This is a genomic window from Streptomyces sp. NPDC002577 (assembly GCF_053594815.1).
Genome location: NZ_JBSFWK010000044.1, coordinates 1 through 57,192 on the forward strand (window position 1 = coordinate 1; position 57,192 = coordinate 57,192).

The 57,192-nt window shown below is 71.0% G+C and carries 54 protein-coding genes (1 of these 54 only partly in view); 25 read left to right on the forward strand and 29 right to left on the reverse strand.

Features of this window, described 5'->3' with window-relative positions; translation table 11 throughout:
• Positions 1–74: 74 nt before the first annotated feature.
• On the reverse strand, positions 75–1,250 hold the full coding sequence (locus tag ACWD4J_RS35370; RefSeq protein WP_451399599.1) for an acyl-CoA dehydrogenase family protein: 1,176 nt from the start codon (positions 1,248–1,250) through the stop codon (positions 75–77).
• Positions 1,234–2,232, reverse strand: a complete 999-nt coding sequence (locus ACWD4J_RS35375) for an acyl-CoA dehydrogenase family protein (RefSeq protein WP_451399600.1) — start codon at positions 2,230–2,232, stop codon at positions 1,234–1,236. The genes ACWD4J_RS35370 and ACWD4J_RS35375 overlap by 17 nt, the downstream gene beginning before the upstream one ends.
• Positions 2,233–2,451: 219 nt before the next feature.
• Between ACWD4J_RS35375 and ACWD4J_RS35380 the strand changes: the two genes are divergently transcribed.
• Positions 2,452–3,132, forward strand: a complete 681-nt coding sequence (locus ACWD4J_RS35380) for a TetR/AcrR family transcriptional regulator (RefSeq protein ID WP_451399601.1) — start codon at positions 2,452–2,454, stop codon at positions 3,130–3,132.
• 55 nt (positions 3,133–3,187) lie between these two features.
• Here ACWD4J_RS35380 and ACWD4J_RS35385 read toward each other — a convergent pair whose 3' ends face one another.
• The 6 genes from ACWD4J_RS35385 to ACWD4J_RS35410 all read right to left on the reverse strand — a co-directional run bounded on the left by ACWD4J_RS35385 (position 3,188) and on the right by ACWD4J_RS35410 (position 8,809).
• The gene (locus tag ACWD4J_RS35385; protein ID WP_451399602.1) at positions 3,188–3,376 is read right to left on the reverse strand and encodes a ferredoxin; all 189 of its coding nucleotides are present in this window, start codon (positions 3,374–3,376) and stop codon (positions 3,188–3,190) included.
• A complete protein-coding gene (locus ACWD4J_RS35390) occupies positions 3,373–4,680 on the reverse strand; it encodes a cytochrome P450 (protein WP_451399603.1) in 1,308 nt (435 codons plus the stop codon). The genes ACWD4J_RS35385 and ACWD4J_RS35390 overlap by 4 nt, the downstream gene beginning before the upstream one ends.
• Positions 4,677–4,829, reverse strand: a complete 153-nt coding sequence (locus tag ACWD4J_RS35395) for a hypothetical protein (RefSeq protein ID WP_451399604.1) — start codon at positions 4,827–4,829, stop codon at positions 4,677–4,679. Before ACWD4J_RS35395 ends, ACWD4J_RS35390 begins: the two co-directional genes overlap by 4 nt.
• Positions 4,826–6,004 carry an amidohydrolase family protein gene (locus tag ACWD4J_RS35400; RefSeq protein ID WP_451399605.1) on the reverse strand — a complete coding sequence of 393 codons (1,179 nt, stop codon included), beginning with the start codon at positions 6,002–6,004 and terminating at the stop codon, positions 4,826–4,828. The genes ACWD4J_RS35395 and ACWD4J_RS35400 overlap by 4 nt, the downstream gene beginning before the upstream one ends.
• Positions 6,005–6,152: 148 nt before the next feature.
• Entirely contained in the window at positions 6,153–7,565 is a 1,413-nt protein-coding gene (locus ACWD4J_RS35405; RefSeq protein ID WP_451399606.1) for an amidohydrolase family protein, read from the reverse strand.
• Complete coding sequence (locus ACWD4J_RS35410) at positions 7,562–8,809, reverse strand: CoA transferase (protein ID WP_451399607.1); 1,248 nt, start codon at positions 8,807–8,809, stop codon at positions 7,562–7,564. Before ACWD4J_RS35410 ends, ACWD4J_RS35405 begins: the two co-directional genes overlap by 4 nt.
• A gap of 95 nt (positions 8,810–8,904) precedes the next feature.
• On the opposite strand from ACWD4J_RS35410, the gene ACWD4J_RS35415 reads away from it, so the two are divergent.
• On the forward strand, positions 8,905–9,963 hold the full coding sequence (locus tag ACWD4J_RS35415; RefSeq protein ID WP_451399608.1) for an enoyl-CoA hydratase/isomerase family protein: 1,059 nt from the start codon (positions 8,905–8,907) through the stop codon (positions 9,961–9,963).
• A 7-nt stretch (positions 9,964–9,970) separates the two neighbouring features.
• Here the strand turns inward: ACWD4J_RS35415 and mftG are convergent, their stop codons facing one another.
• Positions 9,971–11,542: a mycofactocin dehydrogenase MftG gene (gene mftG / locus ACWD4J_RS35420; RefSeq protein ID WP_451399609.1), complete on the reverse strand. Its 1,572-nt coding sequence runs from the start codon at positions 11,540–11,542 to the stop codon at positions 9,971–9,973.
• Positions 11,543–11,779: 237 nt separating this feature from the next.
• On the opposite strand from mftG, the gene mftA reads away from it, so the two are divergent.
• The 6 genes from mftA to mftF all read left to right on the forward strand — a co-directional run bounded on the left by mftA (position 11,780) and on the right by mftF (position 17,012).
• Entirely contained in the window at positions 11,780–11,908 is a 129-nt protein-coding gene (gene mftA / locus ACWD4J_RS35425) for a mycofactocin precursor MftA (RefSeq protein WP_451399610.1), read from the forward strand.
• 9 nt (positions 11,909–11,917) lie between these two features.
• Positions 11,918–12,199, forward strand: coding sequence for a mycofactocin biosynthesis chaperone MftB (mftB, locus tag ACWD4J_RS35430; protein WP_451399611.1), 282 nt, complete (start codon positions 11,918–11,920; stop codon positions 12,197–12,199).
• Positions 12,196–13,446 (forward strand): mycofactocin radical SAM maturase, encoded by a 1,251-nt coding sequence (gene mftC / locus ACWD4J_RS35435; RefSeq protein ID WP_451399612.1) that lies wholly within the window; start codon positions 12,196–12,198, stop codon positions 13,444–13,446. The genes mftB and mftC overlap by 4 nt, the downstream gene beginning before the upstream one ends.
• 102 nt (positions 13,447–13,548) lie before the next feature.
• A complete protein-coding gene (mftD, locus tag ACWD4J_RS35440) occupies positions 13,549–14,733 on the forward strand; it encodes a pre-mycofactocin synthase MftD (protein ID WP_451399613.1) in 1,185 nt (394 codons plus the stop codon).
• 3 nt (positions 14,734–14,736) lie between these two features.
• Positions 14,737–15,546, forward strand: coding sequence for a mycofactocin biosynthesis peptidyl-dipeptidase MftE (gene mftE / locus ACWD4J_RS35445; RefSeq protein ID WP_451399614.1), 810 nt, complete (start codon positions 14,737–14,739; stop codon positions 15,544–15,546).
• Positions 15,543–17,012, forward strand: a complete 1,470-nt coding sequence (mftF, locus tag ACWD4J_RS35450; protein WP_451399615.1) for a mycofactocin biosynthesis glycosyltransferase MftF — start codon at positions 15,543–15,545, stop codon at positions 17,010–17,012. Before mftE ends, mftF begins: the two co-directional genes overlap by 4 nt.
• 24 nt (positions 17,013–17,036) lie before the next feature.
• Here the strand turns inward: mftF and mftR are convergent, their stop codons facing one another.
• Positions 17,037–17,654: a mycofactocin system transcriptional regulator gene (gene mftR, locus ACWD4J_RS35455; RefSeq protein WP_451399616.1), complete on the reverse strand. Its 618-nt coding sequence runs from the start codon at positions 17,652–17,654 to the stop codon at positions 17,037–17,039.
• Positions 17,655–17,850: 196 nt separating this feature from the next.
• Between mftR and ACWD4J_RS35460 the strand changes: the two genes are divergently transcribed.
• From ACWD4J_RS35460 to ACWD4J_RS35515, 12 genes are all read left to right on the forward strand, one after another.
• A complete protein-coding gene (locus ACWD4J_RS35460) occupies positions 17,851–19,017 on the forward strand; it encodes an acyl-CoA dehydrogenase family protein (protein ID WP_451399617.1) in 1,167 nt (388 codons plus the stop codon).
• 16 nt (positions 19,018–19,033) lie between these two features.
• Entirely contained in the window at positions 19,034–19,858 is an 825-nt protein-coding gene (locus ACWD4J_RS35465; RefSeq protein ID WP_451399618.1) for a FadR/GntR family transcriptional regulator, read from the forward strand.
• A gap of 159 nt (positions 19,859–20,017) precedes the next feature.
• A complete protein-coding gene (locus ACWD4J_RS35470; protein WP_451399619.1) occupies positions 20,018–20,836 on the forward strand; it encodes an enoyl-CoA hydratase/isomerase family protein in 819 nt (272 codons plus the stop codon).
• A gap of 3 nt (positions 20,837–20,839) precedes the next feature.
• Positions 20,840–21,832 carry an acyl-CoA dehydrogenase family protein gene (locus ACWD4J_RS35475; RefSeq protein ID WP_451399620.1) on the forward strand — a complete coding sequence of 331 codons (993 nt, stop codon included), beginning with the start codon at positions 20,840–20,842 and terminating at the stop codon, positions 21,830–21,832.
• 32 nt (positions 21,833–21,864) lie between these two features.
• The gene (locus tag ACWD4J_RS35480) at positions 21,865–23,004 is read left to right on the forward strand and encodes an acyl-CoA dehydrogenase family protein (protein ID WP_451399621.1); all 1,140 of its coding nucleotides are present in this window, start codon (positions 21,865–21,867) and stop codon (positions 23,002–23,004) included.
• Between the two features lie 54 nt (positions 23,005–23,058).
• Positions 23,059–24,645 carry a FadD3 family acyl-CoA ligase gene (locus ACWD4J_RS35485; protein WP_451399622.1) on the forward strand — a complete coding sequence of 529 codons (1,587 nt, stop codon included), beginning with the start codon at positions 23,059–23,061 and terminating at the stop codon, positions 24,643–24,645.
• 37 nt (positions 24,646–24,682) lie between these two features.
• Positions 24,683–25,921: a CaiB/BaiF CoA transferase family protein gene (locus tag ACWD4J_RS35490; RefSeq protein ID WP_451399623.1), complete on the forward strand. Its 1,239-nt coding sequence runs from the start codon at positions 24,683–24,685 to the stop codon at positions 25,919–25,921.
• On the forward strand, positions 25,918–26,739 hold the full coding sequence (locus ACWD4J_RS35495; protein ID WP_451399624.1) for an enoyl-CoA hydratase/isomerase family protein: 822 nt from the start codon (positions 25,918–25,920) through the stop codon (positions 26,737–26,739). The genes ACWD4J_RS35490 and ACWD4J_RS35495 overlap by 4 nt, the downstream gene beginning before the upstream one ends.
• Positions 26,732–27,877, forward strand: coding sequence for a thiolase family protein (locus ACWD4J_RS35500; RefSeq protein WP_451399625.1), 1,146 nt, complete (start codon positions 26,732–26,734; stop codon positions 27,875–27,877). The genes ACWD4J_RS35495 and ACWD4J_RS35500 overlap by 8 nt, the downstream gene beginning before the upstream one ends.
• A gap of 27 nt (positions 27,878–27,904) precedes the next feature.
• Positions 27,905–29,053: an acyl-CoA dehydrogenase family protein gene (locus ACWD4J_RS35505; protein WP_451399626.1), complete on the forward strand. Its 1,149-nt coding sequence runs from the start codon at positions 27,905–27,907 to the stop codon at positions 29,051–29,053.
• Positions 29,054–29,079: 26 nt separating this feature from the next.
• Positions 29,080–29,850 carry an SDR family NAD(P)-dependent oxidoreductase gene (locus ACWD4J_RS35510; RefSeq protein ID WP_451399627.1) on the forward strand — a complete coding sequence of 257 codons (771 nt, stop codon included), beginning with the start codon at positions 29,080–29,082 and terminating at the stop codon, positions 29,848–29,850.
• 68 nt (positions 29,851–29,918) lie between these two features.
• Positions 29,919–30,680, forward strand: coding sequence for an SDR family NAD(P)-dependent oxidoreductase (locus ACWD4J_RS35515; protein ID WP_451399628.1), 762 nt, complete (start codon positions 29,919–29,921; stop codon positions 30,678–30,680).
• 31 nt (positions 30,681–30,711) lie between these two features.
• Here the strand turns inward: ACWD4J_RS35515 and ACWD4J_RS35520 are convergent, their stop codons facing one another.
• The 16 genes from ACWD4J_RS35520 to ACWD4J_RS35595 form a co-directional block, all read right to left on the reverse strand.
• On the reverse strand, positions 30,712–31,800 hold the full coding sequence (locus tag ACWD4J_RS35520; RefSeq protein WP_451399629.1) for a CaiB/BaiF CoA transferase family protein: 1,089 nt from the start codon (positions 31,798–31,800) through the stop codon (positions 30,712–30,714).
• Positions 31,797–32,753, reverse strand: a complete 957-nt coding sequence (locus ACWD4J_RS35525; RefSeq protein WP_451399630.1) for a TIGR03564 family F420-dependent LLM class oxidoreductase — start codon at positions 32,751–32,753, stop codon at positions 31,797–31,799. Before ACWD4J_RS35525 ends, ACWD4J_RS35520 begins: the two co-directional genes overlap by 4 nt.
• 8 nt (positions 32,754–32,761) lie before the next feature.
• Positions 32,762–33,196: a cobalamin B12-binding domain-containing protein gene (locus ACWD4J_RS35530; RefSeq protein WP_451399631.1), complete on the reverse strand. Its 435-nt coding sequence runs from the start codon at positions 33,194–33,196 to the stop codon at positions 32,762–32,764.
• The gene (locus ACWD4J_RS35535; protein ID WP_451399632.1) at positions 33,196–34,788 is read right to left on the reverse strand and encodes a methylmalonyl-CoA mutase family protein; all 1,593 of its coding nucleotides are present in this window, start codon (positions 34,786–34,788) and stop codon (positions 33,196–33,198) included. The genes ACWD4J_RS35530 and ACWD4J_RS35535 overlap by 1 nt, the downstream gene beginning before the upstream one ends.
• 32 nt (positions 34,789–34,820) lie before the next feature.
• Positions 34,821–36,254, reverse strand: coding sequence for a FadD3 family acyl-CoA ligase (locus ACWD4J_RS35540; protein ID WP_451399633.1), 1,434 nt, complete (start codon positions 36,252–36,254; stop codon positions 34,821–34,823).
• A 35-nt stretch (positions 36,255–36,289) separates the two neighbouring features.
• Positions 36,290–37,855, reverse strand: coding sequence for an AMP-binding protein (locus ACWD4J_RS35545; RefSeq protein WP_451399634.1), 1,566 nt, complete (start codon positions 37,853–37,855; stop codon positions 36,290–36,292).
• 161 nt (positions 37,856–38,016) lie between these two features.
• Positions 38,017–39,225, reverse strand: a complete 1,209-nt coding sequence (locus ACWD4J_RS35550) for a CaiB/BaiF CoA transferase family protein (RefSeq protein ID WP_451399635.1) — start codon at positions 39,223–39,225, stop codon at positions 38,017–38,019.
• On the reverse strand, positions 39,222–40,685 hold the full coding sequence (locus ACWD4J_RS35555) for an aldehyde dehydrogenase family protein (RefSeq protein ID WP_451399636.1): 1,464 nt from the start codon (positions 40,683–40,685) through the stop codon (positions 39,222–39,224). The genes ACWD4J_RS35550 and ACWD4J_RS35555 overlap by 4 nt, the downstream gene beginning before the upstream one ends.
• A 98-nt stretch (positions 40,686–40,783) precedes the next feature.
• On the reverse strand, positions 40,784–41,551 hold the full coding sequence (locus ACWD4J_RS35560) for an SDR family NAD(P)-dependent oxidoreductase (RefSeq protein ID WP_451399637.1): 768 nt from the start codon (positions 41,549–41,551) through the stop codon (positions 40,784–40,786).
• Positions 41,552–41,662: 111 nt separating this feature from the next.
• Positions 41,663–42,646, reverse strand: coding sequence for an NADPH:quinone oxidoreductase family protein (locus ACWD4J_RS35565; RefSeq protein ID WP_451399638.1), 984 nt, complete (start codon positions 42,644–42,646; stop codon positions 41,663–41,665).
• Between the two features lie 4 nt (positions 42,647–42,650).
• The gene (locus ACWD4J_RS35570) at positions 42,651–43,451 is read right to left on the reverse strand and encodes an enoyl-CoA hydratase-related protein (protein WP_451399639.1); all 801 of its coding nucleotides are present in this window, start codon (positions 43,449–43,451) and stop codon (positions 42,651–42,653) included.
• Positions 43,448–44,473 (reverse strand): phosphotransferase family protein, encoded by a 1,026-nt coding sequence (locus ACWD4J_RS35575; RefSeq protein ID WP_451399640.1) that lies wholly within the window; start codon positions 44,471–44,473, stop codon positions 43,448–43,450. The genes ACWD4J_RS35570 and ACWD4J_RS35575 overlap by 4 nt, the downstream gene beginning before the upstream one ends.
• Complete coding sequence (locus tag ACWD4J_RS35580) at positions 44,470–45,771, reverse strand: acyl-CoA dehydrogenase family protein (RefSeq protein ID WP_451399641.1); 1,302 nt, start codon at positions 45,769–45,771, stop codon at positions 44,470–44,472. Before ACWD4J_RS35580 ends, ACWD4J_RS35575 begins: the two co-directional genes overlap by 4 nt.
• Before the next feature lie 121 nt (positions 45,772–45,892).
• Positions 45,893–47,557, reverse strand: coding sequence for a thiolase C-terminal domain-containing protein (locus ACWD4J_RS35585; protein ID WP_451399642.1), 1,665 nt, complete (start codon positions 47,555–47,557; stop codon positions 45,893–45,895).
• Between the two features lie 231 nt (positions 47,558–47,788).
• Positions 47,789–48,112 (reverse strand): hypothetical protein, encoded by a 324-nt coding sequence (locus ACWD4J_RS35590; protein WP_451399643.1) that lies wholly within the window; start codon positions 48,110–48,112, stop codon positions 47,789–47,791.
• Between the two features lie 56 nt (positions 48,113–48,168).
• Entirely contained in the window at positions 48,169–48,930 is a 762-nt protein-coding gene (locus tag ACWD4J_RS35595) for an SDR family oxidoreductase (protein WP_451399644.1), read from the reverse strand.
• Positions 48,931–49,160: 230 nt separating this feature from the next.
• On the opposite strand from ACWD4J_RS35595, the gene ACWD4J_RS35600 reads away from it, so the two are divergent.
• Together ACWD4J_RS35600 and ACWD4J_RS35605 are read left to right on the forward strand one after the other, a co-directional pair.
• Positions 49,161–50,012 (forward strand): TIGR03619 family F420-dependent LLM class oxidoreductase, encoded by an 852-nt coding sequence (locus tag ACWD4J_RS35600; RefSeq protein ID WP_451399645.1) that lies wholly within the window; start codon positions 49,161–49,163, stop codon positions 50,010–50,012.
• A gap of 78 nt (positions 50,013–50,090) precedes the next feature.
• The gene (locus ACWD4J_RS35605) at positions 50,091–50,852 is read left to right on the forward strand and encodes an SDR family NAD(P)-dependent oxidoreductase (protein ID WP_451399646.1); all 762 of its coding nucleotides are present in this window, start codon (positions 50,091–50,093) and stop codon (positions 50,850–50,852) included.
• A gap of 135 nt (positions 50,853–50,987) precedes the next feature.
• On the opposite strand, the gene ACWD4J_RS35610 is transcribed toward ACWD4J_RS35605, so the two are convergent.
• Positions 50,988–51,926: an alpha/beta hydrolase gene (locus ACWD4J_RS35610; RefSeq protein WP_451399647.1), complete on the reverse strand. Its 939-nt coding sequence runs from the start codon at positions 51,924–51,926 to the stop codon at positions 50,988–50,990.
• Positions 51,923–53,305, reverse strand: a complete 1,383-nt coding sequence (locus ACWD4J_RS35615; RefSeq protein ID WP_451399648.1) for an ABC transporter substrate-binding protein — start codon at positions 53,303–53,305, stop codon at positions 51,923–51,925. The genes ACWD4J_RS35610 and ACWD4J_RS35615 overlap by 4 nt, the downstream gene beginning before the upstream one ends.
• A 108-nt stretch (positions 53,306–53,413) precedes the next feature.
• On the opposite strand from ACWD4J_RS35615, the gene ACWD4J_RS35620 reads away from it, so the two are divergent.
• Positions 53,414–54,436: a 2Fe-2S iron-sulfur cluster-binding protein gene (locus tag ACWD4J_RS35620; RefSeq protein ID WP_451399649.1), complete on the forward strand. Its 1,023-nt coding sequence runs from the start codon at positions 53,414–53,416 to the stop codon at positions 54,434–54,436.
• 118 nt (positions 54,437–54,554) lie between these two features.
• On the opposite strand, the gene ACWD4J_RS35625 is transcribed toward ACWD4J_RS35620, so the two are convergent.
• The gene (locus tag ACWD4J_RS35625) at positions 54,555–54,821 is read right to left on the reverse strand and encodes a hypothetical protein (RefSeq protein WP_451399650.1); all 267 of its coding nucleotides are present in this window, start codon (positions 54,819–54,821) and stop codon (positions 54,555–54,557) included.
• Between the two features lie 163 nt (positions 54,822–54,984).
• On the opposite strand from ACWD4J_RS35625, the gene ACWD4J_RS35630 reads away from it, so the two are divergent.
• Both ACWD4J_RS35630 and ACWD4J_RS35635 read left to right on the forward strand, forming a co-directional pair.
• A complete protein-coding gene (locus ACWD4J_RS35630) occupies positions 54,985–55,704 on the forward strand; it encodes an enoyl-CoA hydratase/isomerase family protein (RefSeq protein ID WP_451399651.1) in 720 nt (239 codons plus the stop codon).
• 432 nt (positions 55,705–56,136) lie between these two features.
• Positions 56,137–57,192, forward strand: the 5' portion of a protein-coding gene (locus tag ACWD4J_RS35635; protein WP_451399671.1) for an ABC transporter substrate-binding protein. The gene runs 327 nt beyond the window's last position; 1,056 of the gene's 1,383 nt are visible here — the first part of the coding sequence; its start codon is at positions 56,137–56,139; its stop codon lies off the right edge, out of view.

Sequence of the window (57,192 nt, forward strand, 5' to 3'; positions counted from 1 at the left end):
GCGACCTCGGGCCGGTTCAGGGTGATCGTCGCGATCCGGTCCTTCACCTCGTACACGATGTTCACGGCGGCTCCTCAGCGTCGCGGCAGACCGAGTACTCGCTCGGCGATGATGGTGCGCTGGATCTCGGACGTACCGCCGGCGATCGTGCCGCCGAAGCTCCGGGCGTAGCGGTGGAACCAGCTGGCGAAGTTGTCGTCGTAGGTCATGTGGTAGTAAGGCGCGGTGTTCGCCGGATGGGCCAGTCCCTCGGGCCCGGCCGCCTCCAGCGCCCGCTCCAGGGCCTTCTGCGAGGCCTCCGAGCCGAGCACCTTCAGTACGGACAGGGCCGGGACGTCGGTTTCACCGCGGGCGGCGCGGGCCAGGGCGGCGGAACCCAGCAGGCTCAGCGCCTGCCGGTCCATGACCAAGGTGGCGTACCAGTCCTTGTCGATGGGCGTGGAAGGGTGGAAGTCGCGAAGGAGGTCGTCCATCCGCTCGGCCTCGCCCAGCCACATCAGGGTGCGCTCGTGCCCGAGCGAGCCGTTCGCCACCCGCCAGCCCTGATTGAGCAGGCCGACGAGGTTCTCGGCGGGGACGCGGACGTCCTCGAAGAAGACCTCGTTGAAGTCCTTGTCATCGGGACCGGTGTACGCGGCGAACGGGCGGCGGGTCACCCCGGGCGTGGACGTGGGGATCAGCAACACACTGATCCCCTTGTGCTTGGGAGCCTCGGGGTCGGTACGCACGAACGTGAGCAGCACGTCGGCGTCGTGGGCGCCGGACGTCCACACCTTCTGCCCGTTGACGATGAAATGGTCACCGTCCAGGACGGCACGCGTACGCAGCGACGCGAGGTCCGACCCGGCGCCGGGTTCGCTCATACCGAGTGCGGCGGTCATCTCCGCGCGCAGGATGGGCACGGCCCAGCGGCGCTTCTGCTCCTCGGTGCCGAAGGACAGCAGCGAGGCTGCGATGATCCCGACGCCCTGGGGGTTGAAGCTGTGGAAGATACGGCGCCGGGACAGCTCCTGCAGATGTACGAACTGCTGGACGACGGTGGCGTTGCGCCCGCCGAACTCCGGGGGGTTGCCGGGGAGCAGCCAGCCCGAGTCGAACTGGAGCCGCTGCCAGCGCCTCGCCCACTCGGGGAGGTGCCCGGTGGACCGGGACCGTTCGGTGGCCTCGGCCTCCGCGGGGAGGTTGGCTTCCAGGAACGCCGCGAACTCGGCCCGGAAGGCCTCGACGTCGTCGTCAAAGGTCAGCCGCATGACTCTCCTCGGCGATCAGCGCCCGGTGCTCGGCGGCGCCGCCGAGCAGCAGCTCGCCCGCCTTGGCACGCTTGAGCGCGAACTGAAGGTCGTTCTCCCAGGTGGTTCCCATCGCGCCGAACAGCTGCACGCCGTGGCGGAACACCAGTGCCTGGCACTCCCCCGCCGCGGCTTTCGCCATGGAGGCGGCCAGACGGCGGCGCGGGTCGTCGGCGGCGATCGTCATCATCGCGAAGTAGGCGAGTGCACGGGCCCGCTCGATCGCCACGTGCATGTCGACCGCCTTGTGCTGGACGGCCTGGAAGGAGCCGATGAGGGCGTCGAACTGGCGACGGGTGCGTACATGCTCGAGGGTGAGGTCGAGGATCCGGCGGCAGGCGCCGACCATCGTCAGGGCCAGGCCGGCGAGGGCGATGTGGCGGGCGCGCTCCGGGTCGGCTGTGGCGCGTGCGTCGTCGGTGACCCGTACGCCTGCGAAGGTGACCTCGGCGACGTGCAACAGCGGGTCGAAGACGGGGGTGCGGACGGCCGTCGCCTCCTCGGCGGGCACCACGAAGACGGCATCGCCGGTCACCACGGCCAGCCGGTCAGCCCGGTCGCCGTCCAGCACATGCCGCGCGGTGCCCTCGAGCACCCAGCCGCCCTGGTCCCGGCGGGCGTCCACCCCTGCGAACACGGCGGCCCCGGACTGCCCTGCCCGGATACCCGCCGGAACAAGCGGGGCGAACTGCGTCATCGTCGCCAGATAGGGCGTCGGATCGACAGCCCTCCCCAACTCCTCCAGGACTATGCCGAGTTCGACCGCATCGGCGGGATCGGTGAGCTCCGTCCAGCCGAGGTCGTTGTAGGTGCGCCAGAGAACCCCGGGGTCCGCCCCTCCGTCCACCACGGACCGGACCAGAGCGGGCGGACACTCCTTGGTGACCGCGTCCCGGACCGTGTCCTGCCACAGCCGCTGGTCGGGATCGAACTCAAAGAGCATCCCGGCCTCCGGTGACGAAGCCGCCGCCCCATGGCTTCAACTGCCCGAACTCGCGGTAGATCTGGAAGTCCCACGCCACGAACGGCCTCCTTGCCAGAGTTCCGGTGGATACAGCGGAGAATAGCATTCTCACTGACCGAAAGTAACGGTCTCCTCTGTTCCTCTGAAGACGTCCGATCAGGAAAAGGCTTCCACTTACACTGCAGTAATGTTCTCCCCATGGCGCAGAAGACGAGTCAGCCCGTGAGCACACCGAGCGAAGAGCCGGCCTGGAAGCAGCGTGCGATCGAGCGTTCCACTCAGGCCGCGAAACGCCGGGCCGAGCAGAGGGTGGAGCGGTTCCTCGGTGCGGCGCAGGCGATCATGGCGGAGAAGGGCACCACGGACTTCACGGTGCAGGAGGTCATCGAGCGGTCGCGCCAGTCACTGCGCAGCTTCTACCAGCACTTCGACGGCAAGCATGAGCTGCTGCTCGCCCTGTTCGAGGACGCCATGAACCGGACCGCCGACCAGATCCGCGCCGCCGCTTCCGGTGAGTCGGATCCCCTGGACCGCCTCAAGGTCGCCGTCCAGCTGCTGTTCGAGCTCTCGCGCCCCGACCCGACCGCACAGCGCCCGCTGTTCACCGATTTCGCCCCGAAGCTGCTGGTCTCCCACCCCGCCGAGGTGAAGATCGCCCACGCGCCGCTTCTCGCCCTGCTCACCGAGCTGATGACCGAGGCCGAAGCCGCCGGCCGGCTGCACCCTGGCGCCAGGCCCAACCGCCTGGCCGCCATGACCATGCAGACCGTCATGTTCAACGCCCAGTCCAGCGGCGGCGCCTCCGACGACGGGAGCGGTCACCCCATCACTGCCGACGAGATCTGGGCCTTCTGCTCCAGCGGATTCGCCCACCGGTGAAAGGGCATGCCCTTTCACCGGTGGGGCCCGCGGTGGCACGGGAGAGGCGGAATCCTCAGCTCGTGGTGATGGCATGCTCGGGGCAGGACTCGGCGGCGGAGCGCACCGCCTCCTCGAACTCTGCGGGCACCTCGGGTGTCTCCACCACGGTGTAGCCGTCGTCGGTCAGCACGAAGACCTCGGGGCAGGCCACGCAGCACACCCCGTGACCGCGGCAGCGTTCGTCGTCGACGGTGACCTTCATCGGGCGGCTCCCTGATCAGCAGGGGCGTCGGCCGGCGTGAACTCCAGGAAGAGACGGGTCAGTCCGCGCAGCATGAAGGTCGGGACATAGCGGTAGCGGCGGGCGTCCTCGGGGCCGTGCTTCGCCTCCGAGAGACGGATGTCGCCGGTGCGGTCGAGGAGCCGCTCGATGGCCACCCGTGCCTCCGCACGAGCCAGGGGCGCTCCCGGGCAGGTGTGGACGCCACGGCCGAAGGCGAGGTGGCGGCGGACGTTCGAACGCCCGATGTCGAATTCCGCGGGGCATTCGAACTGGCGCGGGTCCCTGTTGGCGGCCCCGTTCAGCACCATCACCGTCGTACCGGCAGGAATGTCGACGCCGCCCACGGTCGTCGGGACCTTGGACAACCGGAAGTCCCCCTTGACGGGGCTCTCGATGCGCAGCGCCTCCTCCACGAAGGCGGGGATGCGGTCACGCTCGGCGCGCAGCTTCCGCTGCAGGTCGGGATTTTCGGCGATCAGCTTGATGGCCGTGCCGAGCAGGCGGACGGTCGTCTCCTGGCCTGCCGCGAAGAGGTTGGCGGCGACGCGTACCACGTCGGATACCTCGGGCAGCCGGCCGTCGGGGAACGTCGCGGCGGCGAGGCCCGAGAGGACGTCTTCGCGCGGCGCCCGGCGGCGGTCCTCGATGTAGCGCGCGACGCGGGCGTACAGGTGCTCAAGAGGTGAGTGCGCCATTGTGCCCTCGCTGGTGCTGCCCATGGCCGCGCCGGCGGCCGGTCCGTGCCGCAGCTCCTCGGCGAGCGCCGCCCGGTCCTCTTCCGGTACGCCGAGAAGGTCGGCGATGACGAGCATGGTGAAGGGTCCCGCGAATCCGTGGATGAACTCGCCTTCCCCGCCGGTGAGGAAGTCGTCGAGGAGGCCGTCGGCGAGGTGCCACATGGCGGCCTCGTTCTCCTTGAGCCGCTTCGGCGTGATCAGGCGCATCAGCAGCGCGCGATGGTCGGTGTGGACCGGCGGGTCGAGGGTGGGCAGCTGGTCGCTCATCGGGAGCTCGTCGCGGTGCTGCTCGATCAGCTCGCTCACGTCGTCGCCCTCGAGCGGGACGGGGAAGCCTGGGAAGGGGCCGGTGACCGAGTTGCACGCGGAGAACGTGGCGGTGTCGTTGTAGATCTGCACGGCCTCCTCGTATCCCGTCACCATCACCACGTCGTGGTGGTTCTCCCGGTGCACGGGGCACTGTGCCCGCAGGGAGTCGAAGTACGGGTAGGGGTCCTCGATGGGCCCCTCGTCCCGGAAGAAGTCGACCGACTCGTAGTCCTTCACTGTTCGTACGTTCCCTTCGGCATGGTCACGGCTGCGGCTCGGCGACGCCCTTCCCCCTTGAACCGCAGGGCGCCGTCGAGGACCGCTCCGGCGTCTCCGAGGCGGTCACGCGCGCTCAGGACCGTCTCGAGGACGGCCTCCCACGTCATACGGACAGCAGCCTGGCCAGGTTGCCACCCATGATCTTGGCTTGGTGCTCCTCGCTCATGTGCTTGATCGCTTCGAGGTAGCTGGCCGGCTCGGCCAGGCCCTCGGGGTGCGGGTAGTCCGAACCGAACAGCACCCGGTCGATGCCGATGAGGTCGGCCAGCTCACCCAGGTCCTCCTCCCAGAACGGGCTGACGTGGATGTTGCGCTTGAGGGCCGCCACCGGGTCGCCCGCGAAGCCGTCCGGCGCCTTCTTGTAGACGTCGGACAGGGTCTGCAGCAACGGCGCCACCCAGCTGGAGCCGTTCTCGATGACCGCGATCTTCAGCTCGGGGAACCGGAACAGCGCACCGTGGCACACCCACGACGCCACGGCGTCCTGGACCGGCCGCCACTCGGCCACCATCCGGAAGGTGTTGGTCCTGAACGGCAGCATCTCCCGGCTGCTGCCTTCCCACTCGCTGGTGTACCGGGCATAGCCGCTGTCGGAGGAGTGCATCGTGACCAGGACGTCGTGCTCGACGACGCGCTTCCAGAACGGGTCGAACTCCGGCATCGCGAAGGACCGCGGGCCGCGGAACCCGGGAACGGGAGCCGGCCGGACCAGGATCGCCCGCGCACCGCGCTCTACGCACCAGTCGAGTTCCTCGATGGCCTTCTCGACGATGGGGAGGCTGATCACCGGGACGGTGAAGATGCGCTCCTTGTAGTTGAACGACCAGGTCTCGTGCAGCCACTGGTTGAGCGCGTGGACGACCACGTGGATCAGCTCCGGATCGTCGCGCATGCGCTCTTCGACGAGGCTGGCCAGCGTGGGGAACATCAGTGTCCTGTTGATGCCCAGTTCGTCCATGAGCTCCAGGCGCGGCGCCGGTTCACGGAAGGCGGGAATGGACCGCATCGGCTCACCGAAGATCTCCCTGCGGCTCTTGCCCTCGGGGTTGCCGTTGCGGAAGTAGTCCTCCATCGCGCCGGGGCGGGCGACCACCTCGAAGGTGGGGTTCGGGATGTAGTCGCTGATCTGGCCCCGGACCGCGATCTTGGTACGACCGTTCACCTGCACGTACTGGATCGCGTCTCGGTACTCCTTGGGCAGGTACTTGGTCAGCGACTCCTCGGTCTCGTACAGGTGATTGTCCGCGTCGAACAGCGGATACGGCAGCACGCGCGACGACATGAGATCCTCCTTTGCTCGATGCGAGAAGGTTATTCTCCACATGCGCGATATCGCAATGTCTCGGCGCGGCAGGAACTTCGGACCCCGCCGCTACCACCAGCGGCACGTCCTCGGCTTCGGGCATCCGCAGCCCTGGTTTCTCGAGCGGTCAGGCTCCTACGAAGGTGATCCGGACAAGCTCAGCGGTGGGGTCGGCCAGTGCCGCGGCGCGCCCGGTGTGCAGCAGGACGAGGTCGGCTGCGGCTCCCTGCTCGACGCGCCGGGGTGGTCCGCCGGGGTCGGTGAGGGGACCGAGGTAGGCGTCGAGTGCGGCGGCCGCCGTGAGCGTCTCCTCGGGCGCGACGACACTGCCGAGCGGGTTCGTGCGCAGCACGGCGGCTGCGATGACGGCCCACGGGTCCAACGGCCCGTAGGGAGCGTCGGAAGACAGGCCCAACGGAATGCCGGCGTCGGTGAGCGACCGGCAGCGGTACAGGTCTGCGCGGTCGTCGGCGCGCACGTCTCGGACATAGGCGTCGCCCCGGTCGGCCAGGAAGCCGGGTTGGGTCACGACACGCAGCCCGAGCGCGGCGATGTCGTCGATCAGCTCGCGTGGCACGAGGGCAGCGTGTTCGATGCGGTCACCGGGCCTGGTACCAGCCTCCCGCAAGGCCACCAGCAGCAGTACGAGGGCCTCGCGGGTCACGGCGTGCACGGCCACGCCGCGACCGGCATCATGCGCCGCCCGGATGCGTTCGATGAGGTCGTCGAAGGCGGGCAGACCGGAGTCGGCGAGAACGATCTTGTAGGGGCCGATCGTGGGGCGGCGCGGTGGCGAGTCGTCAAGTCGTGCACCGAGCGGCACTCCCAGCAGGTGAACCCGCTGGGGCAGCGCCCCGCTGTCCATGTCGGCGGTGATGGCCCCGAGGGCGTCCGGGGCGAGGTCGGGGGTGGCGTCGGTGACCCTGGTGATACCGAGCCGGGCGAGTTCGCGGCCGATGTCGGCGAGTCCGGGCGGGCGGGCGCGCGGGAGCCGGGTGCGCAGCCAGTCGTCGGCACGCCACAGCCGGCCGGTCGGCGTACCGTCCGCGTTCCGTTCGATGCCGGGATGGTCGCCGCCCGCGAGGGCGATCGCGGCCGCGGCCCTCGTGTTGAGCATCCACAGCGCGCCACTGCGGTGCTGGACGCGTACGGGCCGGTGGGGGTGGATGCGGTCCAGGGCGGCCGCGTCGAGGTCGCCGGCGACGGACTCGTGGTAGCCGGTGCCGCGGATCCAGCCGTGTTCGTCGGGGCTCGCCGCGCCCAGCGCGGCGCCGAGGCCGGCCGGGTCGCGTACCGCGGGTGGTCCGCACCGGGCCGAGCGCTGTCGGGCGGCGAGGGCGTGCAGGTGCAGATGGTGGTCGGCAAGTCCGGGCAGCAGCGCACCACCCCGGCAGTCGACGATCTCCTCCCCTGGGCGTCGTGGCAGGGACGGGGCGATCTCCGCGATCCGTCCGGCGGCGATACGGACGTCCGCGCGGCGGCCGTCGTCGAGCTCGGCGTCGCGCAGCAGCAGGTTGTCGATGCTGAGGACGTGGGTCATGGCGCCGGGATCCCGAGACCTCGCAGCACCTCGGTGGTGTGCTCACCCATGCGGGGCGCGTCCCCCACGGGTTGGCGACGACGGGGTTCCGCGACGGGGACCCATCCGTGGGCGGTCTCGACCGCCCAGCCCGCGCCGTCAGGGAGAGCCGCGGTGGCCGGCTCGGGCGGTTCGTCGTCCAGCGTGGCGGCGACGACGTCGGCCATCGCGACATCGTGCAGGATGCCGGTGCCGTCGACGGGGGCGGTCAACGCCAGGGCTGCGGCGGTCAGGCCGGTCAGCGGGTCGGCTATGGCGTCGCCGCAGAACAACGGGGTGCCGTCGGATTCACGGGCGACCAGGCCGGCGCCCGCTGCGACATCGTCGCCGAACCCGACCCGCTCGCTCGCGCGCCCGGCGGCGGTGATGGAGACCCAGGTGGCACCGGCGGCCACCGTGGCGTGCGCGTCGAGGCCGAAACGGGCCAGTGCACGGGGGCGAGACGCTTCGATGACGATGTCGGCAGCGGAGACGAGCGCGGCGAGCGCACGCCGGCCTGACGGGGTGCCGGGATCGAGGACGACGGACTCATGACCGGCGTGCAGCAGCCGGTAGAAGCCGGGATGGCCGCGGCGGGCTCCGTCCGGACGCGTCGGTGTCTCCACCTTGACCACACGGGCTCCGGCCAGGCCGAGGAGGTGGGCGCAGAGCGGCCCGGCCCACAGGGCACTGAAGTCGACCACGAGCAGGCCGTCCACGGGCCGATGCGCAGACGGCACCGGTGGTGGAGCCGGACGAGCAGCGGTACACGGGGTGACCGGACCGGCCGCGAGACCGAGGAGCGTGGCCCGCTCCGCCAGTTCGGCGCCGCTGTGCGTGCTCAGCCAGGTCGCGACGGCAGGCCAGGGGTCACCGGACAGCTCGGTGCCGATCAGGGCGCCGAGCAGCACGGGGTCGTCGGCGCGCGCGCACGACACCGCCGCCCAGCCGTCGGCGGTGGGCAGCAACCGGCAGGCGCCGCCCGCGGAGGTCCGGCCGCGCCGGGAGTGGCCGGTGAACGCGGCCCGCTCGGTGAGCAGTTGCGCGCCGTCCAACCGGACCGGCGCGGCCGTGCCGGCGGTCAGCGCGAGGATTCGGTCGGACAGCTCGCGGGCCCGGGACGCCGCGCGACCGGGCGGTACGAGCGGCGGTCCGCCGGCGCGCCCGGTGAGCGCGACGACGCCGCTGGACGCCCAGTCGGCCACCGGGTCCCTGGTGAGGGTCATGCCGCTGACCAGCCGGAACCTGACATGACAGTGAGCACGAGGCCGACGATACACTCGCGGTCGCCGGCCGTGACCTTGAAGGAGCGTGCTCGTCCATGACTTCCGTGCCCGTGATCAGCCCGACGCAGCTGGCGGCCGGTGCGGCGCACACCCCGCTGCTCGACACGGCAGCCCGGCCGGTCGTACCGCTGATGGCCGTCGACGTCGACGAGCCCGCTGCCCCCTCGGTGCTCGACGCTGCGATCCGCCGCGCCCAGGCGTGCGACCGGCTGCTCGTGGGCGTCGCACGGGCCACTGGGGCGGCGCCCCAGGCGGAAACTCTCGCGGCGGCACTCGACTTGACCCTGGTCGATCAGGGGTCGGAGTCGAGCGGCCGCCCGTTCGTCCCCGTGCCGGATCCGGCAGCCGCACTGGCCGGGCTCTCGGACGCGGTGGCGGCGAACCCCCAGGCAGCGCTCGTGCTGGCCGGGCTCCTGCGCTCGACGGAGACGATTGCGGTGCGCGAAGCCCTGGACGCGGAATCGCTGGCGTACTCCACCCTGCTCGGCGGAGCGGAGTTCCAGCGATGGCTCGCGGCGCGCGGCCCACGTCCGCAGCCGCCCCGTGTGGCGGACCCCGTGCTGGTCGCCCGGCACGGGAATGTCCTGGAGGTGACCCTCAACCACCCGGCGCGGCGCAACGCCTACGACCGGCGGATGAGGGACGCACTGGTCGAGGCCCTGCACCTCGCCGTACTCGACGACACCGTCTTCCGCGTGGTGCTCACCGGCGCCGGACCGGCGTTCTGCTCGGGCGGCGACCTCGACGAGTTCGGCACCGCCCCCGACCCGGTCACTGCTCACCTCGTGCGGACCCGCGCCGGCGCCGGCCGGCTGATCCATGACCTGCGCGACCGGATACAGGTGCGGGTGCACGGCACCTGTGTGGGTTCCGGCATCGAGCTGCCCGCCTTCGCCGGGACCGTCCTCGCCGCCCCGGGCACCACCTTCCGGCTCCCCGAAGTCGCCATGGGCCTGATCCCCGGCGCCGGCGGCACGGTCAGTATCCCGCGCCGCATCGGCCGCTGGCGGACCCTGTACCTCGGGATCACCGGCGTCAGCCTGGCTGCTCCGACCGCTCTCGGCTGGGGACTTGTCGACACGCTTCACGTGTGACGGTCGTTCAGGGAAGGTCGCGGCGGATCGCGTCGGCGATCAGCTCGCCGATGAGAACAGCGGTGGCCGCGGGTCCGCGGTGGGGCGTGTCCGGGAGGATGGAGGTATCGGCGACGCGTAGTCCCCGCACGCCGTGGACCCGCCCGAACTGGTCGACTGCGGCGTGCTCGGGATCGTCGGCGGGCCCCATAGGGACCGTGCCGCAGGTGTGCTGGGCGGTGCCGAGGTGGTCGCCGATCCAGCGGTCGAGAGCCCGGTCGGCGCCGAGAATCTCCGGGCCCGGGTCGAGGAGACCAAAGGAAATACCCGCGAAGGGTGGGGTGTCGAGCAAGGCTGCGGTGACACGAACAGCCTTCCGCAGCAGGCGGTGATCGTCGGGGGTGCTGAGGTAGCCGTAGTCGATGCTCGGTGGTGTGGCGGGATCGGCGGACTGGAGGCGCAGGCGGCCGGTCCGCCGGGGTGTCTGGGCGGATACGAGGAATGACAGCGGGGCGCCGGGAACACTCACGGCACCGCCTACGAGCCCGGCCATGGGGACCAGGGACTGGAGGATCTCCAGATCGCCCGTCTCTGCGCCGGGGCTCTCGGGCGTGCGCACCGTGGAGGTGAGGTGCAGACAGCCGCCGAGCCAGGAGTCGGCCGGTTCGCCCAGGTCCTCCTGTGGCGTCCAGTCCAGGACGACTTGCGGATGGTCGCTGAAGCGGGCTCCGACGGCTGGGGCGTCCTGGAGGACGGGTATGCCGAGTCGCTCGAGGTCGGCGCGTGGTCCGATTCCGGAGAGCTGCAGCAGGTGGGGCGTGGCGAAGGCGCCGGTGCTCAGTACGACGGTGCCCGCGTCGACGGTGGAGCGCCTGCCGTCGCGTTCGACGACGACGCCGACGGCCCGGCCGTACTCGACGACGACCCGGCGGGCCCTGCAGTCGCCGAGGACGCTGAGGTTGGGCCGGTCGAGAACATCGGGCGGGAGATAGCTGAGCCCGGTGTTGCGGCGCACGCCGTCGACGGAGTTGGACGGCACAGGGCCGAAGCCGGGTGACACCTGATCGTTCTTGTCAGGGTCGGCGGGAAAGCCGAGTACGTGGGCGGCGTCGCGGAAAGCCGCGGCGGCCGGATGCTCCAGGCGGCTGCGCCGGATGCGCATCGGGCCCTGGCTGCCGTGCAGTTCGCTCGGGCCGAAGTCGAGGTCGTTCTCCAAGGCGCGCAAGAAGGGCAGGACTCTGTCGTAGGCCCAGGCGGGATTGCCCGCGGCGGCCCAGCGGTCGAAGTCCTCGCGCCTGGCGCGCACGAAGTAGCCGCCGTTGACGGTGGTCGAGCCGCCGAGCACGCATCCGCGGGGGACCGTCCAGGGCCGCTCCGGCGCGAGACGGACGGGGTACGCGGTCGTGGCGGGATGGTTCGGCTGCGCGCCCGGAACGGCCCTCGCGTCCAGCAGTGCGGGGTCAAATCCTGCACTGCCGTGGGGAATCGGTCCCGCTTCCAGCAGCAGCACGCTCCGGTCGGGATCCTCCGTCAGGCGCGCCGCGAGCACCGCACCGGCGGCACCGGCGCCGACCACCACGACATCGGGTCGGCGGCTCACCGGAGACGTACCGCGGGGTTGCGGACGGGGTGGTGGAACTGGTCCATGCACGGACTCTCGCACGGCGAACCTCCGATCATTCCTGTGAAATCGATGACGACGGACCTCTTTCTTTTGACACTCCATGCCAATACTCTCGCGGTGTTTGCAGGGTGCAGTCAGCGATGTTCGAGATCTCACAGCACTTTCCACCGTTGGCCTGCACCGTGTTCGCCCGCAGTCACAAGGAGAAATCGCGTGAACGAGGTCAACTCCGCAGAGACAGCGCAGAACCCCACCGACGACATCACATCGCCCGATGCGCTCATCGAGGCCGACGCCCTGATCGAGGAAGTCTCGATCGACGGCATGTGCGGCGTCTACTAGGCCGCTTCCATGGCCACGCTGAATCTGGACCGTGCCTGGGACCTGCACCCGCAGGTCTCGGTACGGCCTGAACCCTTCGGTGCGCTGCTGTACCACTTCGGTACGCGCAAGCTCTCCTTCCTCAAGGACCGCACGCTGCTCGCGGTCGTCCAGGCACTCGCGACGGCGCCCACCGCGCGGGCGGCCTGCTCGTCCGCCGGCGTCGACGACGGGGATCTGCCCCGGTACGGACAGGCCCTGGCCGTGCTCGCGCAGTCGTCGATGGTCGTCGAAAGGACCCCGAGCCCATGACCTCAACTCCGGAAATCTCAGGCCGCGCGCCGGGTGCCTCACGCCTGGTCGACCTCTTCGAGTACGGCCTCGACGCCCCGATCTGCCTGACGTGGGAACTCACCTACGCCTGCAATCTGTCCTGCACGCACTGCCTGTCCAGCTCGGGCCGGCGCGACCCGCGCGAACTCACCACCGCCGAGGCCAAGGCCGTCATCGACGAGCTGGAGGCCATGCAGGTCTTCTACGTCAACATCGGCGGCGGCGAGCCCACCGTCCGCCCCGACTTCTGGGAACTGCTCGACTACGCCACCGCCCACCACGTGGGCGTGAAGTTCTCCACCAACGGCGTGCGCATCACCCCCGACGTCGCGGCCCGGCTGGCCGCCAACGACTACGTGGACGTGCAGATCTCCCTCGACGGCGCGACCGCCGAGGTCAACGACGCGGTGCGCGGACCCGGTTCGTACGACACGGCGCTGCGCGCGATGCGCAACCTGGCCGACGCCGGGATGAAGAACTTCAAGCTCTCCGTCGTCTGCACCCGCCACAACATCCCGCAGATGGACGAGTTCAAGGCCATCGCCGACCGCTATGGCGCGCAGCTGCGGCTGACGCGGCTGCGTCCCTCCGGGCGCGGCGCGGATGTGTGGGACGAGCTCCACCCGCTGCCGGAGCAGCAGCGGGAGCTGTACGACTGGCTGGTGGCGCACGGCGAGCAGGTGCTCACGGGCGACTCCTTCTTCCATCTGTCCGCGTACGGCAAGGCGCTCCCGGGCCTGAACCTGTGCGGTGCCGGGCGTGTGGTGTGCCTGATCGACCCGGTCGGCGACGTGTACGCGTGCCCCTTCGCGATCCATGACGAGTTCCTGGCCGGGAACGTCCGCCGGCCGGGCGGCTTCGCCCAGGTGTGGCGGGAATCGGAGCTGTTCCGGAGCCTGCGCGAGCCGCAGTCCGGTGGCGCGTGCGCGTCCTGCGCGTTCTACGACACCTGCAAGGGCGGCTGCATGGCGGCGAAGTTCTTCACCGGGCTGCCGCTGGACGGCCCCGACCCCGAATGCGTCCAGGGCTACGGCGAGCAGCTGCTGGCCCAGCGCCCCCAGGATCACGGTCACCTTCCGAAGCCGTCCGGCGACCACTCGCACCGCACCGCCCCCGCGCGGCGGCCCGGCCCTGTGGACCTGGTGCTGACGCGCCGCCCGGACCTCGACCGGCCACCGGTCAGCGCCTGCGCCGAAGACCCGTTGGCCGGGGTGAGCTTCACGTAGCACGGCGCCCGATGTGCGCATGCGTCGCGCGACACGCTCCCCGACTCGCAAGCACCAGACAGCAAGCAGCCCGCAGCACACACCTCACAGAGAGAGCCGCACATGGTCAGGAATCCCTGGTTCGAGACCGTCGCGGAGGCTCAGCGCCGCGCCAAGAAGTATCTGCCGAGCACCGTGTACGGCTCCCTGGTGGCCGGCTCGGAACGGGGCCGTACGATCGACGACAACCTCGGCGCCTTCGCCGAACTCGGCTTCGCCCCACGCGTGGTGGGCCATCACGCCCAGCGGGATCTGTCCACGACGGTGCTCGGGGTGGAGTCCGCGATCCCGGTGGTGATCTCGCCGACCGGCGTGCAGGCCGTCCATCCGGACGGCGAGGTGGCCGTGGCCCGCGCGGCGGCGAACCGGGGCGTCATCATGGGCCTGAGTTCCTTCGCCAGCAAGCCGGTGGAAGAGGTCACCGAGGCCAATCCGAACACCTTCTACCAGATGTACTGGACCGGCACCCGCGACTCCATGGTGCAGCGCATGGAACGCGCCCGGGCCGCAGGGGCCAAGGCACTGATCGCCACGCTGGACTGGTCCTTCTCCCACGGCCGGGACTGGGGCAGCCCGCCGATCCCGGAGAAGATCGACTTCAGGACGATGGTCAGGTTCGCACCCGACGTCCTGCCGCACCCCCGCTGGCTGTTGGCGTTCGCCAGGTCGGGACGGATACCGGACCTGAGCGTCCCCAACCTCCAGCCGCCGGGCGGCGAGGCGCCCACGTTCTTCGGCGCCTACGGCGAGTGGATGCAGACCGCGCCGCCCACCTGGGAGGACGTCAAGTGGCTGCGTGAGGAGTGGGGCGATCGCCCGTTCCTGCTCAAGGGCGTCTCGCGGGTCGACGACGCCAAGCGGGCCGTCGACGCCGGTGTGTCCGGCATCTCGGTGTCCAACCACGGCGGCAACAACCTGGACACCACGCCCGCCACGATCCGGCTGCTTCCCTCGATCGTCGAGGCGGTCGGTGACGAGATCGAGGTCCTGCTCGACGGCGGTATCCGGCGCGGCGGGGACGTCGCGAAGGCCCTGGCGCTGGGCGCGCGGGCGGTCCTGATCGGGCGCGCCTATCTGTGGGGCCTGGCCGCGGGCGGGCAGGCCGGCGTGGAGAACGTCCTGGACATCCTGCGCGGTGGGCTCGACTCCGCCGTACTGGGCCTCGGGCACTCCTCGGTCCACGAGCTGTCGCCGGACGACCTGGTCATCCCCGACGGCTTCACCCGCACCGCCGGCCCGGTGGCCTAGCGCATGTCGTCACCGCCGACTCGGGGGCTGGAGCTGGCGCGCTCGGTGTGGCCGGCCGTCCCGGACGGTGCGCTGGTGCTGGTGCCCGTCGGCTCGACCGAGCAGCACGGGCCGCATTTGCCGTTGAACACGGACAGCGTCATCGCTTCCGCCGCAGCCCAGTTGACGGTCGATCAGCTCGCTGCGGATCGACCGGATCGCCGTGTGCTGCTGGCGCCGGCCATCGCCTACGGTGCGAGCGGGGAGCATGCCGGCTTCCCCGGGACGGTCTCCATCGGACACGACGCGCTGCGCATCGTCCTGGTGGAGACCGTACGGTCACTGTCGCTGTGGGCCGGCCGCATCGTGTTCGTCAACGGCCACGGCGGCAACGTACCCACGCTCGACGCGGCCGTCGGCCGACTCCGTGACGAGGGCCACGACGTGTCCTGGCTCGGCTGCGAGATCCCCGGCGGCGACGCCCACGCCGGCCGTGCGGAGACCTCCGTGATGCTGCACCTGGCACCCGGCGATGTCCGTCTTCCCGAAGCGGTGCCCGGCGACACCCGCCCTCTCGCCGCCCTCATGCCTGAGCTGATGACCCGTGGCGTACGCGCGGTGTCGCCCTCCGGAGTCCTCGGCGACCCGACCGGCGCCACCGCCGAGGAGGGCCGCGCCTCGCTCGAGTCGATGGTGTCCACCGCCGTACGCCGCATCACCGCAGGACGGACGGACTCCCGCGGCCGTCTGATCGACGCGACCCCTCCCCCCGCGCCGCCATCCACCCGCACCTGCGTATCCCCCACTCCACGCCCGAAAGCCGTGCACCCATGACACTCCCCCAAGGCTTCGTGGTCACCCTGGACCGGCACACCCGTGTCATCGACCACGGCCGGGCCCTCCTCGGCGGCCAGCCGACCCGTCTGCTCAAACTGAGCCCCCGGGCGAGACCGCTGCTGGCCGGGCGCACGGTACGTGTGCGGGATGCCGCAAGCGCAATTTTCGCCGACCGGCTGCTGGAAAACGGACTTGCCCACCCAGCCGTGCACGCCCTGCCGCCGCACGCTGCACCAGGCGGTAGCGGGGACGGCGCCGGCTGCACCTACGTCATCCCGGTCCGCGACCGCCCCCGCGAACTCGCCCGCCTCCTGGACAGCATCCCCGCGGACAGCCCGGTCATCGTCGTGGACGACGCCTCACGCCGCCCCGACCCGATCACCGCCGTCGCCGCACAGCACGGGGCGAAGCTGGTCCCGCTCAGCGTCAACCTCGGGCCGGCCGGCGCCCGCAACGCCGGACTGCATCTGGTCACCACTCCCTACGTGGTCTTCTGCGACTCCGACATCGTGCTGCCACCCGACACGGTGCCGACCCTGCTGCGGCACTTCGCCGACCCCCAGGTCGCCATGGCCGTGCCCAGGATCACCGGCCTGACCACCTCAGAGTCCTCCGGCTGGCTCGGCCGCTACGAAAGCACCCGGTCCTCCCTGGACCTGGGGGCACACCCGGCCGCCGTACGCCCCGGCACACCCGTCTCCTGGGTCCCCAGCGCCTGCGTGGTCGCCCGGACCGACGTCCTCACCGGCGCCGGCGGCTTCGACGGGCGGATGCGGGTGGGCGAAGACGTCGACCTGTGCTGGCGCCTGGTCGAGAAGGGCCGGCGCATCCGCTACGAACCGTCCGTCGAGGCCGCCCACGAGCACCGGGTCCGCCTCGGCGACTGGTTCACACGCAAGGCCGTCTACGGCACCGGCGCCCACCCCCTCGCCCGGCGCCACCCCGAGAACATCGCCCCCGCCGTGCTCGCCCCGTGGAACACCGCACTCGTCCTCGCCCTGTTCGCCCAGCGCCGCTGGTCGCTCCCCGTCGCCGGAACCATCTGGGCCGTCGCCACCGCCCGCATCGCCCGCAAGCTGGAGGGCACCGAGCATCCGGTCCGCCTCGCGGCACGGCTCAGCGCCGACGGAGCGGTCTCCGCCCTCGCCCAGGGTTCGGCGCTGCTCACCCGCCACTGGTGGCCGCTCGCCGCCGTCGGCTGCCTGGCCTCCCGCCGTATGCGCCGTGCCACGGCCCTGGCGGCCGTCACCGACATCACCCTCGAATACCGCGGCGGCACAACCCGGCTGGACCCCGTCCGCTACGGCATCGCCCGCCGCCTCGACGACCTCGCCTACGGCACCGGCGTCTGGCTCTCCGCCCTCAAAGGCCGCTCCACGGCCGCCCTCCGGCCCCGCATCGTCCTGGCAGCAGGGACCCCGCCGCGGCTCGCGACAAAAGCACCACCGGGGACACAACCGTGACCCGGCAGGAGCCGGGGAGTCCGGCTACACCGTGCCCAGACCGTCGGTGACCTGCCGAATGGCCACGTCGAGGAGGTCGCCCAACTGGGCGTCCTCCACGGCCAGCCAGTGTTCGTACGCGGCGATCGCCGCAGCGAGCAGAGCGTGTCCGAAGAGCCGGGGCAGCACGTCGGCAGGCGACAGGCCCATGCGCCTCGCCACGAACTCGGTGATGATCGCGCGCCAAGAGGCGTACCGCAGGGTGGCGTCGGCCTGGAGAGTGGGCACGGTCAGGATGAGTTCCATGCGCTGCCGGTGCCACGGCACATCGGTGGCGTCGTACCGGTTGAACTCGACGACGGCCTCCCGCAGCGCGTCCATGACCGGAGTGCTCGGGTCTGCCGCGTTCAACAGCTCCCGCAGCCTGGCCAGTTGCTGCTCGAAGTCGCCCCACACCAGGTCGTTCTTCGACGAGAAGTAGCGGAAGAAGGTGCGTCGGCCGATGCCGGCCGCACCGGCGATGTCGTCGACGGTGGTCTCGTCGAAACCCTGGCGGCCGAACAGCTCGAAGCCCACCCGCTCCAGATCGGCCCGCGAGGTGGCACGCGGACGCCCGCTCCTGGCCGGCGCTCCGGCGATCAAGCTGCTCGAAGACGACTCCACACGGTCTCCTTTCCCCAGGGTGACGGATCCGCGGCCCGGCGCGGCCCCAACAACATACGCCCGCACGGCGACGGGAGTGTCCCACGCCCGTGCGCCTGCCCTCTACAACTTTGGTCTGACCTTCGATATGTTTCGCGCACTCCCCCAGTGCCTTGAGGGCCTGGGAGGTACCCCCAGGCCCCGGAGGCTGCGTACCGTGGACTTTCGACTCACCGAAGACCAGGAAACGATCCGCAAGGCCGTCGCCGGACTCGTCCGCGAATTCGATGACCACTACTGGATGCAGAAGGACCGGGACCATGAGTTCCCGGCCGAGTTCTACGCCGCCGTCGCGGGCGGCGGCTGGCTGGGGCTGACCATCCCCGAGGAGTACGGGGGGCATGGCCTCGGCATCACCGAGGCGACCCTGCTGCTCGAAGAGGTGGCACGCTCGGGCGGCGGAATGAACGCCGCGAGCTCGATCCATCTGTCCATCTTCGGCATGCACCCCGTGGTGGTGCACGGCTCGGAGGAGCTGAAGCGCCGTACGCTGCCCCGGATAGCCGCCGGGGACCTGCACGTCTGCTTCGGCGTGACCGAGCCGGGCGCAGGTCTGGACACGTCGCGCATCACCACGTTCGCGCGCCGCGAGGGCGACCACTACGTCGTCGACGGACGCAAGGTGTGGATCTCGAAGGCCATGGAGTCGGAGAAGATCCTGCTGCTCACGCGCACGTCCCGGATCGACGAAGTGGCTCGGAAGACGGACGGCATGACGCTGTTCCTGACCGACCTCGACCGCAGCCGCGTCGACATCCGTCCGATCCCCAAGATGGGCCGGAACGCGGTCACTTCGAACGAGCTGTTCATCGACGGACTGAGGGTGCCCGTCGAGGACCGGGTCGGCGAGGAGGGCGAGGGCTTCCGCTATCTCCTCGACGGCCTCAACCCCGAGCGGATGCTGATCGCCGCCGAGGCGCTCGGGCTCGGCCGGGTCGCGCTCGACCGGGCGGTCAGGTACGGAAGCGAGCGCGAGGTGTTCGGCCGTCCGATCGGCATGAACCAGGGCATCCAGTTCCCGCTCGCGGACTCGCTGGCCCGGCTGGACGCCGCCGAACTGGTACTGCGGAAGGCCACCTGGCTCTACGACAACGGGCAGCAGTGCGGGCGCGAGGCGAACACCGCCAAGTACCTGTGCGCGGACGCCGGTTTCACCGCCGCCGACCGGGCGCTGCAGACCCACGGCGGCATGGGTTACGCCGAGGAGTACGCCGTCGCCCGGTACTTCCGGGAGGCCCGGCTGCTCAAGATCGCACCGATCAGCCAGGAGATGGTCCTCAACTACCTTGGGTCGCACACACTGGGTATGCCGAGGAGCTACTGACCCGAAAGGATCAACCGTGCACAGCGCCGAGCCGCCCTCCGCAGCACCCGCAGGACGTGTCACACCGAACCGCACCACGCCACGCTTCGATGCACTGAGCGTGCCGAAGGCGTCCGATGTGCTGGCGGCCGAGATACGCGAGCGGATCCTGTCCGGCGAGTTCCCCGAGGGGATGGCGTTGCCGCCCGAGCGGCAGTTGGTGGAACAGACGGGGCTGAGCCGCGCCACCGTCCGGGAGGCCCTGCGCATCCTGGATGTGGAGAGGCTGCTGCGGATCAGGCCGGGACGGGGTGGTGGGGCCTTCGTACACCGTCCCGACCACCAATCTCTCGCGAACACCGTGCAGTTGGTGGTGCGCGGTCAGCAGATCCGGCTGGACGCCCTGCACGAGACCCGCGAGGCCATGGAACCCGCGTGCGCCGCGCTGGCCGCCGGCCGACGCACGGACCACGACCTCGCGGAACTCGACGCGGCGCACACGGAACTCGTCGAGGCGGGCGAGGACATTCCGCGGTTCCTGCGCGCCAACGTGCGCTGGCACACGGCCGTCGCCAGGGCCTCGGGGAACGAGCTGCTCATGGGGTTCATGGGCGCTCTGTCGCAGTCGATCTACGCTGCGACCGACATCGAGCAGTTCATGGACGCGGAGATCCGCGACGTCACCGCGCGCACCCACGCGGGGATCGCCAAGGCGATCCGGGACGGCGACCCGGCCGCGGCGCGGCGGCGCATGGAGCGCCACGTCTGCGGCTTCGCGCGGGCCGCGGCGCGGGTCGACTCACGGGAGAGCCTCGATCTCGCGGGCACGGGGGACGAGACGGCCGTATCCGACGCCGGCTGACCTTGCCCGGGAACCCTGCGTGAGGGTCACCCCACCTATGCGAGAATCACGTTTACGAAAACGCGTAAGGGCGTTGACACCCATTCTGGCTGGCCTTTAGCGTGAGCTGAGGTTGCGTTGGCCGCAGAGCCGCCACACGATTTCCGGAGATGGGGTCCCATGGGCGAGGAGAACTCCGTCCTGACCGTGACCGCGGACGGCGACGTCCGCATCGTCACGCTCAACCGACCAGACCAGCTGAACGGCGTGTCCGAAGAGCTCCACCGCCGCCTGGCCGAGGTGTGGCGCGAGCTCGCCGCCGACGACGCGGCCCGCGCCGTGGTGCTGACCGGCGCCGGCCGCGCCTTCAGCGCCGGCGGGGACTTCGGCCATCTGCTGCGCCACCACAGCGACCCCGCGCTGCGGGACCGCTCCATCCGGCTGGACCGGGCGATCCAGACGGAGATGATCCGCTTCCCGCTCCCGGTCGTCGCGGCCGTGAACGGACCGGCGGTCGGCCTCGGCTGCAGCCTCGCGCTCGGCTGCGATCTCGTCCTGATGGCGGACGACGCCTATCTCGCCGATCCGCATGTGTCGGTCGGCCTCGTGGCGGGCGACGGCGGCGTCACGCTGTGGCCACTGCTCACCAGCCTGCTGCGCGCCAAGGAGTACTTGTTCACCGGCGACCGCATACCGGCCGCGAAGGCCATGGAGCTGGGCCTCGCCAACCGTGTGGTCCCCGCCGCCGAGCTGGAGCGCGAGGCGCTGGCGCTGGCGCACCGGCTGGCCGCCCAGCCCGCCCAGGCGCTGCGTGCCACCAAGGCGGCGCTCGCGGTGGTCGTGGAGCAGGTCTCCCGCGGCGGCATGGAGGCGGCGCTGATGGCCGAGCAGTCCACGATGGCGAGCCCCGAATACCTGGACATCGTCAGCAGGCTGGCGTCCGGCGGCAGGAGCCGCGCGTCCGGGACCCAGCACGCGTCCCGGACCCAGGAGGCGTAGAGCGTGGAGGCGGAGGAGTTCCAGCTGGTACGCGAGGCGCTGCGGGCCTTCACCGGGCGGTACCGGTGTGCTTCGGCAGAGGTGAAGCCCGCCGACCGGGCGGCGGCGCAGCTGGCGCTGGACGGGCTCGGCCTGGCCGAACTGCGGGCGTCCACACCGCCGTCGGCCACCGCGCAGGAGTGCGCGCTGCTCGCCGAGGAACACGGCCGGTATCCGCTGGCCACCTCCTTCCTCGGGACCGTGCTGCTCGCCCCTGAGCTGCTGCGGCTGTTGGCGACCGACGGCGGCCCCGTGGCGTACGAGGGTGTGCCCACCGTCGCGCTCACACGCGACCTGCGGTTCCCAGGCCGTGATACCACGGATGGTCCGGATCTGGTGGGCTGGGACTGCCAGGGCGCCGACGGAGCGCTGTGGGTCGCCGGCGACGGGACGGTGCGCCGGGTGGGCCTCGGCGCTGCCGCCCCGACCACCGATCCGCTGCGCTCCGTCCGCGCCCTGCGCTCCGGCGCCACTCCCGCCGTCCTCGGGCGGCTCGACGCCGAGCAGCGGTTGTACTGGCAGGCATGGGCGCTGGTGATGGTCACCAGTGAACTCGTCGGCGCTGCCCGCTCGTTCGTCGCGCAGAGCACCGACTACGCCCGCGAACGCACCCAGTACGGGCGGCCCATCGGCTCCTTCCAGGCCGTGCAGCATCTGCTCGCCGACGCCACGGTCGCGGTGGAGGCCTGCACGAGCGCCGTGCGGTACGCGGCCTGGTGCCTCGACCACGCCTCCCCCGCGGCCGCTCTCACCGCCGCCCGGGTGGCGAAGGCCGAGGCGAACGAATCGGCCGTCGAGGCGGTCTGCACCGGGATGCAGGTGTTCGGCGGCATCGCGCAGACCTGGGAGCACAGCGCCCATCTGTATCTGCGCCGGGTCCGGCTGGGGGCCACCGTGCTGACCCGTTCCGCGGACCTGCTGCCCGCGCTCGCGCTCGCCGTACCGGAGCAGGCATGACCGCCCCAGGAGGCACCGCCCGAGGAGGCACCGTGACCGACGACCCGCTGGACTTCGGCGACCCGGCCGACCTCGAGCAGCTGCGCCGCGAGTTCCGCACCTGGCTGGCCGCGAACCCGCTGCCCGAGCGGCGGCCGGACGAGCCTGCGGCGGTGTTCCTGCACCGCTGGCACCGGCAGCTCCACGCGGGTGGCTGGGTCGGCCTGGACGTACCGGAGCGGTACGGCGGGCGCGGCCTGACCGCGCTGCACCAGGTGGCGGTCAGCGACGAACTCGGCGCCTGCCGCGCACCGGGCGTCCCGCGCATCGGCTATCTCGCCCACGCCCTGATGGAGTTCGCCTCCGAGGAGCAGCGGCTGCGCCTGCTGCCGCGGATGCTGTCCGGCGACGACGTGTGGTGCCAGGGCTTCAGCGAGCCGGGCGCCGGTTCGGATCTGGCCGGGATGAGCACGTACGCCGAGCGGCACGACGGCCACTACACGGTCCGCGGCCAGAAGCTGTGGACGAGTTACGCGCAGTACTCGGGCTACTGCCTGCTGCTCGTCCGCACCGACCGCACCGCACCCGCGCACGCCTCCATCTCCGCTTTCGTTCTCCCCCTCGACCGCGAGGGCGTCACCGTACGGCCGCTGCGCGCCGCCAACGGCGACGACGAGTTCTGCGAACTCTTCCTGGACGACGTGCGGATCGAGGAAGGGGAGCGCATCGGCGCCGAGGGCGACGGCTGGCCGCTCGCCATGACCACCGTCAACTACGAGCGCAACGCCCTCGACACCGGCCACCTCTCCAAGTACGGGCTGCTCCTGGAGCGGCTGCGGCACGAACTCCACGAACGCCGGGACGACCTGCCGGACGGGCTGGCCTCGGCGGTCGGCCGGTGCGTCGCCGACTACCAGGTGCTGGTCGCCCACGCCCGCCGCCGTACCGCCGAACGCCTGGCCGGGCAGGGCGCGGGCCCCGAGTCGTCCGTCGACAAGCTGCTGATGACCCGCACCGAGCAGCGGCTGTACGAGACGGCACTCAGGGTGCTCCCCGAGGAGCTGTTCCGCGAGGGCGGCGAGGTGTTCGGCGAGTACCTCTACTCCCGGGCCGCCTCCGTGTACGGCGGCACCTCGCAGATCCAGCGGAACATCATCGCCAAACGCCTGCTGCGCCTGCCGTCGGCCGGATAGCCGCCGTTTCTCGCAGGTCAGCAGCACCCAGCGTTCAGCCCATCGGAGGCGACCATGCGATACGACCAGGAGTACGTCAGCATCCCGCACGTCATACGGCGCGCCGCCCAGCGCTTCGGCGACGCGCCGGCCCTCGTCGACGGAGACGTCCGCTGGAGCTTCCGCGAGCTGGAGCGGCAGATGGTGCGCGGCGTCCGGGCGGCGCTCGCGCTCGGCGTCGAGCCCGGCGACCGGGTGGGGCTGTGCGCCCCCAACTCCGCGGAGTGGATCGTCGCCGCGCTCGCCATCCAGGGCGCCGGGGGCATCGTCGTCCCCCTCAACACCCGCTTCAAGGCGGCCGAACTCTCCTACATCCTGCGCAAGTCGGAGGCCAAGGCCCTCTTCGCGTCGTCGTTCCTCGGCACCGACTACATCGCCGAGCTGCTCAAGGAGGACCCGGACTTGCCCGCGCTGCGCACCACCGTGTCGGTCCTCGGCCCGCGGGGGGCGGCGGATCTGGACTGGCCGGGCTTCCTCGACCGGGGCGAGGGTGTGACCGACACCCGGGCGCACGCGGCCATCGACCGCCTCACCCCCGACGACATCTCCGACGTGATGTTCACGTCAGGCACCACCGGCCACCCCAAGGGCGTGATCCTCACCCACGGCCAGTCGCTGCGCGCCTACGGCTGGATGTCCGAGGAGTACACCTTCACAAGCTCCGACACGTTCCTGGTCATCCCGCCGTTCTTCCACTGCTTCGGCTACAAGGCGGGGTGGCTCGCATCGCTGATCCACGGCGTCACCGTGATCCCCATGCGGCTCTTCGACGCGGGCCAGGCGCTGGAGCTGATCAGCCGGGAGAAGGTCAGCATCCTGCTCGGGCCGCCGACGATCTTCCAGGACCTGATCAACCACCTGAACCGTGCGGACCACGACGTGTCCTCGCTGCGGGTGTCCATGACGGGCGGCACCACCATCCCCGAGTCGCTGATCCACGCCATGAAGGACGACCTGTCCTTCGACATCGTGATGAGTGCGTACGGCCTCACCGAGGCATCGGCCCTGGCGACGACCACCCGGATCGGGGACGACGCCCCGACCGTGGCACGTACCACGGGACGCGCGATCCCGGACGTGGAGGTGCGCGTCGCGGACGACCGGGGCCGTGCCCTGCCCGCCGGTGATGCAGGCGAGATCCAGGTACGCGGCTACACCGTGACCCGCGGCTACTGGGAGGACCCCGACGCCACAGCGGCGGCGATCGGCCCGGACGGCTGGCTGCACACCGGCGACATCGGCGTGCTCGACGCCGACGGAAACCTGTCGATCGTCGACCGCAAGAAGGACATGTACATCGTCGGCGGCTTCAACGCGTACCCCGCCGAGATCGAGAAGCTGCTGCTCGGCTGCGAGCCGGTCCAGCAGGCCGCGGTCATCGGCGTACCGGACGAGCGGCTCGGCGAGGTCGGCTGCGCCTTCGTGGTCCTCAAGCCCGGCGACCAGGCGACGGCGACCGAGTCGGACGTCATCGCGTGGGCGCGTACCCACATGGCCAACTTCAAGGTGCCGCGCCACGTCCGCATCGTCGGCGAACTGCCGCGCAACGCCAGCCAGAAGGTGCTCAAGGACCAGCTCAGGGCACAGTTCGCGAACGGCTGACGGCTTCGGCTCAGCGCGCCTGGGAGGAAGGAAGAACGTGACGAGCACGCAGGGCGGCGCTTCGCAGGAGTCCGTGGCCGGGCCGCTGTCGGGCATCACCGTGGTCTCACTGGAGCAGGCGGTCTCGGCCCCGATGTGCACGCGGACGCTGGGCGATCTGGGGGCGCGGGTCATCAAGGTCGAGAGCCCGAACGGCGGCGACTTCACGCGGTACTACGACGACGCGGTGCACGGCCTGGCCGCGCACTTCGTGTGGGTGAACCGGGGGAAGGAGTCGGTGACCCTGGACCTGAAGTCGACCGCGGGCACGGAGGTGCTCCACCGGCTGCTGGACCGCGCCGACGTGTTCGTCTCGAATCTCGCGCCCGGCGCGGCCGCCAAACTCGGCCTCTCCTTCGCAGACCTGACCATACGTCACCCCGATCTGATCTGTGTGGACATCGACGGCTACGGACCCGGCGGTCCCCTCTCCCACAAGCGGGCCTACGACCTGCTGGTGCAGGCCGAGTCCGGGGCGTGTGCGATCACCGGGCTGCCGGGCGCACCGGCCAAGCCGGGGCCGCCCGCGGCGGACGTCTGCACCGGCCTGTACGCGGCGCTGTCGGTCGTGGCACTGCTGCACGAGCGGGCGCGCGGCCGCCGCCGCTCCCCCGCCACGGCGTCGGTGAGCATGTTCGACACCATGGCCGAGCTGATGGGGTACCCGCTGACGTACACCCGGCACACCGGCGTCGACCAGCAGCCGGTCGGCATGGGGTCCCCGGCGGTCGCGCCGTACGGGGCGTACGGGACTGCCGACGGGTACACGGTGGTGCTGGGCACCACCAACGACCGCGAGTGGCAGCGTTTCGCCCGCGAGCTGCTGGAGCGCCCCGACCTGGCGGACGACGAGCGGCTGCGCACGACCGCGGACCGGGTCGCCCAACGAGGGCTGCTGGACCGGGAGATCGCGGCATGGTGCGCGGGGCGGACGCTGAAGGCCGTCCAGGCCGCGGCGGACGCCGCCGGCATCGGAAACGCCAAGCTCAACACCCCGAGCGAGGTGCTCGACCATCCGCAGCTGACCGCGCGCAACCGCTGGCGCGAGATCGCCACGCCGGGCGGGCCGACGCTGGCACTGCTGCCGCCGCCCGTGCTGTCCGGTTACGAGCCTCCGATGGGCGCGGTCCCGGAACTCGGCAGCCATACGGAAACCGTCCTGGCCGAACTCGGCTTGGAGGAAGGCGAGATCGCCGCCCTGCGCGCCGCCGGAACGCTCGGAAAGGAGCCACGGTGAGCGAGGCGGTGCTGCTGACCCACGACAGCGACGGCGTGCGCACCCTCACCCTGAACCGGCCGCACCGCCGCAACGCGATCGACGACGCACTGTGGCGGGCGCTGCGCGACGCCCTGACCGCGGCGGGGAACGACCGCGACGTACGGGTCCTGGTGGTGACGGGCGCGGCCGGGGCGTTCTGCTCCGGCGCCGACATCTCGGGCGGGTTGCGCAGCGAGCACCCCACGTACCGGATGCGGACGCTCAGCGAGGTCGCCCTGCTGCTGCACGAGCTGCCGATCCCGACGGTCGCGAAGGTGACCGGCGTGGCGGTGGGCGCGGGCTGGAACCTTGCGCTGGGTTGCGACCTGGTGGTGGCCACGCCGTCCGCGCGGTTCTCGCAGATCTTCGCGCGGCGCGGGCTCTCCCTCGATCTGGGCGGCTCCTGGCTGCTGCCCAAGCTGGTGGGGCTGCAGCAGGCCAAGCGTCTCGCGCTGCTCGCCGAGACGCTCGACGCCGAACAGGCCCGCGCCCTGAACCTGGTGACCTGGGTCGTGCCGGACGAGGAGGTGGACGCCTTCACGGACGGCGTGTGCGCACGCCTCGCGAGCGGGGCTCCGGTGGCCCTGGCGCAGAACAAGGCCCTGCTCAACGAGGGCGCCGACCGGACGCTACGGGACGCCCTCGCCGCCGAGGCGCGCGCCCAGGCCGTCAACTTCGCGACGTGTGACGTGGCGGAGGCGTACGCCGCGTACGCGGACCGGCGCGAGCCGAAATTCACGGGAGCCTGGGCGGTACCCGCCGGCGACCGTCCCCGACGAGGAGGCAGCGATGCGTGAGGCGGTTGTGGTGGAGGCGCTCCGCACCCCGGTGGGGAAGCGGAACGGCGGGCTGGCAGGGGTGCACCCCGCGGACCTTTCGGCGCTGGTGCTGAACGCGCTGGTGGCGCGGACCGGCATCGACCCGGCCGTCGTCGACGACGTGGTCTGGGGCTGCGTCTCGCAGGTCGGCGACCAGTCCAGCAACATCGGGCGGTACGCGGTACTGGCCGCAGGCTGGCCCGACAGCGTGCCGGGCACGACCGTCAACCGGGCGTGCGGCTCGAGCCAGCAGGCCCTGGACTTCGCCGCCCAAGCCGTGCTGTCCGGGCAGTACGAGGTGGTGGTGGCGGGCGGGGTGGAGACGATGAGCCGGGTGCCGCTCGGTGCGGCGCGGCAGAGCGGGATGCCGTACGGGCCGCGTGTGCTGGCCCGCTACGACGGCTTCTCCTTCAACCAGGGGATCTCGGCTGAGAAGATCGCCCGCAAGTGGGGTTTCGACCGCACGCAGTTGGACGAGTTCGCGGCGCTCTCCCACGAGCGGGCCGCCGCCGCCCAGGACGCCGGAGCGTTCGAAGCCGAGATCGTCCCCGTCCCGGTCGACGGGGCGAAGGTGACGGCCGACGAAGGCGTGCGGCGCGGCACCAGCGCGGAAACCCTGGCCAAGCTGAAGCCGTCCTTCCAGGAGGACGGGGTGATCCACGCGGGCAACGCCTCGCAGATCTCCGACGGCGCCGCGGCGCTCCTGGTCACGACCCCTGAGAAGGCGCGCGAGCTGGGCCTCACGCCGCTGGTGCGCTACCGGGCGGGCGCGGTCGCCGGCGCCGACCCCGTGCTGATGCTCACGGGGCCGATCCCCGCGACCGAGAAGGTCCTGCACAAGGCAGGCGTCCCGCTCGCGGACGTCGGCGTGTTCGAGGTGAACGAGGCGTTCGCGCCGATCCCGCTGGCCTGGCTCGCGGAGACGGGCGCGGACCCGGCGCTGGTGAATCCGCTGGGCGGGGCGATCGCGCTCGGGCACCCGCTCGGCGCGTCCGGCGCGGTCCTCATGACACGGATGATCCACCACATGCGGGCGCACGGAATCCGCTACGGCCTGCAGACCATGTGCGAAGGCGGCGGCACGGCCAACGCCACGCTCGTCGAGCTGGCGTCCTGACGGAGTCACAGGCAGGGAGGGGCACGGGTGCAGCGAGACATCTTCACCGCCGACCACGAGGCGTTCCGGGGACTCGTAAGGGACTTCGTCATCCGCGAGGTGGTGCCGCACTACGAGGACTGGGAGAAAGCCGGGCGGCTACCGCGCGAGGTCTTCGAGCAGCTCGGCTCCCTCGGGGTGACGGGCCTGGCCATCCCGGAGGAGTACGGCGGATCGGGGCTCGACGACTACCGCTACAACGTCGTCCTGCAGGAGGAGGCGGCACGGTGCCTGGTCACCCTGGGCACCGTCCGCACCCAACTGGACGTCATCCTCCCCTACTTCCTCGCGTACGCGGACAAGGAGCAGCGCGAGCGCTGGTTCCCCGGCCTGGCCGCCGGCACGCTGCTGACCGCCATCGCCATGACCGAGCCCGGCACCGGCTCGGACCTCGCGGGCATCCGCACCACCGCGGTGCGCGACGGCGACCACTACGTGGTGAACGGGGCCAAGACGTTCATCACGGGCGGGCTGCTGGCCGACCTGGTGATCGTGGTGGCGCGGACGTCGCACGACCCGGACGACCGGCGGGCCGGGCTGACCCTGCTGGTCGTCGAGAACGGCATGCCCGGCTTCAGCCGCGGCCGCGTCCTCGACAAGATCGGCATCAAGGTGCAGGACACCGTCGAGCTCGCCTTCGACGACGTGCGGGTGCCGGAGGCGAACCGGCTGGGCGAGGAGGGCGAGGCCTTCTCCTACCTAGGCCACAACCTCCCGCAGGAGCGGATGACCGTAGCGGTGGGCTCGGTGGCACAGGCTCAGGCCGCCCTGGACACGACGATCGCTTACGTCAAGGACCGTACGGTGTTCGGCAAGCCGCTCGCCTCCTTCCAGAACACGAAGTTCGAGCTGGCGGCGGTCGCCGCGGAGGTGGAGGCGGCGCAGGCGATGCTCGACCGATCGGTCCGCGAACTGGTCGAGGGCAGGCTGTCGGGCTCCGACGCCGCCAAGGTGAAGCTGTTCTGCACGGAGATGCAGGCCCGGTCCGTGGACCGCTGCCTGCAGCTCTTCGGCGGCTACGGGTACATGCGGGAGTACCCGATCGCGCGGCTGTACGCGGATGCGCGCATCACCCGCATCTACGCGGGGACGAGCGAGGTCATGAAGGTCATCATCGCCAAGTCACTCGGACTGTAGGGAGTTTGCCGGTGGAGCAGGCACATGTGACCGGCGACTTCGCCGACCGCAAAGGTGTTGCACTGGTGGCGGGTGGTACCGGCGGCATCGGCGCGGCGATCGTACGCACCCTCGCACGTCGCGGCTGCGATGTGGTGTTCACCTACCGCACCAGCGAGGCGGCCGCGCGCGACCTGGTTACCGAGGCGGCAAGGGACGGGGCTCACGTCGGCTGTGTACGGGCCGACCTGAGTGAAGAGGTGGACGCGGCAGCGGCGATCCGCGAGGCAGGTGCACGGGGCGGTCTGCACACGCTGGTCTACGCGGCGGGCCCGCACGTGCCGATGGTGCATCTGAGCAAGGTGACGCCGGCCCAGTACCGCGCCCAGCTCGAGGCGGACGCCGTGGCGTTCTTCAACCTGGTGCACCCCGCGCTGCCCTTGCTGCGGGAGAGCCGGGGCAACATCGTCGCCGTCACGACCGTGGCCACCCGCCGGTTCCCGGTACGCGACGGGCTCTCATCGGGCGTGAAAGGCGCGGTCGAGGCGGTCGCCCGGGGGCTGGCCGCCGAGGAGGGCCGTTTCGGCGTCCGCGTGAACTGCGTCGCGCCAGGCATGCTGACCGACGGCATCGCGGGGCGCCTGATCGATTCCGGCGAACTCGACGAAGCGGCGCTGGCGGTCACCCGCCGCAACATCCCCATGCGCCGCTTCGGCCATGCCCAGGACATCGCCGAAGCGGTCGCGTTCCTCGCCTCGGACCGCGCCGGGTTCATCACCGGGCAGGCCCTCGGCGTCGATGGCGGCTACAGCGTGTGAGGTACCGCAATCCAGCCGCGATCCATGCGTCAAGGGGCGCTCGGAGCAGCGCCTACGGAGAGGAAGCCATGGAAGGTCTGAAGGACAAGGTCGTCCTGGTCGCCGGTGCCGCCACCGGGCTCGGTGCCGCCTCGGCGCTGCGGCTGGCGCAGGAGGGCGCGAAGGTCGTGGTCGGCGATCTCGACCTCGCCGGAGCCGAGCGGACCGCGGCGGCCGTCCACGACGCCGGCGGCCAGGCGGCCGCCGTGCAGTTCGACATCTCCGACGACACCTCGGTGGCGTCCCTGGTCTCGTCCGCGGTGCGGATCTTCGGCGGCCTCGACGCCGTGCACATCAACGCCGGCGACATGCGCGCGGTCTCCCAGGACACCGACGTCGTGGACATCGACCTCGCGATATGGGACCGCCTCATCGCCGTCAACCTGCGCGGCCACATGCTGGTCACCCGTCACGCCGTCCCCGCGCTCCTCGCCCGGGGAGGCGGCGCCGTCGTCTACACGTCCTCCATCGCGGCGTTCAGGGGCGAACCCCAGCGGCCCACCTACGCCGTGACCAAGGCCGGTATCAACGCGCTCGTCCGGCACGTCGCCTCCCGCTGGGGTACGGAGGGCATCCGTGCCAACGCCGTCGCTCCCGGCCTCATCCTGACCGACGAGATCCGGGACGGGCTGCCGGCCGACAGGCTGCAGGCCATGCTCGCCCGCACGCGCAGCACCCGCCACGGCCGGCCCGGGGACGTCGCCGGCACGGTGGCTTTTCTGCTCTCCGACGAAGGCAGCTGGGTCAACGGCCAGATCATGAACGTCGACGGGGGCACGGTTCTGCGCTGATCCGCCTTTGTCAGCGGTGCCTCTCTGCCCCTCAGCCGCCGCCGTGCTCCCCCAGGCGCGGCGGCGACCCGTACGACGGCTCGTGGCCCGCCACCCGGATCGGGCTGCCGACGAGGCGGAACTCGCCGGCCTCGATCACCGCGTCGGGGGCCGCGGCGAGCGCCTCGGGGAGGGTGCATACGGCCGCCGCCGGGATCCGGAGCGGGCGCAGGCGGGCCTCCCACCCCGTGGCGGTGTCGGCGGCGAGCGCCTTGGTGACGGCCGCGACCACCTCCTCGCGGCGCGCGGCCCGCTGCGCCATCGCCGCGAAGGCGGGTTCGTCGATGCCCGCCTCGGCGGCGAAGGCGCGCCAGAAGGCGTCGTGGGTGACGAACAGTGCCAAGTGCCCCTCACCGGTGGGGAAGAGCTGGGCCGGTGTGTAGAAGGAGTGCGCCCCGCCGGGCAGCCGCCGGGGTGGTGTGCCCTCGTTGAGCCAGGCGGCGGCACGGTAGTTGAGCTGGGAGAGCATCACGTCACGCAAGGACACCTCGACCTGGCCACCACGTCCGGAGTGGACATGGGCGAGCAGACCGAGGGCGGCGGTCAGGCCCGCGGAGTTGTCGGCGGACGAGTAGCCGGGGAGGAGGGGCGGGCCGTCGGGTTCTCCGGTCATGGCGGCGATGCCGGTGGCGGCCTGGACCACGTAGTCGAAGGCGGGCTCGTCGCCCGCGTCCATGCCCCAGCCGGTGAGCGCCACGCACACCAGGCGCTCGTTGTACGGCCGCAGTGCCTCGTAGGTGAGGCCGAAGCGGCGGATGGCGGACGGCTTGAGGTTCACGAGCAGCGCGTGCGATTCCCGGACGAGCGCGTGCAGGCGGTCCTGCCCGGCCGGGGTCGTCAGGTCGAGGCGGACCGAGCGCTTGCCGCGGTTGAGGCTGGCGAAGTAGGAGTCGGAGACCTGGCGGGACAGGTCGCCGCCGGGCGGCTCCACCTTGGTGACCTCGGCGCCGAGGTCGGCGAGGAGCATCGTGGCGTAGGGGCCCGCGAGGATGTGCCCGACCTCCAGGACACGGAGGCCGGCGAGCGGGCCCGCACCCGCAGTCGGCCGGACGCCCCGGCCCGCCTCCCCGGCGCCGGTCACCGGAACTCCGCAGCAATGCCCGCAACCACCTCGCGGGTGCGCAGCTTGGAGGCGACCAACGCGTCCCGGCCCTCGCCGATCGGCAGCAGCCGCACCGACAGGTCCGTCACGCCCGCGTCCGCGAACCGCTTGAAGCGGGCCGCGATCGCCGCCTCGTCTCCGGCCGCGCACAGGTCGCCCACGTCGCGGGCTTCGCCGTACTCCAGCAGCCGCTGGTAGTTGGGGGAGATCTCGGCCTCACCGAGGATGCGGTTGGCGCGCTCGCGGGCCTCATCGACCTGGGAGGGTGCGCACAGGCAGACCGGGATGCCCGCGACGATGCGCGGAGCCGGGCGCCCTGCGCTCTCGGCTGCCTTGGTGATGCGCGGGACGACGTGCTCGGCCACCGCCCGCTCGTCGGCCATCCACAGGATGGTGCCGTCCGACCGTTCACCGGCGATCTTCAGCATCACCGGGCCGAGCGCGGCCATGAGGACCGGCATCGGCGCCACGGGGGCGAGGCCCAGCGGGTTGTGCACGATGAAGGTCTCGTTCTCCACGTCCACCGAACCCGTGCCGGTCAGCGCAGAGTCGAGCACCTCGAGGTAGTCGCGGGTGTACGCGGCGGGCTTCTCGTACGGCAGGCCCAGCATGTCGCGGACGATCCAGTGGTGGGACGCCCCGACGCCGAGCGCCAGCCGCCCCCCGACCGCCGCGTGCACGGAGAGCGCCTGCCGTGCCAGGGCGATGGGGTGCTGGGCGTGCACGGGGACGACCGCCGTGCCGATCTCGATCCGCGACGTCGCCGTGCCCATGAGGGCGATGGCCGTGAGGGCGTCGAAGTCGGTGGGCACCTGCGGCACCCACACGGTGTCGAACCCGGCCTCCTCCGCCCACGTCGCGTCGTCGACCATGCGGGCCGCCTTGCGCGCGCTGTCGCCCCGCTCGGGGCCGCTCATCACTCCGATACGCATAAGAGTCCCTAGTCAGAAGCAGAGGCAGAAGGAGAAGCAGAGGCAGGGGCAGGGGCGGTGAGCTTGCGGATGTCGGCGACGATCTCGTCCAGCGGGGTGCCGGTCGGATACACGGCGGCCGCCCCGGCCGCCTGCAACCGCGGCACGTCGGCCGCCGGGATGGTGCCGCCCACGACGACGCCGATGTCGTCCGCGCCGGCCGCCCGGAGCGCCTCGACAGTGCGGCGCGTGAGTGCGAGGTGTGCGCCCGACAGGATGCTGAGGCCGACGAGGGCGACATCCTCCTGGACCGCGGTGGCCACGATGTCGTCGACGCGGCGGCGGATGCCGGTGAAGACCACCTCGAACCCGGCGTCGCGCAGCGCCCGTGCGACGATCTTCGCTCCCCGGTCGTGGCCGTCGAGGCCCGGCTTGGCGACGAGTACACGTACACGGGCCGGCATCAGAACACCACCGGCTGCTGGAACTCGCCCCACACCGCGCGCAGCGCGTCGGACATCTCCCCCACCGTGCAGTAGGCGAGGGCGCAGTCGATCAGCGGCTCCATGAGGTTCGTGGAGCCTTCCGCGGCGCGCTTCAGGTCCGCGAGGCGGGCGCGTGCGTCGGCCGTGCTGCGTTCCGCCTTGACCCGGGCCAGACGCTTGAGCTGCCGCTCCCGGCCCTCGCCGTCCAGTTCGTACGTGGCGAGGTCCGGTGGCGGGTCGTCGGAGGTGAAGCGGTTGACGCCGATGACGGGCCGGGCGCCTGACTCGGTGTCCCAGTGGGTCCGGTAGGCCTCGTCGGCGATGAGGCCCTGCAGGTATCCGTCCTCGATGGCACGGACCATGCCGCCGTGCCGCTCCAGGTCGTCCATGATCTGCACGATGCGCTCCTCGGTCGCGTCGGTGAGCGCCTCCACGAAGTAGGAGCCGCCGAGCGGGTCGGCGACGCGGGTGACACCGGTTTCGTACGCGAGTATCTGCTGGGTGCGCAGCGCCAGCGTCGCCGACTCCTCGCTGGGCAGCGCGAACGGCTCGTCCCAGGCTGCGGTGAACATCGACTGCACACCGCCGAGGACGGAGGCCAGCGCCTCGTACGCCACACGCACGGTGTTGTTGCGGGCCTGCGGCGCGTACAGGGACGCTCCGCCGGCCACGCAGCCGAAGCGGAACATGCACGCCTTGTCGGTCTTCGCCTTGAACCGCTCCTTGACGAGCGTCGCCCAGCGCCTGCGTCCCGCCCGGTACTTGGCGACCTCCTCGAAGAAATCCCCGTGCGTGTAGAAGAAGAAGGAGATCTGCGGGGCGAACTGGTCGATGGTCATCCGCCCGCGCTCGAGCACGGTCTCGCAGTACGTGACGCCGTCGGCGAGGGTGAAGGCCATCTCCTGGACGGCGTTGGCGCCGGCGTCGCGGAAGTGGGCGCCGGCCACCGAGATCGCGTTGAAGCGGGGCACCTGGTCGGCGCAGAACTCGATGGTGTCGGCGATCAGCCGCAGCGAGGGCTCGGGCGGCCAGATCCAGGTGCCGCGCGAGGCGTACTCCTTGAGGATGTCGTTCTGGATGGTGCCGGTGAGCTTGGCGCGGGGGATGCCGCGGCGCTCGGCGGCGGCCACGTAGAGCGCGAGCAGGACGGCCGCCGTGCCGTTGATGGTGAAGCTGGTGCTGATCTTGTCGAGCGGAATCGAGTCGAAGAGGATCTCGGCGTCGGCGAGCGTGTCGACGGCGACGCCGACCCGGCCCACCTCCTCGCCGACCTCGGGGTCGTCGGAGTCGTAGCCGCACTGGGTGGGCAGGTCCAGGGCCACGGACAGGCCGGTGCCGCCCTGGTCGAGCAGGTAGCGGTAGCGGCGGTTGGACTCCTCGGCGGTGCCGAACCCGGAGTACTGACGCAGGGTCCACAGCCGGCCCCGGTAGCCGGAGGGGTAGTTGCCGCGGGTGAAGGGGAAGCTGCCGGGGTCCGGTGGCTCGGCGGGCCGGTCGGCCGCGGTGTACACCGGCTTCACCGGGATGCCGGAGGAGGTGCGGACCTCGGAGTCGTCGGAGTCGTCGCTCATGGCGTTGCGGTTCCTTGGGGGTAGGGGCGCGGTCAGCGCAGCTGCTCCTTCAGCACCTTTCCGGTGGCGGTCAGCGGCAGCTCCGTGCGGAACTCCACGTACCGGGGGACCTTGAACCCGGCCATCCGCTTGCGGCTCCAGGCGGTGAGCTCCTCGGCGGTGACCTCGCCGCGCGGCACCACGAAGGCCTTGCCGACCTGGCCCATCCGTTCGTCGGGTACGCCGACGACGGCGACCTGGGCGACGGCGGGGTGCTCGAGCAGGAAGCCCTCGATCTCGGCCGGGTAGGCGTTGAAGCCGCCGACGATGAACATGTCCTTCTTGCGGCCGACGATCCGCAGTCTGCCCTCGTCGTCCAGCTCCCCGAGGTCGCCGGTGTGCAGCCAGCCGTCCGCGTCGACGGCCTCGGCGGTGGCTTCGGGGTCGTCGAGGTAGCCGCGCATCACGCCGTACCCACGCACGAGCACCTCGCCGTCGTCGGCGACGCGGACCTCGAATCCCTCACATGCGGTGCCCACCGTCGTCGCGATCGCCTCGAAGGGGTCCCCCGGCCGGGACGCGGTGACGGTGCCCGCCTCGGTCAGTCCGTACCCGGTCATCAGGGTCTGGAAGGGCAGCTCGGTGACGACGCGGCGAACCAGCTCCACGGGGATGTCGGCGGAGCCGGTGACGGCGACGCGCAACGAGGACAGGTCCCGTCCGCCGCCGGCTTCGAGCAGCGAGTGGTAGAGGGTGGGCGGTCCTGGCAGCACCGTCACCCGCTCCTTCTCCACCAGGTCGAGGACCCGGTCCACGTCGAAGACGGCGACGGGCAGGATGGTCGCGCCGCGGATCAGCGATGCGACGCAGCCGGCCTTGTAGCCGAAGATGTGGAAGAACGGGTTGACGATCAGGTAGCGGTCGCCCTGGCGCAGCCCGGCCAGGTCGCACCACTCGGCGTATGCACGAAGGGTCTGGTCGTGCGTCATCATGACGCCCTTGGGGCGGCCGGTGGTCCCGGATGTGAAGACGATGTCGGACAGGTCGTCACCGTCGACCTCGCGCTGCAGGGGTGCGCCCGAGGCGAGGAAGCCCGACTTGATGTCGATCACGGGGACGCCGGGCGGACCGGTGAACTCGCGGTCCAGGAAGCCGTTCTGGACGAGCAGCGCCTTGGCTCCGCTGCGTCGCACGATGTCGTGCGCCTCCTCGTCCTGGAACCGGGTGTTGACCGGTACGAGCACCCCGCCCGCGGTGAGCAGGCCGAACGCGGCGACGATCCACTCGGCCGAGTTGGGGGCCCACACGGCGACCCGGTCGCCCTTCTCCACGCCCGCCGACGCGAAGGCCCCCGCGGCCCGGCGCACCCGGTCGGCGAGCTCGGTGAAGGTGAGGCGGAGCGAGCCGTCCACCACGGCTTCGGCGTCGCCGAAGCGGTCGGCCGCGCTCAGCACCAGCTCGGGGATACTCCGCCAGCGCGATGACATGAGATCCTCCCTAGTCGAATAGGAGAATCTTATTCTCACCATTGAGCTGTCGCAATATCCTTGCGGAGAAGGAACTTTTTGACCTTGCCGCTGGGCGTGCGCGGGAAGTCGTCGACGGCGTGCAGCTCTTCCGGCCACTTCTGCCGTGCGAGGCCCGCGCGCTGGAAGTGGGCGCGCATCTCCTCCATCGACGGAAGCCCGTGCCCGGCCCTCAACCGCACCACGGCGGCTGCGTGTTCACCCAGACGCGGATCCGGTGCGGCGACCACCGCGGCCTCCGCGACCGCCTCCATGGCGAGCAGCACCTCCTCGACCTCGACGGCGCTGATGTTCTCGCCACCGCGGATGATGACGTCGGCCTTGCGGTCGGTGATGGTGAGGTAGCCGTCCTCGTCGAGCACCCCGACGTCGCCGGTGCGGTACCAGCCCTCGTCGTCGAATGCCTTGGCGGTGAGCGCCGGGTCCGTATAGCCGAGGCACAGATCCGGGCCCCGGGTGAGGATCTCGCCGTCCTCCTCGAGCCGGATCTCCGCGCCCGGCAGCAGGTTTCCGTCCGTGTACAGCCGTTTGGCCGCGGGAGCGTCGTACGCCGAGCTGGTCACCGAGGGGTGCTCGGTGCTGCCGTAGGCGCGGAAGGCCGAGATGCCGAGGCTCTCCAGCCGGGTGGTCACGGCCGACGGGACCGCCGCCCCGCCGAGGCCCGCGTACTTCATGTGCGCCACGTGCCTCGGGGTGCAGTCCGGGTGGTCCAGCAGGCTCGTCATGTAGTACGGGGCGCCGCCGCCGACGACGAGTCCCTCGGTCTGCATCAGGGCGAGCGCCTGCGCCGGGTTCCAGGTGTCGCCGAGGTTGACGGGCGTACCGTCGAGTACCGGTATGAGGAAGGCGTTGATCATGCCGATGAAGTGGCCGACAGGCGCGACGGTGAACTGCCGCCCGCGGTCGGGCGGGTAGCTGCCGGCCAGCTGGCGGGTCTCGAACCCGAGGGTCTGGTGGCTGTGCACGACCCCCTTCGGATCGCGGGTGGTGCCCGAGGTGAAGGCGATCAGCGCGGGCGAGGCGGGGTCGACGGGGAGCAGACCGGCCAGCGGCTCGTCGGCGAGCAGGTCCTCGAAGCATTCGATGTGCGGCCGGCGCCGCGTGGCGCGTCCCACGACGCCCACCACGGGTACGTCCTCGCACAGCTCGGCCTGGAACTCCAGGCGCCCGAAGCGCTCGGCCCCGACGAAGACGCGGGGCCGGGTGGCCTGCACGATGTATCCGACTTCCTTGGGCCCGTAGAAGTGGACGATGGGCACGACGACCGCGCCGAGGAACGCGGAGGCCCAGAACACCGCGGCTGCCTCCACCCAGTTGGGCAGCTGCAGGGCCACGGTGTCCCCGGGACCGACGCCGCGCTCGCGCAGGCCCGCGGCGAGCCTGCGCGCCATCACCTCCACGTCGGCGAAGGTCCCGGCCCAGGGCCGCACCTCCGAGTGCACCCGGAACTCCGTCTCGGGGGCCGCCCGCAGACCCCGCGCCAGCAGATCGCCGATCGTCTCCCGGGTCCACCAGCCTTCCGCCTCGTAGCGCTTGACCAGCTCGGACGGGATCGTACGCATGACAAAACCCCTCGCTGTCGGACGAGAACTTCGGCCCTTCGGGCCGACTCCCATGGCCGCCGGGCCAGGTTGCGGACCCATGACGGAGCCGGCGGTGCGGGTCCTGCGCGCAGGCAGCCCCACACCGCCGCTGTGGTCGTGAACAGATGTGTGCCGCGTCGTCAGGTGACCGCGCCGGCCGCCTTGAGGGCGAGGATGCGGTCCCAGTCGTATCCCAGCTCCAGCAGGACTTCTTCGGTCTGGGCGGCGAACTCGGGGGCCGGTGTCGGGTCCGGCGCCTCGGTCTCGAACTGCACGGGCCCGGTCGCGAGTTCGAGGGCGCCGACGCGCCGCAGATAGCCGTTGGCCAGCACCTGCGGGTCGTCGCCGACCTGGACGGAGTCCTGGACGGGGGCCCACGGCCCGGACAGGGTGGCGAGGCGCCGCGTCCACTCGGCGAGGGGGCGGCCGGCGAAGGCCTCCCGCAGCGCGGCCACGGCCTCCTCGCTGTGCTCGGCGATCGAGTCGGCGGTGGCGAACCGGGGGTCGTCGACCAGGTGGTCGAGCCCGACGTGCCGGCACACATCCGCCCAGAAGCGGGTGGGCTGCAGCATCACGAGCGAGATGTGCCGGCCGTCGGCCGTGCGGTACAGCATGCTGAGCGGGTTGGCGTAGGCACGCTGTTCGCCGGGCGGGGCCATCACGAACGGCTTCTTCTTCAGCCGCGCCAGCGCGATGCCGTGGCCCATCGCCCACACGCCGCTGCCGAGCAGGGAGACGTCCACGACGGACGGCTCGCCCGTACGCTCCCGTTTCAGCAGCGCGGCCGCGACACCGCCGGCCAGGTTGGTGCCGGAGATCGTGTCGCCGTACGCGGGCACCGGGGCGGAGAGGATGCCGTCGGTGCCCTCCGGGGTGATGCAGGCCGCGGTGGAGGCGCGGGCCCAGAAGGCGGTCATGTCGTATCCGCCCTTCTCGGCCTCCGGTCCGCGCGGCCCGAGGGCGCTGCCCCGCGCGTACACGATCTTCGGGTTCACGGCCCGGATGTGCTCGACGTCGATCCGGAACCGGCGCCGGGCGGACGGCAGGAAGCTGGTGAGGAAGACGTCGGCGTCCCTGACCAGTTCGTGCAGCACCTCCAGGCCCTCCGGCTTGGAGATGTCGAGGCCGATGCTGCGTTTGCCGCGGTTGGCGTGCGCGATGTTCGGGTTGGGTTCGCCGTCCTCGATGACGAAGGTGCCGGTGCGGCGCAGCCCGCGCTGCGGGTCGCCGGTGACGGCATGTTCGATCTTGATGACGTCGGCACCCCACTCGGCCAGCACCGCACCCGCCGAGGGCACGAAACCGTACATGGCCGCCTCGACGACGCGGATCCCCTCCAGAGGCCTCACTGTGCCACCACCCCGAACGTCTTAGTCTCCAGGAACTCCTCCAGGCCGGCCGTGCCGTACTCCCGGCCGATGCCGGACTGCTTGTAGCCGCCGAACGGCGCGTCGGGTGCGAAGTAGCTGCCGCCGTTGATACTGAACGTGCCGCTGCGGATCCGCCGCGCCACGGCGATCGCCCGCTCCTGCGAGGCGCTGAACACGGCTCCCGACAGGCCGTACGCCGAGTTGTTGGCGATCCGCACGGCGTCGTCCTCGTCCTCGTACGGGATGAGGCTGAGGACCGGCCCGAAGACCTCCTCCTGCGCGATCTCGCTGTCCGGGTCGACGCCCGCGAGCAGCGTCGGCTTGTAGTAGAAGCCCGGGTCGACGCGCTCGCCGCCGCACACCAGCTTGGCGCCGTCGGCGACCGCGCGCTGCACCATGGCGTCCACCTTGTCGCGCTGCCGTTCGCTGATGAGCGGCCCCATGTACGTGTCCGGGTCGGCCGGGTCGCCGTACGGGATGTGGGCGAGGGCGCCCGCGACCCGCTCGGCGGTCTCGTCGTGCCGTGCGCGGGGGACGAGGAGGCGCGTGGTGATGGCGCAGCCCTGCCCGGCGTGGCTGCACGTCATGAACCCGGCGAGCATGGAGGCGGCCGCGAAGTCGGCGTCGTCGAGGAGGACCATGGCGGACTTCCCGCCGAGTTCCAGGAACACCTTCTTCACGGTCTGCGCGGCGGCGGCCATGATGCGGCGGCCGGTGGCGGTGGAGCCGGTGAAGGTGACCATGTCGACGTCCGGGTGGCTGGTCATCACCTCGCCGGCCGCCGCGCCGGACGACGACAGGATGTTGACGACGCCGGGCGGGATGTCGGTGTGCTCCGCGATGAGTTCGCCGAGGGCGAGGGTGATCAGCGGTGTGTCCGGGGCGCCCTTGAGGACGACGGTGCAGCCGGCGGCGAGGGCGGGGGCGATCTTCGCCAGGGCGATCTGGTTCGGGTAGTTGTACGGGATGATCGCGGAGACGACGCCGGCGGGCTCCTTCTCGATCCAGCGGCGGTGGCGCGCGCCCCGGGATTCCACGATGCCGAGGTCCTGGGTGAGCGGGAAATCCGGCAGCAGGTCCGCGTACCAGCGAACGGTGGCGATGGGCTCCTCCAACTGCGCGCCGAGGGTGAGCCGGTGGGGCGCGCCGACCTCGGCGATGGTGAGCTCCCGCAGCTCCTCCTTGTGGTCGACGAGGGCCTGGTGGAGCTGGTCGAGGCATCGGGCCCTCAGGTCCCGGTCGGTGGCCCATGCCGTGGTGTCGAAGGCGCGGCGGGCGGCGGCGACTGCCGCCTCTGCCTCGGCGGGGCCCGCGTCCGGGGCGTGCCCGACGATGTCGCCGGTGGCCGGGTTGACGGAGGCGAACGTCGTCGGGGTCCCTACCAGTCGGCCGTCTATCAGCAGCCGCCTGTCCGGTGTGGCCTGGTTCTGATCGGTCACGGGCATTCCGCTCCTGCGTCGTTGCCGGAAATCGGATTCTTTGCGGTCGGACTCTTTACGGTCGAATTCTTTGCGGTACGTGAACGGCCCTCGCGGGGTCAGACCTTGCGGGTGATGCCGCCGTCCACGCGGATGATCGCGCCGGTGGTGAAGCTGGAGGCGTCCGAGGCGAGATGCACCGCCAGCGGGGCGACCTCCTCGGGGCGGCCCATGCGGCCCAGCGGCACGAACGGGGCGTCGTCCGGGTCCTCAGGGGCCCAGCCGCGGGAGATGTCGGTGAGGAACGGGCCGGGCAGGATCGCGTTGACGCGCACCTTCGGCGCGTACGCCTCCGCGAGCCCCACGGTCAGCGCGTTGAGCCCCGCCTTGGCGCACGCATACGGCAGTTCATGGACGCTCGCCACGAGCGAGCCCGCGGTGCCGACGTTGATGACGGAGCCGCCGCCGTTCTCCACCATGTGGGTGGCGGCCAGCACAGCGAGCCGGAAGGGCCCCTTCAGGTTCACACCGAAGGTCTTGTCGTAGAGCTCCTCGGTGATCGTGTCGAGGCTCTTGTACGGCGGTGACATTCCGGCGTTGTTGACGAACACGTCGAGCCGCCCGAACGCATCGAGGGTCTCCGCGATCAGCCGGTCGCAGTCGTCCCAGTGGCCCACGTGGCAGGGGACGGCGAGTGCGCGCCGGCCCGTGGCCTGGTGGATCTCGGCGGCCGCCGTCTCGCACGACTCCCGCTTGCGCGAGGCGATCACGACATCGGCACCGGCCTCGGCGAGGGCCTGGGCGATGGCCCGCCCGATCCCCCGGGAACCACCGGTCACCACGGCGGTCCGCCCGGTCAGGTCATGCAGTGCGGCGAAGGTGTCCACGGCCCGATGCTCCCACCTGGAAAGTCGTGTTTACAAGATTGAGAACTCGATTTTCTCTATGTGTCAGTGGCGCTTCGGCGGGGCGCCGCACACCGGGCGGCGCCCCCTCTCTCAGCCGGACCCGGCCACGTCCACGACGATCTTCCCGACGGCCCGCCCGTCCGCCACGGCTCGCAGCGCGGCCGCTGCCTCGGCGAGCGGGTACACCGCGCCGATGTGCGGACGGACGGTGCCCTCGGCGAACGACTCCCTGAGGCGCGCCTCACTGGCCTGGAACCGCTCCGGCAGATGGGTGGCCACGTCGCGCAGCTGGAAGCCCGTCACCTGCGCGCCCTTCAGCAGGACGAGGTTGAGCGGCAGCCGCGGGATCCCTGCCGTAAAGCCGATGCTGACGAACCGTCCGCCCCAGCGCACCGACCGCAGCGCCGGTTCGGCGAGGCCGCCGCCGACCGGGTCGAGGACCACGTCGGCCCCCGCGGGCAGCGCCTGCTTCAGCGCCGTCCGCAGGCCGCCGCACGACCGGTGGTCGATCAGCACGCTCGCGCCGTTCGCCTTCGCGGCCTCCAGCTTCGCCGCCGACGACGCCACCGCCGTCACCCGCGCCCCGGCCAGCGCGCCCAGCTGCACCGCGGCCAGGCCCACGCCGCCGCCCGCGCCGAGGACCACCAGTTCCTGCCCCGGCCGGAGCTCCGCCACCGTGTGCAGGGCGTGGTACGCCGTCCGGTGCGCCACGCCGAACGCGGCGGCCGCCGAGAACTCCACGGTGTCCGGGACCGGCGTCACCGCGTGCGCGCCGACCACCGCCTGCTCGGCGAACGCGCCGACCAACCCGGTGCCGGCGACCCGGTCGCCGACACGGATCCCGGGCACGTCACCGACGACCTCTTCGACGACGCCGGCGAACTCGCTGCCCGGCACGAACGGCGGCTCCGCCCGCACCTGGTACTCGCCGGCCACCAGCAGGACGTCGGAGAAATTGGCCGCCGCCGCGTGCACCCGCACCCGTACCTGCCCGGCGGTGGGCACCGGCGCGGACACGTCGGCGAGGCGCACCACCTCGGGCGGCCCGAACTCCCGGCACAGCGCGGCCCTCACCAGGTCACCTCCCCCGCCATACGGGCGCGCGCTTCTCCATGAACGCGACGGCGCCCTCCTTGGCGTCCTCGCTGGTGAAGACGCGCTGCTGCCATTCCTTGCCGCGGACGGCGGCCTGGTCCGGGTCGGTCAGCGTCAGCCGCAGCAGTTCCTTGGCGGCGAGCAGCCCCAGTGGCGCGTTGGCGGCGATCCGGCCTGCCAGTTCCAGCGCCGCCGGAAGCACCTGGTCGGGTGGGACGACGGAGTTGACGAGGCCGATCTCCCGCGCCCGGGCCGCGTCCACCGGATCGCCTGTCAGCACCAGCTCCATCGCCGCCGCGAACGGGATCCGGGTGCCGATCGCCAGACCGCCGCCGGCCGGGAACAGGCCCCGCTTCACCTCCGGGAACCCGAACTTCGCCGCCGCGGACGCCACGATGACGTCACAGGCCAGCAACAGCTCCATGCCGCCGCCCAGCGCGGTGCCGTTCGCCGCGCCGACCACCGGCACCCGGCCGCCGCCCTCCAGCAGCCGCTGGTAGGCCTGGCGCGGCTCGTCGGCGCCCAGGTTCATCTCGGCACCGTCGGCGAATGCCCGCAGGTCCATGCCCGGGCAGAAGATGCGGTCGCCGCCTGCGGTGAGGACCAGGACCCGTATCTCCGGGTCCGACTCGGCGTCCAGGAGCGCCTGGCCTATCGCGGCCATCAGCTCCGCGGTGAGCGCGTTGCGCGCCGCGGGCCGGTTCAGGCGGGCCACCAGGACGTTCCCGGCCCGCTCCCGTACGAGAACCTGTTCCTCGGTCGTCTCCGGTGCTGCGTCGCTCATCCTCGGTACTCCGTCGTCTCGGCGAGTTCCGCGGCGTCCTGCATCAGCCGCAGGATGAGCGGCCCGTACGCCTGGAGCTTCGGGTCGTCGCCGGCGCGCTGGAAGCCCTGCTCGAGGACGATCGCCAGCTTCCACTTGGCGAGGACGAAGTAGTAGTCGGCGTCGTCGACCTGACGGCCCGACGTCTGCGCGTACAGCGTGAGGAGTTCGTCGCGGGACGGCATGCCGGTGAGGTCGACATAGCCGGCCGTCGCGGCCTCGGGTGTGGAGGTGTCCTCGGGCCAGCTGTGCAGCATCCACCCGAGGTCGAGCTTCGGGTCGCCGACGGTGCCCATCTCCCAGTCGACGATCGCGGCGAGCCTGGCGGGGCCGCCGTGGCGGAACATGACGTTGGCGAACTGGTAGTCGCCGTGCATCAGCCCTGGCACGTAGTCGAGCGGCTTGTGGGCGCGCAGCCAGGCCGACGCCTCCTCCAGGCCTGGTATCTCACGGCCCTTGATGCGGTCGAGGAACGCGGTCCAGCGGTCGACCTGCCGCTCGTGGAAGCCGTCGGGCCGGCCGAGGTCGTGCAGGCCCCTGGCCCGCCAGTCGACTTTCGACAGCAGTGCGATGCCCTCGGTCAGCTGCCGGGCGAGGCCGGCGCGGGCCTCGGGGTCGGAGCCGAAGGGCTCGGGCCACTTCTTGTCCTTCAGGTTCATCGGCGACCAGCCGTCGACGAAGCCCATCAGATAGAAGGTGCGGCCGAGGACCGACGGGTCGGTGCACACCGCGACCGCCGGGGTGTGCGGCACGTCCGTGCCGTCCAGCGCCTCGATGATCCGCCACTCGCGGTGGATGCCCTTGTCGCGGTCGGCGGGCGCGGTGGGCGGCGGGATCCGCAGGGCGCAGTGCAGGTCGCCGCGGCGGATCTCGTAGATCTCGTTCTGAGTGCCGCCGGAGAGGTAGCGGTGCTGGGCGGGCTCGCCCTTGCCGGGCAGGTTCTGCCCGTCCAGCCAGGACGCGAGCCGCTCGATGTCGATCACAGGTTTCCCACTTCCCGTTCGAGGTGTGCGGCGTACTTGGCGCGGGCGGCCTCCGTGCGGGACGGGATATGGCCGGTGGGCCACAGGCCGTCGGTGGCCCGGTGGCCGCGCAGGACCTGGCGGGCGACGGTGACCTTGTGGACCTCGGTGGGCCCGTCGGCCATGCCCATCACGCCGGCGCCGAGGATCATCCGCTGGAACGGCATCTCGTTGCTCATGCCGAGCGCGCCGTGGACCTGCGCCGCGCGCTGTGCGATGTCGTGCAGCACCTGCGGCATGACGATCTTGACGGCGGCGATGTCCTTGCGGACCTTCCGGTAGTCGTTGTGCTTGTCGATGGACCACGCCACGTACAGCACGAAGAGCCGGAACTGGGTGAGCTGGGCGTAGGAGTCGGCGATGTAGCCCTGCACGAACTGCTTGTCGGCGAGGACCCCGTCGCGGGTGCGGCGGCTCAGTGCCCGCTCGCACAGCATGTCCAGGGCCTTCTGCGCCTGGCCGATGGTGCGCATGGCGTGGTGGACGCGGCCGCCGCCGAGCCGCGTCTGGGCGATGGCGAACGCCTGTCCGGGGCCGCCGAGGACGGCCTCCGGGCCGACCCGTACGTTGTCGTAGTGGATCAGGGCGTGTGCCCCGTCCCCGACCGGCTCGTCGCCGAGGCCGACGTTCCGCTCGATGCGGATGCCGGGCGTGCCGGCCGGGACGAGGAACATCGACATGCCCTCGTACGGCCCTGCGTCCGGGTCGGTCACGGCCATCACGATGAAGAACGAGGCGGTGCGGGCGTTGGAGGAGAAGAACTTCCAGCCGTTGATCACCCAGCCGTCCCCGTCGCGTTCCGCGCGGGTCTCGAACAGGGCCGGGTCGGCACCGGCCTGAGGCTCCGTCATCGAGTAACACGAGAAGATCTCCCCGTCGAGCAGGGGCCGCAGATAGCGCTGCTTCTGCTCGTCGGTGCCGTAGTGCGCGATGATCTCCGCGTTGCCGGTGTCGGGGGCCTGGCAGCCGAAAATGATCGGCGCCCATTCGGAGCGGCCCAGGATCTCGTTGATCAGGGCGAGTTTCAGCTGCCCGTAGCCCTCACCGCCGAGTTCCGGGCCGAGGTGGGCGGCCCACAGGCGGCGCCGGCGGACCTCGTCCTTGAGCGGGTCGATGATCTTGCGCTTTTCGGCGTCCGGTGGCGTGAACTGCAGCCCGTGCCACAGCAGGTCGAGCGGTTCCACCTCCTCCCGCACGAACGTGTCGGCCCAGTCCAGCTTCGCCTGGAACTCGGGCTCCGTTTCGAAGTCCCATGCCATGTGCGTCACTCCTCCTTCTCGGGTACCCGCGGGGCGCCCGTCGGGTCCGGCGCGGTCCGGGCGGCGAAGGCCGGGGCGGAGGGCTCCTCGCGGAGGACCGTCTCCGGACGGCCGGCGGCGGTCATGTGTCCGTCCTCAGCAACATCACTCCGCTGGGTGCGAGCCCGCCGGTGCTGACCACCGCGGTCCGGGCACCCGCCACCTGCCGCGCCCCGCCCTCGCCGCGCAGCTGTGTGATCGCCTCGCGGATCAGACCCATGCCGTGGGTGCGACCGTGGGACAGCTGACCGCCGTGCGGGTTGACGGGCAGGATGCCGTCCCGGGCGATGTTCTTGCCGCCGTCGAGGAAGTCCTTCGCCTCGCCGATGCCGCAGAACCCCAGCGCCTCGATCCAGGACAGGCAGTTGATCGTGAACCCGTCGTAGAGCAGCGCCACGTCGATGTCGGACGGGCCGAGGTCGGTGCGGGACCACATGTGGTAGGCCTGCGCGAGGACGTGCGGTTCGTGCGCCGACGTCGACTGGTCCCATTCGAGTCGCTCGATCAGCTGCGTGCCCACCGCTTCCACCAGCACCGGCGGCTTCGGCAGGTCGCGGGCCGCGTCCACCGCCGACACCACGACCGCGATCGACGCGTCGCACGGCACGTCGCAGTCGTACAGGCCGAGCGGTGTGCTGATGGTGCGGGCCGACAGGTAGTCGTCCATGGTGAGCGGCTCGCGGTAGATCGCCTCGGGGTTGACGGATGCGCCCGCGCGCTGGTTGAGGGCGATCCAGCCGAGGGTCTCGCGGGTGGTGCCGAACTCGTGGAAGTGGCGCTGCGCGTTCTGTGCGAGGGCGTTCGCGGCGGAGACCGCTCCGAACGGGGTGCGCCATTCACCGGAGCCCTCCACCCGGTCCAAGGCGGGCGACGGGCGCCTCCCCTCGCGCAACTGCTGGGCGTGGGTGGCCTCCCACAAGGTGCGGTAGCACAGCACGTGCCGGGCCAGCCCGCTCGCCACGGCGAGCATGGCGGCGATGACGCTGCCACCCGGCCCGAACGTCTCGCCCCCGCCGTTGTACCAGGTGGGGTGGATACCGAGAGCGCTCTCGACGGCGGAGACGCCGCCCTCGCCGAACCCGGCGGCGATCCCCGCACCGGGGTAGGTGGCCAGGCCGTCGATGTCGTCCATCGTCAGGCCGGCATCGGCGACGGCCTTCTCGCAGGCCTCGATGGTCAGTTCAAGAGGCGGCACGCCCAGGCGGCGGCCGATACGGGAGGCGCCGGCGCCGGTGAGGGCGGCCCGGTGCTCGAACCGGTCGGTGCTGACCGGGGGCCGGACCAGCTGCTTCAGCCGCGCGGGCGGCAGTTCGTCCTCCGGCAGCGGGCCCGGCTCTTCGGGCTGTGCGGAGCAAGGCCGGAACAGAGGTATCCACACGTCCTCGACGTGCTCGAACGTCACTTCCATCCGCATGCCGAGCCGCAGTTCGGACGGATCGCAGCCGACGATGTTGGTGGTGAGGCGCACCCTCGGGTCCTCGTCGATCGCCACCCGCGCCACCACGTACGGCGCGGGCAGCCCCGGCACCGAGAACCGCTCGTTGACGGTGAACGAGATCAGGGTGCCGGTGCCGGCGACCTCCGTCACGCGCAGCCCGTGCCCCCGGCAGTGACGGCACACGGGCTGGGGCGGATGGATCAGGGCGGAGCATGCCTCGCACTCCTGGAAGCGGAGCCGGCCGTCCGCGCCGGACGTCCAGAAGAACTCGCTCTCCGGGGTGAGAAGGGGCAGCGGGCGCCGGTCCACAGGGTCTCCTCAGATGGTCGGTCCCGTCCCGGGAGGTACGGGAAGTCGTTCACCGATGACCGCGTGATTCGCGGTCTTCCTTCCGCACTCTGACTCGATGCATAGGATGCTCTCCTAATTCGGAAAGTATCTTCTCCGAACAGGAGAAGCAATATGTCTGCTCGCCTGTCACGGCTCCGGAAACGACGCGGGGCGCCGCCCGCGGTAGCGGACGGCGCCCCGGCCCGGACCTCAGGACTCCGGGCGGTACTCCGTGACGATCTCCATGATCCGCATCTTCGGAATCGGGTCCATCCGCATCGTGTCGGACATGTTGAGCTTGCCGGCGGCCGACGCGGCGCTGACGCCCTTGACGACCTCCTCCGGGTCCCCCTCGATCTCGTACTGCGTCACGTACGGGCCGTAGCCTTCCTTGGGGGCGTACCGGCGGGCCGCGACGAAACCGTCCAGCGCCACCACCTCGGGCAGATGGACCTCGTCGTACCAGCGGTTGAACTCCGCCACGGCCTCCGGGCTCACCGGCCAGGACTCGACGTGCAGGATGTGCTTCGCCATGCTTCCTCCGTCGCTCGATGGGTTCGGCTCGGGTGGTGCGGCCGGATGCGGTGCGATCAGGTACGGGGAATCCAGCCGCCGTCGATGTTCAGGGTGTGACCGGTGACCCAGTCGCTCCCGGGCGAGACCAGATAAAGCAGCCCGGGTACCAGGTCCTCCGGCTCACCGAAGGGGAACGGCACGGTCGCCTCGACCATCGCACGCAGCTGTGGGGGCGAAGAGAGCGCGCCGGCCTCGGTGTTGACGTTGCCGGGCGCGATCGCGTTGACACGGATGCCGAACGGGGCGAGTTCGCGGGCGAGCGACAGGGTCATGCTCACCAGGCCGAGCTTGGTGATCCCGTACGCGTTGGCCCCCATGAAGGCGCCGCCCGACGACTGGTTGACGATCTTTCCGTAACCCCGCTTCTTCATGTACGGCACCACGGCACGGGTGCACAGCAGCGGCCCGGTGAGGTTGACGCCCAGCGTGGTGTGCCACACGTCGAGGTCCATCGTGGTGAGCGTGCCCTTGCCGACGATCTCCGCCATCAGGGCCGCGTTGTTCACCAGGACGTCGACGGAGCCGAAGTGTTCCGCGGCCGTCGCCGCCATCGCGTCGGCGCTCGCCTCGTCCGACACGTCCGTGCGGACCGCGAGCACCTGATGGCCGGCCTTCATCAGTTCCTGCTCCACGGCCTCGGCCGCCTCAGCCTTGACGTCCGCCAGCACCACGGCGGCCCCGGCCTCCGCAAGCCCCTTCGCGTACGCCCGCCCGATCCCGCCTCCCGCCCCCGTGACGATCGCGACCTTCCCCGCCAGCACGGCCCGCTCGCTCATGTACGCCCCCTCATGTCAGGCGATCGGCTCACGACCCACGACGGTAGCTATACTGCCGAGAATTGAGAACTACATTCTCAACATCGACTTATCGCGAATCCGGACGCCAGCGGAACCGGTCTCGCCTACTACAGCGACAAAGAGGACGAACGGGAGGGAACATGCAACTGTGCTTTCCCATGCCGCATGTGCTTCGACTGAAGGCCACATGCCAGCCGTGGGAGGCGGCCGTGACCGGCGCGCACCAGACGCGCCTGGCCAAGTGGGCGGAGCAACTGGGCTACGCCATGATCAGCGTGCCCGAGCACCACGTCATCCCGAGATCCCATGTCGAGCTCTCCGGGCCCCACTACTTCAGCGCGTATCCGGCCATGGCCTATCTGGCCGGGGCCACGGAGAGGATACGAGTCAACTCGTGCATCGCGATCCTGCCGCTGCAGCACCCCATGATCACCGCAAAGGCACTCGCAAGCATCGACTGGCTGTCGAGCGGCCGCGTCACCGTGACCTTCGGGGTCGGCTGGCTGGAGGAGGAGTTCGAAGCCCTGGGTGTCCCCTTCCACGAACGCGGAGCGAGGAGCGAGGAGTACATCCGGGCGATCATCGAGCTCTGGACCAAGGAGGAACCGGAGTTCGAGGGGAAGTACGTGTCCTTCCGGGACATCGCGTTCGAGCCCAAGCCCGTGCAGAAGCCGCACCCGCCGGTGTGGTTCGGCGGTGACGCCGACGCCGTGCTGAAGCGCATCGCCCGCTACGCCTCGGGGTGGTGGCCCTTCCTCACCAAGCCCGAGGACATCCCGGCGAAGCTGGACTTCATCAGGTCTCAGCCCGACTACAGCGGCAGGCTGACCGATGTGTTCTACGGCTTCGCCACCACACGCGTCGGAGAGGGCCACGCCGTGCGGGAGGACCCGCGCGCCCGGCCGGGCATGACCAAGCAGGAGATCGTCGACCGCCTCGGCTGGTTCAGGGAACTGGGCGTGACGATGAGCGCGGTGCCGATCCCCAGCCTCAACCACATCGAGGAGTACCTCGACTACACCCAATGGGTGGCCGAAGAGATCATGCCCGCGGTCGCATAGCGACGCAGAGCTGTTTCCGTCTCCGCGAACAACATTCTCGACACCGAGTCATCTCGTCTCTCGCGTAGGAGGAGAGGAATGGCGCACACCACTGCCGACAAGACGGCCGTCGTCACGGGGGCCGCCTCCGGCATCGGCCTCGCCATCGCCCAACGACTGGCCCACGACGGCGCGAAAATCGCCGTCTTCGATCTGAACGGAGACGGCGCCGAGGCGGCCGCCGCGAAGATCCGCGCCGACGGCGGCTCCGCCATCGGCCTCGCCGTCGACGTCGGCGACCGCGCGCAGGTGGACCGCGGCATGGAGGAGGTCCGGGCACGGTTCGGCCCGGTCGGGATCCTCGTCAACAACGCGGGGCGGGAAGGGTTCGAGCCGTTCCTGTCGATCACCGAGGAGTCCTGGGAGGGCATTCTCTCGATCAACCTCACCGGCACCTTCCGCTGCTGCCAGGCCGTTCTGCCCGACATGGTGGAGGCCCGGTGGGGTCGCATCGTCAACATCTCATCGTCGAGCGCGCACAGCGGGCAACCGCTCATGACCCACTACGTCGCCTCCAAGGCGGGCGTCATCGGCTTCACCAAGGCGCTCGCCCTGGAGTTCGGCCCGAAGGGCATCACCGTGAACACCATCCCGCCGGGTTTCATCGACACACCGATGACCCGGCGGAACGAGGAGAAGGGCCTGCTCGGCCCCGGCGTCGACTACCACGCCGCACGCACCCCGGTACGGCGGCCGGGACTGCCGGAAGACATCGCGGCGGCGTGCGCGTTCCTGGTGAGCGAGGAGGCCGGCTACATCACCGGCCAGGTCTTCGGCGTCAACGGAGGACGCAACACCTGACAAGGCCCGGCCGGCCGGACACGCGTCGGTTACGGCCCGGCGGGGCGGATGCGTCTCCGGTGACCAGGCGGCCTGGTCACCGGAGAGAGGGATCACGTCGTACCAGTCCCCGCCGATATGCCTGCGGACCAGTCCTCACTCGCTCTGCGCTCCTGCCTCCCGGCGCCGCGCCGGGGCAGCCAACGCGCACTCCTCGACGAAGGACAAGACCTTCAGGTGGTACGAGGCGGCGGTCCAGCCGATGCTCGTGTTGTACCCGGCCCCCACCTGCTCGTCCACCACGACGCGGGGCGAGGCGGTGAACAGCGAGCCGATGCCGGCCAGAGCGGCTGGGCCGCTGCGCCACACCTGCTCGTGCTCACCGAGGGTGAACCGCAGGGGGACACGGACGCGGGCGGCGAGCCGGGGGAAGTCCTCCGTCCAGGTGCGCACCACGTCGCCTTCGTACGCGGGTGCCGGTGAGCCGATGCGGGCGCCGCCGTAGACATCCGGGGGGTAGGCGTCCACCGGGTGCCAGATGAGGTCGCGCATGCGACCGGGCGGGCGCGGGCGGGTGGCGTCCCCCCGCCACTCCTGCATGAGGCGGAGCGCCCGAGGCTTGTGCTGCGTGCCGGTACCGGCGAGCTCCACGCCCAGCAGGTCCGCGCCGCGCTTGTCGGCGGCCATGCGTACGGCGAGTTCACAGCCGATGGAGTGGGCGACGAGGAACACTCCGGCTCCGCGCGACCGCCCGGCGAGCAGTGCCTCGACCGCCGCGTAGGCGATCTCCACCCGGCGCTCCGGCCCGCCCATCTCGTGTGCGTGGCCGGCCGAACTGCCGTATCCGGGGCGGTCGAGCGCGAGAACGGTGAAGCCCAGGGCGGCGCCGGTGCGCAGCAGGGAAAGGTGCGGGTGTCCGGGGTGGTCGTAGTACGCCGAGAAGGCGGCCCCGCCGTGCAGTGCGACGACGACGGCGCGCGGCCGGGGTACAGCGGCGACCAGTGCGGACACCGGGACACCCGCGGCCTGCACGACATGCGCGACCACGTCATCGACAAGTGCGGTGACGGCGGTTGAGGGTCTGATCGGGGTCATGAGTCCTGCTTCAGGTCGGACATCGACTTGCCCACGTCGGCCAGGGTGAGCGGCCTTCCGTAGTCGCCCTCGAACTTGTGGACGGGGGCGTCGCAGCGGTAGGCGCCGTGGTCGGGCTTGATGTCGGCGGGCTCCCAGCCCTCGGCCGTCGACTGCACCACGACGTAGCACGTGGGCGGCGCGTCGACCTTGGTCAGATCGGCCGGGGCCTGGAGGCCTCCGCCGGTCCAGTCGGTGTGCTGGGCGGCGTTCTCGTAGACGCATGCGCGGGTGAGCTCGTCGCAGTCCCGCGCGGCCGTCGCGAAGAGCAGCCAGGCGGAGAAGGCGCGCAGCACGGGCAGGGTGATCTCGGCATCGGGCGCGTACTGTTTGAAGAGGTCGAGGACCTTCTGCGTCGCGGGGTTGTCCGCGGCCTCCTCCCTCGGGTACGTGCCGAACAGCTCGGTGAAGTTCCTCTGCGTGCCGAGCGCGGGGCCGGCCAGCTTCAGGAACGCCGGGTTGTAGGCGTTGTTCGTGGGATCGATCCAGTCGGGTGCGTAGTCGATGGCGGTGAGGGCCTGCTCCAGCTTGGCGAGGCTCGTGAAGTCCCCCAGGAAGACCAGGCCCTTGACGTTCTTCTTCTTGATCGACTGGGCGTACGGGGTCCAGTCGGACACGCCCTGGGCGGGGTAGAGGTCGGAGTAGGTCACCCTGCCGCCCATCGCTGTCAGGGTCTCCTTGTCCATGGCGGCGAGGTTCTTGGTGACGGGCGAGTCCCCGGCGATCATGCCGATGCGTCCCGCCGAGGACGGGAACTTTTCCTTGAGGAGCCAGGAGTAGAGCCCTGTGTAGCGCGAGTGCCCGACCGCCGGGCCGGAGGCCAGCACCTGGAGGTCGGAGCCGAGGGCCTGGCGCATGCTGGACTGCGCCGGGAACTCGGGCAGCAGGCACTTCAGCCGGTCCTCGACCCCCGTACCGTCCAGAGCCGCACCGCCGCCGACGAGCGCGAAGTCCTCGCGGCAGGCCTCCAGCATCCGCGCGCGGACCTCGTACATCCTCGTGTCCCGAGTCACCGGAACGAGTTTGCGGCCGTTGATCCCGCCCGCACCGTTGCACCAGGAGGTGAACACCTTCGCGGCGTCGATGTACTCGGACTTCTTGCTGAAGCCCACGTCGGTGAAGACGCCGACCTTGATCTCCTTGTCCGTGACGCCCTGCGCGGTCGCGGACCTGGGCGTGCCGGGCCCGCACACGTCCTTGAGCGTCCCGAAGTCGCCTGAGTCCGCACCGGTGGTGGACTCGGCGGTCGTGGATGCGGAGGGCGCGTCGTCGTTCGCGGTGGAGCGCATCGAACATCCCGCGAGCAGCAGGACGAGCGCACCGATGAACAGCCTTCGCAACGTTCCTCCTCTAAGGGGAACTCCGTCGCTCTGCAGAGAGGGTCCCATCTCGTCTTCGAGAACGATATTCTCGTATGGCTAGAACTTTCATACCAGAAGGAGTCCGCCATGCCGAGCCCCCCGCTGTTCCGGCGCGCGACCGTCACGCGGATCATCCAGGAGACCGCCGATACCTGTACGTTCGTGCTCGCCCCGCACGGAGGGCCGCTGCCGTACCGCGCCGGGCAGTTCTGCATCTTCCGGGTCCGCGTGGACGGCCGGGACCTGCTGCGCTCCTATTCGATGTCGAGCGCTCCGGAGACCGACGGCGAGCTGATGACGACGGTCAAGCGGGTCCCCGGCGGCAAGGTCTCGAACTGGCTGCACGACCACGTGACCGAGGGCGACGAGCTCGAACTGACCGAGCCCCGCGGGCAGTTCTGCCTCCGCCCTGCCGCCACCACCACGCCGCTCCTCGGCTTCTGCGGCGGCAGCGGCATCACCCCGGTCCTCTCCCTCACCAAGAGCGCGCTCGCCGCCACCGACCGCCGGATCCGGCTGCTGTGCGCCGACCGTGACAGGCCCTCGGCGATCTTCCACGCGGGCCTGGCCGAACTGGCGGAGCGCCATCCGGGCCGGCTGACGGTCGTACGCCATCTCGATGACGAGCGGGGGTTCCTGAGCGCGGCGGACATCAAGGAGTTCGTGGGCGCCGACATGGACGCAGACTCGTACGTGTGCGGACCCGAGCCCTTCATGGAGCTGGTGGAGTCGGCGCTACAGGGATCGGGACGGGTCTTCAGCGAGCGATTCGGCGGGGGGCAGGCTCCGCCGCCGCCCCCGCCCCGTCCGGCGCCGGCCCCGGCGCCGGCCGCCACAGAGGGGACGATCACCATCCTGCTCGGCAACAAGCGGGTGTCGGTGCCGCGGCACCCGGGCGAGACGCTGCTGCAGAGCGCCCGGCGCGCCGGACTCGCCCCGCCGTTCTCCTGCGAAGCGGGCAACTGCGCGACCTGCATGGCCAAGCTGAGGGAGGGCAGTGCGACCATGCGCGTCAACGACGCACTGACCGAGGAAGAGGTGGCCGAGGGGTACGTCCTGACGTGTCAGGGGGTGCCGGACACGCCGTCCGTGACGGTCGAATACGAGTAGCCACGCCTGGATGCGAGCACCTGGAAGACCGATGGGCCGCCGCCTCGCACGGAACGAGGCGGCGGCCCAACAGTGGGTCCGGTCCTTGACCGGGCCCGACGTCACTCGGGGTGCATGCTCACGGTCGCTGGCCCGGATGGCACAGCACCAGCACGGCGCGGGCGACGAGTTCACCGCCGCCACCGAGATGCTCGCGGTATCGGCCGGTGATGGCCCGCACGGCCTCCGCGAACCCGGGGTCGGTGGCGCGAGGCCCGGACGGGGCGGGCAGCTCCCGCGCCACCTCCCGGCGCCGCAGCAGAAGAGCGATGATCTCGTCGTCCAGCTGCTCGATGCGGGACAGCGACCTGTGCGTCGCCTGTTCGGTAAGCCCGTCGATTGCCACCGTGCATCTCCGTTTCTCCAGGATGCGAGATCCACCTTCACTGGATGCGAGAATGCTATTCTCACTTGGCTTGACCCGCAATGTCCTTGCACACAGGGCCTGTGCAGCCTCACGGCCGGATACATCCGCGGCTTCGAGAACGCCGAGATCTGGAGGGTTTTCCATGGTCGACCTGGAGACGGACGCGGGACTGGCGGTCATCACCATCAACCGCCCGCACGCACGCAACGCCATAGCCCTGGACACCATGGGCGAGCTGGAGCACGCCCTGGACGCAGCGGCGGGCGCACGAGCCCTCGTCATCACGGGTGCGGGCGACCGCGCGTTCGTCTCGGGCGGCGACCTCAAGGAGCTGGCCGCCCTGCGCACCACCGAGGAGGCGGCCGCCATGGCGTGGCGGATGCGGCGGATCTGCGACCGGATCGCCGCCTTCCCCGCCCCTGTGATCGCCGCGCTCAACGGCCATGCCCTGGGCGGCGGGGCCGAGATGGCGGTCGCCGCCGACATCCGCGTGGCCGCCGACGACATCAGGATCGGTTTCACCCAGGTCAACCTGGCGATCATGCCGGCATGGGGCGGCGCCGAGCGGCTCGCGGCCCTCATCGGCAGGGGGCGGGCGCTGCTGCTCGCGGGGTCCGGCCGGATTCTGGACGCGGCCGCAGCCGAACGGATCGGCCTGGTGGACGAGGTGCTGCCGCGCGCTTCCTTCGGGGTGGGCTGGCGGGCCCTGGCCCGGTCACTGGCGAACCGCCCGACTCAGGAGATCAAGCGGATCACGCAGGACGGCTCGTCCGCCCATGAGGCGGTGGACGCCTTCGCCGGCCTCTGGGTCGACGACGCGCACTGGGCTGCGGTGGACAGGGCGATGAGCCGGGGCCGGTGAGACATGGAGCGCCGCAGCATGAGAACTCACCTGGGCATGTCGAAACCATTGCTTCTCCTCTGAGGAGAAGCTACGTTCCCCATTCCGAGAGCAAGCTATTCGGACCTATATGGCAGTTGGGACACCGGTTCGACCAGCTGCACCACACACACCGTCGGCGCCCCGCACCGCGCCGCCCAGGCTCCCGGGATCCCATCGGGCTCGCCGTCGGCGGCAGTGGCGAGGCACGCCATGAGGCGGGAGCGGTGGGCCGCCCACCCGACGCCGGACGGCCGGACCAACGGCACGTCTGTGTGCACGGAGTGCGCTGTCACCGGCGTTTCCCGCGTGCGCTTCGGCCCGCGTCGCCGCGCGGCCGGAGCGAGCCCCCTGATAGCGCCCATCGAGCCATCAGCACGTCGGGAAACATGAGGAGGACATCCCGTGAAACCGATGAGTTCCCTCGCGGCCGCCCTGGCCGTGGCCGCCCTGCTCGCCACAGGATGCGGCCGCAGCGGATCCGGCGGCACCGAGGAGTCACGCGGTGACGCCGACCCCACCAAGACCGCACAAGCCGCCGCAAGCGGCGACTTCGGCGACCTGAAGGGCATCTGCGGCCCCGGCGACGCCAAGAGCGCGACCGCGCAAGGAGTCACCGCCGACAGCATCGACGTCGGGGTGATGTCCGACGTCGGCTTCACCAAGAACCCCGAGTACGGGGACACCGCCAAGGTGTTCACGTCCTGGTGCAACGCCGCGGGCGGCATCAACGGCCGCAAGCTCGTCGCCACCGTACGCGACACCAAGATGACGGAAGTCCGCCAACGGATGCTCGAATCCTGCAAGGAGGACTTCGCGATCGTCGGCGGCAGCTCGGCCCTGGACGCCCTCGGCACCAAAGAGCGTCTGTCCTGCCTGCTGCCCGACTTCCCCAGCCAAGTCACCATGATCCCCAACAGCGGCTCCGACCTGCAGCTCAACCTGACCGGCGGTAGCACGTACAACCGCTACGCCGGCTACTACGACTGGCTGCTGAAGGATGCGTATCCCAAGTCGGCGGGAGCCGTCGGCATCATCTCGGGCGACTCCCCGGTCACCAAGGTCCTCAGCGCGCAGGACCAGGAGGGCATCAAGGCCGCCGGCGGGACCATCGCCTACACGGACCTGTATCCGGCGACGGGCGTCTCGGACTGGACGCCGTACGCGCAGTCCATCAAGAGCAAGGGCGTCAAGGGCCTGATCTTCCTGGGCGACTTCACCAGCCTCGCCAAGCTGGAGCAGATCCTCACCGGCATGAACTACAAGCTCGACTGGATCGACGCCAACAGCAACGCCTACGGCCCCGCCTTCCTCAAACTCGCCGGCAGGTCCCTCGACTACCAGAACAACCTGGCCGACCTGAGTGGTGTGTATCCGCTGGAGAAAGCGTCCGACAACCCCGCGACACAGCAGTTGCTGGACCTGTTCAAGAAGTACGCGCCGGACGCCCATGTGACGCTTCCGGGGGCG

Bases quoted from the DNA above. Each gene is read 5' to 3' on its own strand.
- ACWD4J_RS35370 (WP_451399599.1), bottom strand. From the start codon at position 1,250: ATGCGGCTGACCTTTGACGACGACGTCGAGGCCTTCCGGGCCGAGTTC.
- ACWD4J_RS35375 (WP_451399600.1), bottom strand. From the start codon at position 2,232: ATGCTCTTTGAGTTCGATCCCGACCAGCGGCTGTGGCAGGACACGGTC.
- ACWD4J_RS35380 (WP_451399601.1), top strand. From the start codon at position 2,452: ATGGCGCAGAAGACGAGTCAGCCCGTGAGCACACCGAGCGAAGAGCCG.
- ACWD4J_RS35385 (WP_451399602.1), bottom strand. From the start codon at position 3,376: ATGAAGGTCACCGTCGACGACGAACGCTGCCGCGGTCACGGGGTGTGC.
- ACWD4J_RS35395 (WP_451399604.1), bottom strand. From the start codon at position 4,829: ATGACGTGGGAGGCCGTCCTCGAGACGGTCCTGAGCGCGCGTGACCGC.
- ACWD4J_RS35400 (WP_451399605.1), bottom strand. From the start codon at position 6,004: ATGTCGTCGCGCGTGCTGCCGTATCCGCTGTTCGACGCGGACAATCAC.
- ACWD4J_RS35405 (WP_451399606.1), bottom strand. From the start codon at position 7,565: ATGACCCACGTCCTCAGCATCGACAACCTGCTGCTGCGCGACGCCGAG.
- ACWD4J_RS35410 (WP_451399607.1), bottom strand. From the start codon at position 8,809: ATGACCCTCACCAGGGACCCGGTGGCCGACTGGGCGTCCAGCGGCGTC.
- ACWD4J_RS35415 (WP_451399608.1), top strand. From the start codon at position 8,905: ATGACTTCCGTGCCCGTGATCAGCCCGACGCAGCTGGCGGCCGGTGCG.
- mftB (WP_451399611.1), top strand. From the start codon at position 11,918: ATGGCCACGCTGAATCTGGACCGTGCCTGGGACCTGCACCCGCAGGTC.
- mftC (WP_451399612.1), top strand. From the start codon at position 12,196: ATGACCTCAACTCCGGAAATCTCAGGCCGCGCGCCGGGTGCCTCACGC.
- mftD (WP_451399613.1), top strand. From the start codon at position 13,549: ATGGTCAGGAATCCCTGGTTCGAGACCGTCGCGGAGGCTCAGCGCCGC.
- mftE (WP_451399614.1), top strand. From the start codon at position 14,737: ATGTCGTCACCGCCGACTCGGGGGCTGGAGCTGGCGCGCTCGGTGTGG.
- mftF (WP_451399615.1), top strand. From the start codon at position 15,543: ATGACACTCCCCCAAGGCTTCGTGGTCACCCTGGACCGGCACACCCGT.
- ACWD4J_RS35470 (WP_451399619.1), top strand. From the start codon at position 20,018: ATGGGCGAGGAGAACTCCGTCCTGACCGTGACCGCGGACGGCGACGTC.
- ACWD4J_RS35485 (WP_451399622.1), top strand. From the start codon at position 23,059: ATGCGATACGACCAGGAGTACGTCAGCATCCCGCACGTCATACGGCGC.
- ACWD4J_RS35500 (WP_451399625.1), top strand. From the start codon at position 26,732: ATGCGTGAGGCGGTTGTGGTGGAGGCGCTCCGCACCCCGGTGGGGAAG.
- ACWD4J_RS35515 (WP_451399628.1), top strand. From the start codon at position 29,919: ATGGAAGGTCTGAAGGACAAGGTCGTCCTGGTCGCCGGTGCCGCCACC.
- ACWD4J_RS35525 (WP_451399630.1), bottom strand. From the start codon at position 32,753: ATGCGTATCGGAGTGATGAGCGGCCCCGAGCGGGGCGACAGCGCGCGC.
- ACWD4J_RS35530 (WP_451399631.1), bottom strand. From the start codon at position 33,196: ATGCCGGCCCGTGTACGTGTACTCGTCGCCAAGCCGGGCCTCGACGGC.
- ACWD4J_RS35535 (WP_451399632.1), bottom strand. From the start codon at position 34,788: ATGAGCGACGACTCCGACGACTCCGAGGTCCGCACCTCCTCCGGCATC.
- ACWD4J_RS35540 (WP_451399633.1), bottom strand. From the start codon at position 36,254: ATGTCATCGCGCTGGCGGAGTATCCCCGAGCTGGTGCTGAGCGCGGCC.
- ACWD4J_RS35545 (WP_451399634.1), bottom strand. From the start codon at position 37,855: ATGCGTACGATCCCGTCCGAGCTGGTCAAGCGCTACGAGGCGGAAGGC.
- ACWD4J_RS35570 (WP_451399639.1), bottom strand. From the start codon at position 43,451: ATGAGCGACGCAGCACCGGAGACGACCGAGGAACAGGTTCTCGTACGG.
- ACWD4J_RS35580 (WP_451399641.1), bottom strand. From the start codon at position 45,771: ATGGCATGGGACTTCGAAACGGAGCCCGAGTTCCAGGCGAAGCTGGAC.
- ACWD4J_RS35590 (WP_451399643.1), bottom strand. From the start codon at position 48,112: ATGGCGAAGCACATCCTGCACGTCGAGTCCTGGCCGGTGAGCCCGGAG.
- ACWD4J_RS35595 (WP_451399644.1), bottom strand. From the start codon at position 48,930: ATGAGCGAGCGGGCCGTGCTGGCGGGGAAGGTCGCGATCGTCACGGGG.
- ACWD4J_RS35605 (WP_451399646.1), top strand. From the start codon at position 50,091: ATGGCGCACACCACTGCCGACAAGACGGCCGTCGTCACGGGGGCCGCC.
- ACWD4J_RS35610 (WP_451399647.1), bottom strand. From the start codon at position 51,926: ATGACCCCGATCAGACCCTCAACCGCCGTCACCGCACTTGTCGATGAC.
- ACWD4J_RS35620 (WP_451399649.1), top strand. From the start codon at position 53,414: ATGCCGAGCCCCCCGCTGTTCCGGCGCGCGACCGTCACGCGGATCATC.
- ACWD4J_RS35630 (WP_451399651.1), top strand. From the start codon at position 54,985: ATGGTCGACCTGGAGACGGACGCGGGACTGGCGGTCATCACCATCAAC.